Genomic DNA, 57,671 nt, shown 5'->3' with positions numbered 1-57,671 from the left:
GGCGAATAATCTTTAAAATCATATTTTTCGTAGAATGACGTTTTCCCTTGCGACGCAAACAAACCAATGAATGCTTTATCTGGAGCATTCTGATTTAAGTATTCTACTAAAGTATTCATTATTTTCTTTCCAATACCATTCTTTTGATACTCTGGATGAACCACTATATCTTGAATATAGAAATAGATAGCCCCATCACCAACAATTCTGCCCATGCCGATGATTTGATTATTATCCTTGACTGTTATACAGTAAATCGAATTTTGAAGTGATATTTCCACCACCTCAAAGTTCATATAATTAGTCCATCCCACAGAATCACATAAATATTTATATTCTTCCAATGTTGGAATGTCACTTTTAATCTCATATTTCTTCAAAATGTCCCCTCCAAGAATTCATTTCCACCAATACAAAGTAAATTCGACAAACTTTTATCTAACCCTTCTTACTAACTTAGCACTGTAAATCCCGATTAACCTCACGCTAATCCTTATATAATAAAGAAAGAGGCTGACGTATAGCCGTCAGCCTCTTTCTTTATTATATATTACGCCTTATGACACTCTGGACAAACGCCATAAATTTCTAAGCGATGACTATTGATAACGAAGCCTGTCGTTTTCGCAGCTTCCTCTTCCAGCTTTTCCAAGCCTCCATAAGGAAAATCAACAATCTTACCACATTTTTCGCAAATCACATGATAATGTTGACTTGTAACATAATCAAATCTACTTGAAGCGTCTCCATAAGTTAATTCCTTTACAAGTCCAACCTCTTTAAACACACGTAAGTTATTATAGACAGTTGCAACACTCATATTTGGAAACTTACCTTCTAATGCTTTATAAATATCATCCGCTGTTGGGTGCGTCATTGATTCCACAAGGTACTCTAAAATAGCATGACGCTGTGGAGTAATGCGTACACCCGTATTTTTCAGCATTTCTAGCGCTTCTTTTAATTCTTCTTTGACCACCGTCATGCACCCCGATTCTATACGGATTATTATTTTATAATTCTTATAAAGAGTGTACTCCTTTTCTTATAAATCGTCAATATTTCTACTATAAGTATGTGGTTTATTTTTATATTCAGGACTTGTTTTTATGTATCTTTCCCTTTTTCTTCATATATTACATAGAAAAAAGTGCGACATAATCGCACTTGGAATACTATCATCTGAGGAGGTATGCCCTACACTTCCACTTTATGTAAGGCAGTAAAATATGTATAGACACTTGCCTTGTTTCTGCATATTTTATCTCCAACGTAGATTTATTTTATATAAGAAAGAACATCCTCAATATGTCCTTTCACTTTCACTTTACGCCACTCTTTTACAAGTTCACCGTCTTTATTAATAAGGAATGTAGAACGCTCGATTCCCATATACTCTTTCCCAAAGTTCTTTTTTAACTTCCAAACATCGTATAACTCTGCTACTTTATGATCTTCATCTACTAAAAGTGTAAATGGCAATTCATGTTTCTCAATGAATTTCAAATGTCTATTCGCTGAATCAGGACTTACTCCAAGAATAACCGTATCCTTCTCTTGAAATACTCCATACGCATCACGAAAATCACATGCTTCAGTTGTACATCCTGGCGTCATATCTTTCGGGTAAAAATAGAGAACTACATTTTTACCGCGAAAATCAGCTAGGCTAACTTCTTCTCCGTGACTTCCCTCTAATGTGAATTCTGGTGCCATTTCTCCTACTGTAATCATTGTTATCACTCCTACTCTTTTCCTTTACTATAACAAATGCTTCCTTATTTTTCATTGTCTATTACAGACCTCATCACAAAAGCAAAAGGGAGTGTATATCCAATTAGCGCTTCTGCAATTGCAATCCATCGCCCAATTCCAATCGGAGATATGTCACCATATCCAACAGACAATAAAGTAACTGCGCTAAAATATAAACAAACTTCAACGAGTTGAAAAGAATGAGCGTTCAAACTTTCTCCGTCCTCTTTCAAAACTGCGAAACCCATTTCCTCTAATACAACGTAACTTAATCCAAACGCGATCAGTACTGTTGTATAGATCAAAAATAATGTGGCCAAATTATACAGCGAAAAAAAACGCGTTGAATCTGAATAGGAACTCCATAATAATTGGACACTTTTCAAAATAGCGATTGCTGCAATTAATAGAATAAATCCCCATAACATGTCCTCCACCTCATTTTATATGTATGAGGTGGAGGACTGATTTATCCCTTAGAAACGAACAAGCTTCTATAATTAATTACCCGCGCCACGGTATCTTTTTACTCCTTGGTTCCAGAGGTTGATTGCAATCGTAAAACAGATAACACCAACAAGTGGCGTCGCGAATGCATAACTATTCCATTCTGTTTTTCTTAAAAAGTACGCTGCTGGATATACTCCAACAAACGCGAACGGTAAAACAAACGTTAAAATGAAACGAATTACACGATTATAAATATTAACAGGATAGCGCCCGTAATTACCTATGTTATACATAAGGGGCATAATTGAACTTTTCGCATCCGACCAAAAACCAAGGCTCGCAAGCGTAACAAATATCCCTCCATATACAAGTGCTCCTCCTCCTACCATCAATATAAATAAGAAGAAATCATACCAGTAAAAAGATAATTGTAACTCCACAGCTGCATATCCCATTACAACAATCCCTGTAATGGCTCCAATTAAAGATTCAAGTTCCATTCTCTCTAATATAATTTGAAATAGGCTATGGATCGGTCGCGTTAATACACGATCCATCTCCCCTTTAATAATGTATCGATCATTAAAATCCCATATATTAAAGAAAGCTGAAAAGATGGCAAATGGTACTAAAAAGAAACCATAAATAAAGATTACCTCTTCTCGACTCCATCCCTTCAATGCTTGTGTATGCCCAAATACAACGAGAATAAATATTAAATTAACTGCTTGAAGCGATAAATCAGAAAGTAAACCAACGATAAAATCGCCTCGATACTCCAATTTCGTTTTTATATATTGACTTGCATATTGTAAAAATAAGTTTATATATAGCATCTCATCATCCCCCTTGTACAATTAGACGTTTTCTCGCCGTTCTCCACATGAGTACAATTGGAATAATAAGTACAATTGCCCAAATCACTTGAAATACTAAAGCCTCATACAACTTACTCCCCTGTATACCTTCAGAAAAAATCATACTTGGAATATAACTAATAGCCTGAAACGGTAAAAACATCATTGCTTTTTGGGCCCATAACGGATAAAAACTAATTGGTAATAATAGACCTGAAAATAAATCAATAACAACGCGTTTTGCATACATAATTCCACTATTATTAAATAGGAAAAACGTAAGCATTCCCGTCATTAAATTAATTTGTGTATTAATAATAAAACTAAATATTAAAGATAAGAAGAAATATAACCACGTTTGAAAATTCGTTGTAATTTGCAATGAAAATAATAGCGTAACGATCACCATGCCCGGGATGGAAAAGAATGCAAAACGGAATATCCCCTCGCCAAGACCTTGCATAACTTTCATACCTAAATAGTTGTAAGGACGAATTAATTCTACAGCCACACGGCCTTCTTGAATTTCCATCGCAATTTCTCTATCTATATTATTAAAATAAAACGCACGTGCCATCCACGCGATTGCGATATACGTAGTCATTTGCGAAATAGATAAACTTTCAATATTCTCTTTTCCGCTATAAATTGCTTGCCACAAAAAATAATATGCGCCGATATTAATTGTATAAATTAAAATCCCGCTATAATAGTTTGTGCGATACGCAAGCATCATTAAAAAGCGAATTCGAATCATTTCAATATACTTACCCATGCGTAATACCTTCTTCATAAATGTTACGAATAATTTCCTCTGTAGACACTTCGTTAATTTTTAAATCTTTAATTTGAAATGCTTGTACTACTTTAGAAATAAGCATTGAAATAACAACTTCTTCATTCGGAATTTTTGCAACCCATGCGTTTTCCTCTTTCGCTTTCGACCAAACGACATGATTATCTGGCATAACCATTGATAAAGCCTGATAGGAAACTGGTGCAACAAACTGAAAGTGTATTTCCTTCTCTGCTCCCCACTGCGTACGAAGATTTTTTAAAGAACCGTCATACATAATATTTCCTTCATCCAGCATGATAACACGCTCACATAAAGCTTCAATATCCGTAATATCATGAGTAGTTAATAAAATTGTTGTTTTATAACGTTCGTTCATTTCTTTTAAAAATTCACGTATTTTCAATTTCACAAGTACATCTAACCCAATTGTTGGCTCATCTAAAAATAATAACGGTGGATTATGAATTAAGGCTGCTGCTAATTCACAACGCATTCTTTGACCAAGAGATAATTTTCGAACTGGTTTATCTAATAAAGGCCCTATATCTAACGTTTCAATTACGTGCTCCATATGCTCCTTATACTGAGCGTCTGATACACCATACACTTTCTTTAATAAACGAAACGATTCTTGTACTGCAATATCCCACCAAAGTTGCGAGCGCTGTCCAAAGACAACACCAATTGTTCTTACAAATTCTTCTCTTTGTTTATGTGGATTCATTCCATTTACTGTGATTTGCCCTGATGTCGGAGTTAAAATCCCCGTAAGCATTTTAATTGTTGTTGATTTACCAGCACCGTTCTCACCGATATAACCAACCATTTCACCTTGCTTTACAGTAAAAGATACATCATTTACTGCTGGTACTATTTTATAATTACGATTTAATAAATCGCGAAATGCACCCTTTAAGCCCGGACGACTTGAATAGGCTGTAAACTCTTTACGTAACCCTTGTACCTCAATTACCGATTTCATAATCGGACCCCCCTCCTAAATGTCACAACGAATAGTTTACCCAACTGCCTTCGCTATCACAAACAATACGTCTTTTCGAAAAACATGTTAGAATAATACATAGATTTTTGTAAGGAGATGAATTGTAGTGAAATTCACAAAGTCAGAAGCATTACATAAAGAAGCTTTAGAGCATATCGTTGGCGGTGTTAACAGTCCTTCTCGTTCTTTTAAAGCAGTTGGCGGCGGCGCTCCTGTTGCTATGGAACGCGGGAAAGGCGCTTATTTCTGGGATGTAGACGGAAATAAATATATCGATTATTTAGCAGCATACGGTCCTATTATTACTGGACATGCTCATCCGCATATAACAAAAGCAATTACAACAGCTGCTGAAAATGGGGTACTTTACGGAACACCAACAGCGCTAGAGGTAAAATTCGCAAAAATGTTAAAAGAAGCAATGCCTGCATTAGATAAAGTCCGTTTTGTAAACTCTGGTACAGAAGCAGTGATGACAACGATTCGTGTTGCTCGTGCTTATACAGGTCGCACAAAAATCATGAAATTTGCTGGTTGTTACCACGGTCATTCTGATTTAGTACTTGTGGCAGCTGGATCTGGTCCTTCTACTTTAGGAACTCCTGACTCAGCTGGCGTACCACAAAGTATCGCACAAGAAGTTATTACCGTTCCATTTAATAATGTAGAAACTTTAAAAGAGGCGTTAGATAAATGGGGTCATGAAGTAGCAGCTATCCTTGTAGAACCGATTGTTGGAAACTTCGGTATTGTAGAACCTAAACCAGGATTCCTTGAAAAAGTGAATGAACTTGTTCACGAAGCTGGCGCACTAGTAATTTACGATGAAGTTATTACTGCTTTCCGCTTTATGTACGGTGGTGCTCAAGACTTACTTCGTGTGACACCTGACTTAACAGCGCTTGGTAAAGTTATTGGCGGCGGTTTACCGATCGGTGCTTACGGTGGTAAGAAAGAAATTATGGAACAAGTTGCTCCGCTTGGACCTGCATACCAAGCTGGTACAATGGCAGGAAACCCTGCTTCTATGGCATCAGGTATCGCTTGTCTAGAAGTGCTTCAACAAGAAGGACTTTATGAGAAATTAGATGAACTTGGTGCAATGCTTGAAAAAGGAATTTTAGAGCAAGCAACGAAACATAATATCGACATTACATTAAACCGTCTAAAAGGAGCTTTAACTGTATACTTCACAACAAATACAATTGAAGATTACGATGCCGCACAAGATACAGACGGTGAAATGTTCGGTAAATTCTTCAAGCTTATGCTTCAAGAAGGAGTTAACTTAGCACCTTCTAAATACGAGGCATGGTTCTTAACGACAGAACATACAAAAGAAGATATTGAATATACAATCGAAGCTGTCGGCAGAGCATTTGCTGCCCTAGCAGACAATAAATAATCCCGTCATTAAAAGGAAAAAAGAAAGCTCACCTTTCTTTTTTCCTTTTTTCTATTTCATAAACCCCGTATTAATAGTATAATTATTCATAATTATCTGTTTCATATTCTTTTACAGCATTACTATCTCTGTGTACAAGGTGATTTGCACCTTAAATAGTAAGATTATTCTAACTTTTACAAGAGGGGGGATTGACGGATGCTCAATACAAAAAATACATGGACACCGTCTTTATTTCGAGATTATAGAAATGCAGAACACGATGCGTGTGGAATCGTTTCCGTTATGGAGAAACGAAAAATTGCTACAAAAGAAAACATTGACCTTTGTATTCAATCACTCGTCAAAATGAATCATAGAGCTGGTTTCATTAATGGTGAGGGCGATGGCATCGGCATTCACATTGATGTACCAAAAGCGCTTTGGAATGAAAAACTAAAAAGTAGCGGATATAATCCAACGATTGTGGATCATCCCCACTTTATCGTTGGACATTTTTTTCTAAATAAAAAAGAAAACATTACTATCTTAAAAGATTATATTCGTACGCAATTAAACAACAAAAATTTTACAATCATTTTCGAAAGTGATGATGTAACAAACTCCGATGCACTCGGTCCACTTGGTAAACAAGAAGAACCTTTATTTTGGCAAGTTGCCCTTATCGCAGAAAACGAAATTACAAATATTGAGCAAACATTATTTTCTGTCACAATAAAAATAGAGGAAAACGAAGCAATTCATGTTGCTTCATTAAGTCGTGATCATGTTGTATATAAAGTTCTAGGTGCTGGTGATACACTTGTTGCCTACTATAATGATTTACAACATCCACTTATCGCTTCAACTATGACATTAGGACATAACCGCTACTCTACTAATACATTATCTAATTTTTTTCGTGTACAACCATTTAGCATTCTCGGACATAATGGTGAAATTAACACAATTGCAAAATTACGCGAGCAGGCTGAAATGATTGATGTACCACTTACTGCTGGAGGCAGTGACTCGCAAGATTTAAACCGCACCTTAGAAACCCTACTTGTTCAATACGACTACAGCTTATTTGAAGCAATGGAAATATTGTTCCCTCCAATTATTAATGAAATTAAACTTTATGAAACACCTTTAAAAGATTTATATACGTATATACGTGAAGCATGGGGACATTTTGCACAAGGACCAGCTGGCATCATTTCCCGTTTTAAAGATGAAGCTGTTTTCAGTGTTGATTCCCTTGGATTACGCCCAGTATGGAAAGTAGAGACAGAGAGCTCTTATATTTTCTCTTCTGAACCTGGAGTTGTATCACCAACTAAATATGTAGCAGAACCAAAACCACTCGCCCCTGGAGAAAAGGTTGGATTAAAATGGAATGAACAAGATGAACTTGTTCTTTATGAATATGACAAATATCAAATCCAAGTATATAACCGTTTTAAAAAGCGAATTGATACTACCAATTACCATTTAAATTTATCTATCCCTGAAACGAAAAAAATCCAAGGGCTATGTGATTCTGTTCAAGTTGAAACGAAACAATATGTCGCTTTCGGATGGGACCGAGAACATATTCAGCTCCTTGAACAGATGGCAACAAAAGGCGTTGAGCCAATACGCTCACTTGGGCATGACTCACCACTTGCCGCACTCGATACTGATAGACGAAATATCGCTGACTTTATTAAAGAAAGTGTAGCTGTTGTTACAAACCCTGCAATTGACCGTGACCGTGAAATTGAACACTTCTCTACACGTACTGTACTTGGAGAGCGTCCAAGTTTATTAAGCGGCGCAAAACGGCCATTTGTAGTTGAAATGCTTTCACCAATTATTTTAGAAGGCAGCGTGGCACAACCTATTGCAGAGGAATTACACACAATTACGTACGAACAACTCATAGAGCTATTTAAGACTCATAACTCTATCGCCACAATCTCTGCTACATTCAGCTCGTCAGAAACTCTGCAATGTGCATTAAGCCGCATTAGTTTTGAAGCGATAGCTGCTGTTAACAATGGCGCTTCCCTACTAGTATTAGATGACGCAAAAGCCCATCTAAATGAACGATTGTGGATTGATCCACATTTAGTTACTGCTAAAGTACATCAAGCATTAAGTGAAAATAAATTACGCCGCAATTGTTCTCTCGTTATACGTTCTGGTGCTCTTCGCTCCTTACATGACATTGTCACGCTATATGGATTAGGAGCAGATGGTATTAATCCATATTTATTATTCGCCACTGTAAATGATGGAACAAAAACACCAATTACGAATCTGTATAATGCACTTAATAAAGGATTAGAAAAAGTCATTTCAACAATTGGAATTCATGAGTTACGTGGTTACGGACGTCTCTATTCATCTATTGGGTTACATGAAGAAATCGCAAATATATTACAGATTACAAATTTCTTCGGTTCAAATGATTTAGCCTTTTCACTTGAATCACTTACTGAAGATGCAAAAATACGAGCAGAGGATTATAACAATCCTAAAATTAGAATGCGAAAATCATTTCATATATTCCCGCGAATTTGGAAAGCAATTGGCGATGTCGCAAAAGGAAATTCTTATGATGATTACCGTGACAAGTTAAGTGAACTAGAAGAGAATAATCCAATCGCAATCAGACACCTTGTTCAAACGAAACAAACAAAACATGTCGTTCCAACTGAAGAAGTATCTATCGGCATTCAAAATCATAATTTACCATTTATTATTAGTTCTATGTCATTTGGTTCTCAAAACGAAATCGCCTTTCGCGCATATGCAGAAGCGGCCGATCAGCTAAATATGATTAGCTTGAACGGTGAAGGCGGCGAAATTAAAGATATGATTGGGAAATACCCACATACACGTGGACAACAAGTGGCATCTGGACGATTTGGAGTAAATGCCGAACTACTAAACTCATCAAACTTAATTGAAATCAAGATCGGTCAAGGCGCAAAGCCTGGGGAAGGTGGACATTTACCTGGTTCAAAAGTGACAGCCAAAATAGCTGAAGCACGTAATGCGACAATCGGCTCAGATTTAATTTCACCTTCTAATAACCATGATATTTATTCAATTGAAGATTTAGCTCAAATGATTACAGAAATTAAAACAGCTAATCAACTTGCCAAAGTAGCCGTGAAAGTCCCTGTCGTTCCTAATATCGGAACAATTGCTGTCGGTATCGCCAAAGCTGGCGCTGATTTTATTAACATTAGCGGATTCGATGGCGGAACAGGTGCTGCACGTATTCACGCATTGCAGCATGTAGGTCTCCCTGTAGAAATTGGTGTTAAAGCCGCTCACAACGCTTTATTAGAAGCAAGCATGAGACATAAAGTAGAGATTTGGGCAGATGGTGGTATTCGAAGTGTAAATGATGCCTTGAAAATCATGCTCCTCGGAGCAAACCGTATTGGATTTGGCACACTATCAATGATTGCAATCGGCTGTACTACTTGCCGTGGGTGCCATCTAGATACTTGCCATGTTGGAATTGCGACACAAATCGAGTCTGAAGCACAAGCAAAAGAACACGGATTACGCCGCTTCGTCCCGCGCGAATTAGAAAGCGCAGTTGCCGGCCTGTTAAATTTATTCACCTCTTTCGGTGTAGAACTACAACGATTAACAGGACAGCTTGGGTATACAAATTTACAAACAATTGTTGGGCGTTCTGATTTATTAGAGCAAGTTCGAGGCGAAAATTTATTAAACTTATGTAATTTACTACAAATAATAGAACATCCATCTGTTACAACAACAGAAGACGTGCCGGAAAAACAATTTAAAACCGTTCATTCCGCTGACTCAAAAGAATTAGTAGGCGTTGGTGTAGAGCAACGCGTTATGGGTGGTCTAGAATCATGTTATCGCGTTCGCAGTAAACTATATGAAGCTACTCAACTTGAACCACTTACATTAAAGTATACGAATGGTTCTATTCCCGGAAATGGGTTAGGTGCTTACAATAGTGAAAATTTATTTATACACGTAAATGGCGGCGCACAAGATGGCATTGGTAAAACTTCCTTTGGTGGTGGTATTTATATAACGAAATCAAAAGGAGAAGATGGAGTATATTATAACGGTTCTGTCGGAAAAGGATTTGGATATGGTGCACAAAAAGGGGCACTATACGTGCAAGGGAACGCTGATGCTCGCGCTGGCATTCGCCTTTCTGGGGCAGACATGATAATTGGAGGTAGAATAACAAAACCACTCCGTGAAAAAGAGCACGGGAATATAGGGGCATACTCCAATATTAAAGGGTTTGCTTTTGAATATATGACAAATGGGCGAGCGCTTGTTTTAGGTGACCCTGGTCCATGGATTTGCGCCGGCATGACTGGCGGTGTTGTTTATTTACGTCATGATTCAAACTTAGGCTTAACAGAACAAGCCTTAAAAAGAAGAATCGCAAAAGGGGCAAATGTTACATTACAACCAATTAGTAAAAACGGTTTGAAAGATGTAACTGAATTATTGTTAGACTATATTCGTGTACTAAACGAGCATGAGCAATATGAGGAAGTTGCTTTGTTAACCCCGTTATTAGATGATATACAAAACCAGTTTTTTGAAATTATCCCGAAAAAAGAACAGGCAGATCCATCTATCTCAACAGAGTAACATGAGTAATTTTCATTATTAAGAAAAAATTGACGAAGTACACTTCTCATAGTAATCTATAGTAACAATTTGAGACCTGCTGAAATTCAGCAGGTCTTTTTACTAAAAACTGATGTTTAAAAGAAATTAGGAAAAATTATAAAGTGAAACTTTAATTAGCCTACAGCAATTGAGCGTTTACCGGCATCCAGCTACTGAATTTAGAGGCGGGAATCTTACTGTTCACAATTAGCGCGATAAAATGAATACTAATTTCTTTTAACGTCACTAAAATATCACTTGCTAACATATTGTAATGAATGTATAGTATCATGTTGTACATTCATTATGACAAGAGAAAGGATCTTATTAAGGGTATGAAACTTGGTGCTCGCATTTTAAAAACGGGTATTGCCATCACGTTAGCTTTATTTGCTTGTATTTTACTTCAATTACCGAGTCCGGTATTTGCGGGAATTTCAGCTATCTTTGCTGTTCAACCGTCTGTATACCGTTCTTATTTAACCGCACTTGAACAAATTCAAGCAAATGTAATCGGTGCGATATTTGCTATCGCATTTGCTACTGCTTTTGGACATAATCCTTTTATTATTGGATTAACATGTATATTAGTAATTGCTCTTACACTGCAATTACGATTAGAAAACACAATATCAATTGCTTTAGTAACAGTTATCGCCATTATGGAGTATCAAGGCGAAGATTTCTTTAGTTTTGCCTTACTTCGCTTTGCGACGATTATGATTGGTATTATTGCGGCTTCACTTGTAAATTTAGTATTTATGCCGCCGAAATATGAAACAAAACTTTATCATCGTATCGTTGATAATACAGAAGAAATTGTAAAATGGATTCGAATGAATAGCAGGCAAGCTTCTGATTTTACAACGCTAAAAACTGATATTGATCGTATGAAAGAAAAAATGATCAAATTAAACCATTACTATTTGCTGTATAAAGAAGAAAGAAGCTACACGAAAAAAGTAAAGTTCGCAAAAATTCGTAAGCTCGTTTTATTCAGACAAATGTTAGCGACAACAAGCCGTGCTTTAAGTACGTTAAAATCATTACACCGTACTGAAAACGAACTGCGTTACATGCCGGAAGAGTTTCAGGAATCTATACAAAACGAACTTGACTCATTAACGCATTATCATGAACAAGTTTTATTAAAATTTATTGGTAAAGCAAAAAAACAACAATCTGTTGAGATGCTTGATGAAGTTGAAACAGGTAAACAAGAATTAATTGATATCTTTATGGAATATCAAAATAAGGACGATGAAGAAGCATATAAAACATGGCTACATCTCTTCCCTCTTATTTCTTCCATTATTAACTATAGTGAAGAAGTAGAGCATTTAGATTTACTTGTAGATAGCTTCTACACATACCATAAACCAGAAAAAGAACTCCAAATCGATGATAAAAAAGAAGACGAATAAAAAAACAGCTCCTTTTATGCTAAAGGAGCTGTTTCTGTTATATGTTGAAGTTGATATAAATTGTAATAAAATCCTTTTTTTCGCATTAACTCTTCATGAGAACCAGTCTCTTTAATCTCACCGTCTTCAATGTAAATAATCGTATCAACATGCGTAATCGTCGCTAATCGATGTGCGATTATAATCGTCGTCCTGTCAGCAGCTAACGTCTGAAGCGCCTCTTGAATATACCTTTCATTTTCTAAATCCAATGCCGAAGTTGCTTCATCCAATATAAGTACCGACGGATTCTTTAGAAACACTCGTGCAATTGCCACACGTTGTCTTTGCCCGCCCGATAGCTTTACACCACGTTCTCCAACGACAGTATTATAACCATCTGGTAAGTCTATAATAAAATCATGAATTTGCGCAGCTTTGGCAGCTGCAATCACTTCTTGCTCTGTAGCTTTCGGATTTCCATATAATATATTTGCTCCAATTGTATCGCTAAACAATAAATTATCTTGCAGTACAATTCCAATATTACTACGTAAATTTCTCATATTATACTTTCTTACATCTATCCCATCTACATAAACCGCTCCCTCAGAAACATCATAGAAACGCGGGATCAAACTAGCAAGAGATGACTTTCCTCCCCCACTCGCTCCTACAAGCGCTACTTTCTCTCCAGGCTGCATAGTTAATGACAAGTTGTGTAATATCTCTTTTTCATCTGCATTATAACGAAAAGAAACATTATCAAATACAATTTCTCCATTTAATTTTTTCGTTTGTACCGCATTTGGCACATTAACAATATCGTATTTTTCATCTAACAGTTCAAACACACGGTCCATCGATGCAAAAGATTGTGTTAATGTTGTAGATGAATTAACAAGGCGGCGAAGCGGACTATATAAACTATCCATATATCCAACAAAAGCTACCATCGTCCCTAGCGTTAACTGCCCTTGAATTACTTCATATGCTGCAAAACCAATCACAAGTAATGGACCTAAATCTGTTAACGTATTTACTGCCGAGAATGTTCTCGCCGTCCAACTTGTATGGGTTAATGCTTTCGTTAAAAATTCATTATTTCTTTTTTCAAACTGCTTCCCCTCATACTCTTCTAACGCAAAGCTACGTGTCACTTGCATTCCTTGAATACGTTCATGCAAATATCCTTGCATCGTCGCTAACGCTTGTGAACGCTCTTTCGTCAATTTCCGAAGACGTCCGAAAAAATATTTCACTGCAATTACATAAATAGGTAAAATCAATAACGCAACAAATGTTAATTTTATATTCATAGAAAACATAACAATGATGGCAATAGCAATTGTTGCAGTATCTAACCAGACGTTCATCAAACCAGTAATTACAAAATCCTTCGTTTGTTCTACATCATGGATGACACGAGAAATAATCTCTCCTGTTTTTGTATTGGAGTAATAACGTAAACTTAATTTTTGTAAGTGACCAAAAATATACTTCCGCAAATCATACAGTATTGTATTTGCGATACGCTGCGCGAAATATTGACGATAATATTCAATCGGTGGTCTTAATACCGCAAAAATAAAAAAAGCAATTCCAATCGCTGTTATTAATTGAGATGTTTTATCTTGAAGTGAACCTCCGCCTTGAATTACATCATCGATAATATACTTTAATAACCACGGCATAATAAGTGGGATACCAAACTTAACTAGTCCAATAATAATTGTAATAGCGATAAGCCATCGATATGGTTTAACAAATTGTAAATATCTTTTTATGCCCTGCACATAATCCCCCCCTCTAATAGGACAAACCTGCCGGGAAGCCCCCTGCAGGTTTGTTTTAATTTCTGTACATTAAATATCGTTCATACCACATATCTACGAAGTCTGGTGCGAACGGACCTTTTCTTTGATGAATCCACTGTGTTAAATGTGCTACATTTCGTTTTAAAATTGTATCGATAACAGGTGGATACTGCATAATTTGACTATGTTTTTCATACTCATCTTCATCTAGAAGCGTATATGTCATATCTGGATACACTTTAATATCTAAATCATAATCAATATACTTTAATGCTTCAGAATCATACGCAAAAGGGGAGCTTAAATTACAATAATAATATACGCCCTCTTCCCTAAGCATCCCAATCACATTAAACCAATAGTTGGCATGAAAATAACAAATTGCTGGTTCACGCGTAATCCATGTTCGGCCATCCGATTCTGTAACTACTGTACGATCATTCGCTCCGATCACAAGACTCTGTGTCCCTTTTAAAATTGTTGTTTCTTCCCACATTCTATGAATGGAGCCATTATGTTTATAACTATGTATTTGTACTTTTTCTCCTTCTTTGGGAAATCCCATATATGCTCCCTTCTTTCAACTGCAAATGCCCTTTGAACGGCATTCACTTTTCTTCTATTATAACTTTTTTGTCAAAATTTTAAAACTAAAGGGATAAGACTCTATTTTCCACACTGAATATGCAGGAGGTTTATCGTTGAATACAATAATCCCCAATCTTCTCAGAACACAAGGATTGTACTGTATTATTTATAAACGAGGACATGTAATAGAAAAAGCCCCTCTCTATTTGAAGGACTTTTCACCTGAAGGCAATAATATATCTTATCCTAAATTTGAAATCATTTTTTCAGTTGTAAAAGATTGGATTACACTATTCGTTTGTTCTTCAAATTTCTCATGTAACATCTTCAACGCTACTTCTGTTCTATATATTTCCTGACGGATAAAATGCAGTTCTTTTTTATCGCACGTATCTTTTTCATTCATTTCAATTTGTTGATACTTCTCTAAGTGTGATTGCAATTTTAACAGCTCATCCATCGTTTCCAATTGTTCTCCCACCAACTTATCAAAATCGTTCATTACTTACCCCCTTTTGGATTTCTTCATCAGTTATTATTCCTAATTACATATTTCTAATCTTTAACTTCCTTCTCCTTTGACAACATTTGTTGACTTATTAGAAGTTATGTCGTTCACTTTCTTTTCATTACAATGACCCGCACACAAAGAAAACACTTCTCTCGAATTGGAGAAGTGTTTTTCTTTTATTACTCGTTTGAACTAGAAGATTGTGATTGTTTTGCAGCTGACTTAGCATTTTGTTTTTTCACAGCATGCACGTCTGTTTCAGTTGCAAATTCTGTACCATAACTAGCGTTTGCACTTTGTGCACCAGAAGCTTGTGCTTTCTTTGCTTCTGATTGTGCGTTTGCTTGTTTTACTGCTTGTACATTTGTTTCAGTTGCAAACTCTGTACCATAACTAGCATTTGTACTTTGAATGCTAGCACCAGAAGTTGCCTTGTTATAACCTTGTTGTTTTTTACTCATCTTTCTCACCTCCACAATCAATAATGTAACCAATTCAACTAGAAGCTATCCGTAATTTTCTTTTAAAAAAATTCCGCATATATCTCTTGTTACTCATTCAAACTATAGAAAATGGAGGTGGAAATATGTATATAGGACGCGATATGACTGAACTAACGATGCTTTCAAAAAACGAATGGAAAGAAGATGAATTAGCTTATTTTCATCATTCATTACAACAGATTTTGCCCTATTTAAATGCGGAAGGGCAAAGTATTTATAAAGAAATTGTAATAGAGATCGAATCAAGGGGCGGCTTACAAGAAGGTGATGCCAGTTGGACTCATGGGACAAAAATTTCTTACGATTAAAAAAGTGTTCCCAATTTAGGGAACACTTTTTTTGTTTATTGCATTGTAATTTTCTCAACACAACTCTCATAAATCGTACGATGCGATTTAGAGAAAGGTAACTGCCCAAATGCTTCTTTCGATACAAGTTTCAATGTATCTGTTTCAACAATATCACCGGTTACTTTTCCGTAAAATACAAATATATCCCAAGTACGATGAGTAAATGTATGTTGTACATTCATTGCGTACTCATCAATAGAAATCGAAAGCTCAAACTTTTCTTTCATATAATCTATAAGCTGTTCTTTCTGACTTCGAATCCCTTCGCCAAGTTCAATATTCGGAAACTCCCACATATTAGCTAATAATCCGCTACTTGGACGTTTATTAATAACGTAACGACCATCTTCAGTTTGAAGTACTCCTGCAACAAGCGGTACCATTGTAGGAGCTTTCGCTTTACTTTTTACTGGTAGTTCTTTTTGAACACCTTCAGCATATCCTCTGCAATGCTCACGTACAGGACAAAGTAAGCAAGATGGATTTTTTGGAATGCAAATCAATGCACCTAACTCCATCAAACCTTGATTAAAATAAGATGGATTTTCTTTCGAAATAATTTCACGCACAATCTCTTCAAACACTTTTCTAGTCTTTGGTTTTGCAATGTCATCCCATACTGATAAAATGCGAGATAATACACGCATAACATTTCCGTCAACTGCTGGCTCTGGTATACCATATGCGATACTTAAAATAGCACCTTTTGTATATGGTCCTACTCCTTTTAACTTTTCAATTTTCTTTACATCACTCGGTACTATTCCGCCATATACTTCTTTTACCTCTTTTACAGCCGCGTGTAAATTACGTGCTCTAGAATAATACCCTAAACCTTCCCATGCTTTTAATACTTCTTCATCATCTGCGTTCGCTAACGCTTCAAGTGTAGGAAACTTCCCCATAAAATTTGCGTAATATGGTTTTACAGCTTCTACTCTTGTTTGCTGTAACATAATTTCAGAAACCCAAACGCGGTATGGATCTTTATTCTTTCTCCACGGTAAGTCGCGCTGTTCTTCTTCAAACCAACCAATTAAATCATTTTGAAACTGCTCTATATTAAAATTTTTTAGTATTTCAAGTGTCAAACTTGATCCCCCTCATTTTTTTGCATATAAGTACTATTATAAAGATTTTAGGAAAAAATTTAAGTAAGATGACATAGGAAATTGAAGGCAAAGGACTTGAGGTATCGAATAAAAAGAGTTACATTAATAAAAAACGGAGGTGGATTTCTATGGACACAGCCACTCACCTTGTTATGGGTATCACTTTAGGTAGCTTAGCAACATTAGACCCAGCCATAGCACAAAGTGATATTGGCCCACAAGCTGTTATGCTTGCTACAATTGCTGGTTCCAACATTCCTGACATTGACACAGTTTTAAAATTGCGTAATAACGCTAAATATATAAGAAATCATCGCGGAGTTACTCATTCCATTCCCGCGGTAATTCTTTGGTCATTCCTTATAAGTGGCATCTCTTTCGCCTTCTTTTCAGACGCTCCATATCTTCATCTACTACTTTGGTCATTTATTGCAGTCTTCCTTCACGTCTTTGTAGATATTTTCAACGCCTATGGTACACAAGCATTACGGCCTTTCACAAAAAAATGGGTCGCACTCGGCGTGATTAATACATTCGATACCGTAATTTTCTTTATCCATATACTTGCAATTGCTTGCATGCTCGTCGGTTCTCATAAAGGATACACTGCCTTAGCAGCATATATATTAATGATTGTTTACTATATCGGACGAATTATGATGCACAGAAATATAAGAAGCGTTGTACACAAACGTTTCAAAAATGTCGAAAAGATTATCATTTCTCCTTCTTACCGATTTTATCATTATCATTTAGCAGTCGTTACAGCTGATTATTACTACGTTGCGAGATGGCACCGTGGTAACATCATGATATATGACAAGTTCGATCGGGTACCGTTCCCAGACAATGATATTATGCGAGCAGCTAAACAAGATGAAAACATCTCAGCCTTCCTATCTTTCTCTCCTGTATATCGCTGGGATATTTTTGATCATGATCATTATTACGAAGTACGATTCATTGATTTACGGTATCGAAGTAAAGATTATTATCCATTTGTCGCGATTGTTCAGCTCGACCATAATTTAAATATTATTAGTTCCTATACAGGATGGATTTTTAGTGAAGAAAAACTTCGAAAAAAACTGGAATTACTTCCACATTAAAAAAAGCGACTCAAGTCGCTTTTTTTAATGTTTCAAATGATCTTCTTGATTAATTAAATGACTATACTTCGGATTGTTTGTACGCATTTCATGAAGGCGTACACCATGATTATTAATCCATGATCGTACCACTTGCTCAGTCATTTCCTCACCTTGATAACGCCCTGATTTTGCATAAGTTGTTTGAAAATCTTCCCAAAGTAATTCAACCCATGCACGAGCTTGTCCGTAAGAAAGCTTGTCATTCTTGTCTAATAATTCTTTCGTTAATGCTTCATAAATATCATTCATGTTCTAATCTCCTTTTACCTATTTATCCCTTCATTTCTAAAGGATAGTTTCTTCTGTTTTGCACATTCTATAAGTGATACTTCTTAAAGAGGTATCAACTGATGAGGAGGAGGGCGTTCGCAATGGGTAAACAAGCCGAATTTTGGTCTGAGTCAAAAAACAACAGCAAAATCGACGGTCAGCCGAAAGCGAAATCACGCTTCGCTTCAAAGCGACCTAACGGCACAATTAACACGCACCCACAAGAACGTATGCGTGCTGCAAATCAGCAGGAAGAGTAGTACAAATTAAATTAACTTCCTACACGAGGTGATAAAGATGAGCTACCGTGATCGCTTAGATAGTCGTTCTGAATTATTTAACCATACGTGGACTCGTCCAAAACATGCGAAAGCGCAAGTTAACGGACAGACGCAACAAACCCAGTCTCTCATTATATTGGCAAATGAATGTAAAAAACGCCAATTTTAGAATCTCCTATCTCCTTTAACGCCTACCAAAGATGAAAACCAGAGAGATATGTGCTCTCTGGTTTTTATTTTTCTTGCAATAAGGAAATTGGTATGCCAATCTCTTCATTATCATTTTGCTTATATCCCCAAGCAAATACCCCATTGAAATACGTAATTTTAAATAATACACCAGGTTCTTCTACTAATTCATATATTTCACCAATACGGAACTTGTTTATATCCGTCATATAAGCACGAGCCATTGCCATTTTTCTCATTAATACATCAAATTCATTGACAATCCCAAGCTGCTCAGCTTTTACTGCTTGCTCCTTCAAAGCGCCAATTTCTTCCCTTAGCTCATGCGGTGTCATTTCACTGTAGCGTTTTGGCATATTCATCTTATTCTCCTCATTCCTCTTCGCGTTTCATTTGCAAAAATATCTCAATTTCATCAATAGAGAATCCTTTTCTATATAACGCTTGCTTCATCTTGTTTTCAAATGTCCATCCATCATGCTTCTTATATTTCTCATAATATTTATTCCCATGATAGTGTAACGCTTCTTGTTGCTTTTCGTCATCTCTTTCGTCTTTCAATTCTTCCAAACAAATTTGAATTACTTCTCTAGAATATCCTTTTCGAACAAGCATCTCATCTAACTTTAGCTTCATTTGTAAAAAAGAATGCTTTTGATAAGATTTTTTCTTCTTTTCTATGAGAAACAAGGCATTCTCAATTTGCTTTTCCTTCGGATATTCTTGTAAACTGTGCATAATAAGTAAATCTTGAACACCTTTATTTAACAACTCTCTTTTAATAACAGTTGGACCTTTTCGATTCACATTACTTTGCGTTCGCGTATATAAAACAGCGTACTCTTTATCATTAATATATCGGTCATGTAATAATTTCGAAACGACTTCAGAGATGATGGCCTGTCCCACTTCTTTTTTTCGTAAAAAATCTTCTATTTCTTGTTTTGTTCTCATTTGATAGGATAAATAGGAGATTGCTTGTAAATATGCTTTTTGTACCTCTTCATTGTACAAAATATTTCCTAACTCTATTTCATCAATTTCTAAGCCTTTTTGTAATCCATGTTTCATTAAGATTACTTGATCCACACTAAACCCGTACTCTTCACCTTGGCCTTTATCAATATAAATATTAAATCGTTCTTTCGATCGTTTTTGTACTTCTATTTTTGTAATGACAGCCATACTCTCACCTCTCTATTATTTTAACATAGTCGAGGAACATTTTTTCTTTTCAAGAATATATATAATGAGGAGGAAATATTTGTGAAAATCGCAATTTCTGGTGGTACAGGCTTTATCGGTAAATATCTTTCTACTTTTTTTGTTCAAAAAGGATATACTGTTTACATCCTCACACGAAAAAAAACTACTGAAACTTCCGACCCTAAACTTCAGTATGTTCAATGGACACCAGATTTACAAACCTTCCCCCTCTCTTCTATTGATGTAGTTATTAATCTAGCCGGAGAGTCTATTAATAGTAGATGGACAAAGAAACAAAAGAAAGCCATTTTAAACAGTAGAATTCAAACAACAAAAGGACTCATTAAACAATTGCAGGCACTCCATAAAAAACCACATACATTTATTAATGCAAGTGCTATTGGATACTACGGAACATCTGAAGTAGAGTCTTTTACTGAGCAACAAGAAACGCCTGGAAATGACTTTTTAGCAGAAACAGTATTTTTATGGGAACAAGAAGCAGCTAAAGCATGTTCTCTCGGAATAAGAACAATTTACACAAGATTTGGCGTTGTATTAGGTGCAGATGGCGGAGCCTTGCCAAAAATGTTACTTCCCTATCAATTCTATATCGGCGGCACCATTGGTTCTGGGAAACAATGGTTATCATGGATTCATATAGACGATGTCGTTCGTATGATGGATTTCATCATACACAAAAAAGAAATTGATGGTCCTCTTAATATGACAGCACCAACACCTATAAGAATGAAGGAATTTGGAAAGACCATCGCTGCTGCAACGAGAAAACCACATTGGCTGCCTGTCCCTTCATTTATGCTTCACCCCTTATTAGGTGAGATGAGCATACTTGTACTAGAAGGGCAACATGTATTACCTAGTAAAGCAATTAAACATGGATACCAATACACATTTCCGGCAATAGACCATGCATTACAAAATATACTTTCGCATACAATGTAGTACTTCTAAAACACAATTTTACATGGGCCCTTTTAAAACTTTCATTTTCTAGGATCCGAAGCATTACCATACAAATAACCTTTCAGTTACTTTCCCTTAACTTCCATTAGCATTATAAAGTAACAGAAATGAGGTACCTATGAAAATATTGCTCAAACAAGCCATTGTATACCCTATTACATCTCCAAAGTTTCAAGGTGATGTACTCGTTACAGGAGAGCGAATTACCGAGGTCAAACCTTTTATTCAACCTACTCAAGATATGACCGTTATAGATGCACGAGCACTCCATCTCTTACCTGGCTTTATTGATGTCCATACTCACCTTGGTCTCTATGATGAAGGTACTGGTTGGGCTGGAAATGATGCCAATGAAACATCTGAAGTTTCAACACCACATATTCGTTCTTTAGATGGAATCCATCCTCTCGATATCGCCTTTCAAGACGCTGTACAAAATGGAATTACAACCGTTCACGTTATGCCTGGCAGTCAAAATATTATCGGGGGTACTACTTGTGTAATAAAAACAGCTGGAACTTGTATTGATCATATGATTATTCAAGAACCTGCTGGTTTAAAGATTGCCTTTGGAGAAAACCCTAAAAAAGTCCATAGTAATGGAACAAAAGAATCCATAACACGTATGGGGATTATGGGGTTACTTCGGGAATCATTCTATGAAGCACAACACTACGGGCACGAAGCTGATTTTCGAATGCTTCCTATTTTAAAAGCATTACGTCGTGAAATACCCGTACGTATCCACGCCCATCGAGCAGATGATATTAGTTCTGCGCTACGCTTTGCAACGGAATTCAACCTCGATCTACGTATTGAACATTGTACAGAAGGACACTTTCTTGTTGAAGAGCTTTCGAAACACAATTTGAAAGTTTCAGTTGGTCCCACTCTGACACGCCGTTCTAAAATCGAACTAAAAAACAAGACATGGGATACTTACCATATATTATCCAAAAATGGTGTGGAAGTTTCTATAACAACAGACCATCCTTATACACCCATTCAGTATTTAAATATTTGTGCTGCTGTCGCAGTAAGAGAAGGGTTAGACGAGAAAACAGCACTAGAAGGAATCACCATATTCCCAGCGCGAAATTTGCGGTTAGAGGATAGAATTGGAAGCATCGAGGTTGGAAAAGACGCCGATCTCGTGTTATGGACTCATCATCCTTTCCATTATTTAGCCAAGCCTGTACTAACTATGATTGATGGAAAAATAATTTACAAAAAAAATAAAAAAAACTAGTTTATTTTTTTGACTAGATAAAGTATTATACGATTATAAACTGAATGAAACCATAATCAATTTGTGTCGTGATTATCATTTTCAAATTGATGAATGGGGAAGGCAAATGGTGCGCCACCAGCGTTAGAAACTGGTTCTAGTGGGTTCGATTCCCACCCCGAAATTTTTTAAAGATTGATATAAAAATTTCGAGGGTGGGGTGTTTTTTCGTCATGCTACCCTCGTGTGAGGAGGAGTTAGTATGTTGAAAAAACGCGACTTACACGACAGCCACGTTCTATACGAGTTAATGGTGGATCCAGCTGTCTTCCCTTTTGTGCGTCAAAAGGCTTATTCTTATGAAGAATATTTATTCTTAACGAAACAAACGATTGAAGCTGAAGAGCGTGGTGAATTAATTTCACGCACAATTTTAGATGAATGGGGTAACCCTATCGGAACAATTACTTTATTTGATGTGCAAGAAAAAGCTGGATTTCTCGGGACATGGCTTGGCAAACCATATCATGGAAAAGGCTATAATAAATTGGCAAAAGATTCATTTTTTAGTGAACTTTTCTACGAATTAGATATTGAAACAATTTTCATGCGTATTCGTAAAATAAATATTCGTTCTATTAAAGCTGCAGAAAAACTGCAATATGTGAATCTAGCAAACGAAACAAGAAAAGCCGTATATGATGAAATTAACGCAAACGAAGAAGTATATAACTTATATGAAATTCCAAAAGATCAATACACACTTGCTACAATGCGAGATACAACCTTCCAAGATGCTCATCAATTAAAAGAAGCATAATCTAAATTTTCTGAAATGATAATCAATCATTAACATTTTCCATATGCGTATATCCCCTCATGTCTTTGGAAACGATAAATAGTAACTTTAAGACACGAGGTGATTTGTAATGGATAAAAAGAAACGTGATAAAGCAAAAAACACATTATCTAGTACACAAGAAGTTCTCTATCAACGCGAATTTCAAAAAGCAGATCGTGCAGCAGGATATCGCTCGAAAAGCATTTAAAGTGAAAATGAATAATTAGAAGTTTCCCCCCTAATTATTCATTTTCATTACATAATTTTCTCGACTGATAGAAGTAAGCAAAAAGACCCCTTATGCTTATGCATAAGGGGCCTTTTTGCTGTGGACAACTTTATCCACAAAACTGATGCAATTGTTAGTAATTTTCAAAAACACTTAATATTTTTCTATATTAAAGCATATATCAGCTGTTTTAATTGTGGATATTTTTCTAAAAATTGTGGACAATGTGGATATAGTTGTTAATATTCCGACTTTACTGTTTAATGAAAGCGCAATTACTTTGTGGATAACTGGCTAAATTTTCTTTAAAAATAATAAAGAACCCTCTTTACATATACAAAGAGGGTTTCATATTAAGTAAAAGATTGTGCAAGAGCAGGTGATTTAATAGGTATATGACGCGGTTCTGCATGATTTTCTGCCAAAATTGCATCTACAATATGACCAGCTGGCTCTGGAAGATAGATGCTTTTCATTGCTTCTTTCATTTGAAGAAGCTTCACATCATCTTGTAATAATGCCTCTGTTTTTGCGAAAACCTCACTATCATCGCGAATGACAACTGCTGCTCCTTTTTTTTCAAAGTACATCGCATTTTCATTTTCTTGTCCTGGAACAGGCTTATATAAAATGACAGGTACTTGCAACGCTGCTGCTTCACTTAATGTTATTCCGCCTGGCTTCGTAATCATACAAGAAGTAACTCGGAATAATTCATCAATATTTTCAACATACCCAAACACTTTTAATGCATCGGAATTTTGCTTCTGTAAACTTAATAAATCATGTTTTAAAGCTTCATTTTTTCCACAAACGACAACTACTTGTAAATTAGGCACTGACATAAATGATTGGCATAGTTCTTTTACATTTCCTAATACCCCATGAGCACCTGCTACAATTAGTAAAATCTTTTTATTCTTACATAACTGATATTTATTATATATGATGTCTGAATTTACCTTTAACTCAAAACTACTCCGAATTGGAATTCCTGTTTCAACAATTTGTTCCGCAGGTACACCGATATCAACCATCAATTCTTTCACGTGATCCGTTGCAACAAAATAACGATCTACTTCTCGATGAATCCATATTTTGTGCACGCAAAAATCCGTTAATACGTTATAGACAGGAATTGAAATCCCCGTTTGTTTTTTCAATTCTGGTACAGCAATAATTGGAAATGTATTAATTACAATATCAGGTTTCTCCACCTGTAACAGTGTTTTCAAACGTTTTCTTCCAAAGTTCGCATACCAAGATGCTATTTTCTTATCATAAATTTTTTCTACCCCGTAATAAAACAAACGATATAATTCTTTTCCTATTGTATAACTTTTTAAATATAGATATTTTGTAATGTCAGTTATAAATGGATGTGATTCTCCAAACAAGTCGCATACAATAACATCTTCAATTCCTTTTTGGCGAAATGTTTGTTCTAATGTTTTTGCTACTTGCACATGACCATTACCGTAATGTGCAGTTAATATTAAAACCTTGGGGTTTTTTATCAAACAAATCCACTCCTAGCTTTTTGTTTCTCCATATTGCATATACGACAATAGGAAAAACATTTTCCTTAAAAATTACATAAACAGATTCTAATAATTCCCTTTTCAGCTATGTACCTGTCGTGGATATGCAAAGCATATAAGATTGACCCCTTAATCCTATCTGTGCTCATATCTTTACATTATACTTTCCTATAAGAGCTTTCGCAATAACTTACAAATCTTCTCTATTCCATGATACTCACTCTTTTACTTCTTAATTCTTTTTACTATTTTGATTTCCCTTTACAATTATGTAAATTTATCCACTTAGTCCGTACAAAATTATGGATATTCTACTTTCAGTATACTCTTTTATCAATATATACTCTAGATTTTATTGTAAAGAAAGCAAAAAGCCTAATCCAATATTTGGATTAGACCGCTTGTAAAATATGTTTAGCATGTTCTACATTTTTCTCAGTAGGTGGTTCTACATTTGCGAGTGGGTACTTGTGTCCAAGCGCCTCCCATTTATATACACCAAGCTTATGATATGGTAACACTTCAACTTTTTGAACATTAGACAGACTTTGAATAAAGCTAGATAGTTTTTGTAGATCCTCTTCATTATCCGTAACACCAGGAACTAATACGTGTCGTACCCAAATCGCTTTATTCTTATCCGATAAATAACGAGCAAATTGTAAAATATGTTCATTTGGTTTCCCTGTTAATTTACGATGCTTTTTGGAATCGATATGTTTCAAATCCAATAAAACTAAATCTGTATAATCCATTAAAATATCTAGCTTATTTTGGAATTCTGGTTCCTCAGAATAACACCCACCAGAAGAGTCGATTGTTGTATGGATACCAGCCTCTTTACACTTTTTAAACAACTCAATTAAAAAGTCTAGCTGTAATAATGGCTCTCCACCGCTAACTGTTATACCGCCTCCGGAGGCTTCAATAAATGGAAGGTAACATGTCACATCCTGCATCACTTCTTCAACTGTTATTTCTTTACCTTTACCGATTTCCCACGTATCAGCATTATGACAATATTGACAACGTAATAAACACCCTTGTGTAAATATGACATAACGAATCCCTGGGCCATCAACAGTACCACAAGACTCTACAGAATGTATTCTTCCTTTTACCATGTTACTTCCTCCTTTATTGAAACAGTCTCCCTTCGCTATGTATTAAAAGCGAAGGGACACTTTTTTCATTTACATGCTTTCATGCATTGTACGGTTAATTACATCAATTTGTTGTTCACGAGTTAATTTAATAAAGTTTACAGCGTAACCAGATACGCGAATTGTTAATTGTGGATATTTCTCAGGATGTTCCATTGCATCCATTAATGTTTCACGATTAAATACGTTAATATTTAAGTGATGGCCTTCTTTTACTGCATAGCCATCAAGCATAGATACTAAGTTACGTACTTGTACATCATCTTCTTTACCAAGTGCTTTTGGAATAATAGAGAATGTATTAGAAATACCATCTTGTGCATCTTCATATGGTAATTTAGCTACAGATAATAATGAAGCTAATGCACCTTTTGTATCACGTCCATGCATTGGATTTGCACCTGGTGCAAATGGTTCTCCAGTACGGCGTCCATCTGGAGTGTTACCAGTTTTCTTACCGTATACAACGTTAGATGTAATAGTTAAAATTGACATTGTATGAACGGAATTACGATATGTTTTATGTTTACGCAGTTTATTCATAAATGTTTTCACGAGATTTACAGCGATCTCATCTACACGATCATCATTGTTACCGTATTTAGGGAAGTCCCCTTCAATTTCGAAGTCGACTGCAATACCATTTTCATCACGGATTGGTTTTACTTGTGCGTATTTAATTGCACTTAATGAGTCTGCTACTACAGATAGACCCGCGATACCTGTTGCCATTGTACGAAGAACATTTGTATCATGAAGTGCCATTTCAATACGTTCATAACTATATTTATCATGCATATAATGGATAACATTTAATGTGTTTAAATATAGACCCGCTAACCATTCCATTGTCATATCAAACTTATGCATAACTTCTTCGTAATTTAGTACTTCAGAAGTAATTGGTGCGTACTCAGGACCAACTTGTGCTTTTGATTTTTCATCTTTACCACCGTTAATTGCATATAATAATGCTTTCGCTAAGTTTGCACGAGCTCCGAAGAACTGCATTTGCTTACCGATTCTCATTGCAGATACACAACAAGCAATTCCGTAATCATCGCCGTAATCAGCACGCATAATGTCATCATTTTCATATTGAATTGCTGATGTTTTGATGGACATTTTCGCACAGTAGTTTTTAAAGTTCTCTGGTAATTGTTTAGACCAAAGAACTGTTAAATTCGGTTCTGGAGCTGGTCCTAAATTATCTAATGTATGCAAGAAACGGAATGAGTTCTTTGTTACTAATGGACGACCATCTAATGCCATACCACCGATAGATTCAGTTACCCAAGTTGGGTCACCAGAGAATAATTCATTATAATCAGGTGTTCTTGCGAATTTCACAAGACGTAATTTCATAATGAAGTGATCTACAATTTCTTGTACTTCTTCTTCTGTTAAAGTACCATTTGCTAAATCTCTTTCAATGTAAATATCTAAGAATGTAGAAGTACGTCCAAGACTCATTGCAGCTCCGTTTTGCTCTTTAATCGCTGCAAGATATGCGAAGTATAACCACTGGAATGCTTCTTGTGCATTTGTTGCTGGTTTAGAAATATCGAAACCATGAGAAGCAGCCATTTGTTTTAGTTCTTGAAGTGCACGCATTTGCTCAGATAACTCTTCGCGTAAACGCATTGTATCTTCGCTCATTACACCACCAGTTAAATTCAAATCAGCTTTTTTCGCTTCAATTAAATGATCAATACCATATAATGCTACGCGTCGATAGTCACCGATAATGCGTCCACGACCGTATGCATCTGGAAGACCAGTAATAACACCTGATTTACGTGCATTTCTCATTTCTGGTGTATAAGCATCAAATACACCTTGGTTATGAGTCTTTCTCCAATCTCTAAAAATACGACTAAGTTCTTTGTCCATTTCGTATCCATAAGATTCACAAGCTTGTTCTGCCATACGAATACCACCATATGGTTGTAAAGAACGTTTAAATGGTTTATCAGTTTGGAAACCGACTACTTTTTCAATATCTTTATTTAAGTATCCTGGGTCATGTGATGTAATAGAAGAAACAATTTTTGTATCCATATCAAGAACGCCACCGTTTTCACGTTCTTTTGTTGTTAAATCCATTACTTGATCCCAAAGTTGTTTCGTTGCTTCAGTTGCTTCTGCTAAGAAAGATTCGTCTCCTTCGAAAACGTTTACATTATTTAAAATGAAATCGCGAACATCAATCTCTGCTTTCCATTTTTCACCTTTAAAGTTTTCCCATGCGTTTTTAACATTTTCTAATACTTGAGTCATCCTAATCTCCTCCATTTTTGATTAGTACAGGACTAAGATTTTTTATATAACAGCTTACACACTTAGAATACTACTTTTTTACGAAAGTGAACGAAATAGTTGTGACATGTTTGTGAAATGTTGAGCAAACTACTATATATATAGTGTTAACTTCATTTAAAAGTCTTTAAAATTAACCCTTTCCTTAATTGTATTTTTTTGGTATCCTTATATACGAGTCCTATTTTGTAATATAAGAACAATACCCATTGTAGAGCTGTAATACTCTTATCTCCTAATCTGTTATAGTTTTTATAACAGAACAAAAAAGTGTACACATGTTGTACACTTTTTTTGTTACTTCTATAAAACATCTCTTTTTCTATTGCCATCATAGAATCCGCCACGATTGTCTGTTGATGCAATTATTTGCTCTAGTCCTTCTATATGATCACCTATAATTCGAAGTACAGCTGGAGGATGACCTATTTTTGCAAAATGTTCACTGGGACGAATACGGTTCATCTTATCAACCTCAACACGACATACACATGCAATTTCAAATCCAGAAAGAAGAGCCTTCACCTGTGCTACACAAGGTGACAATAAAGATTTGTATCCAATTGCTTTCAAACACTTGTGGCTAAATGCATTAGGTACCGCAATAAGTGAGCCTACCCCTAAATCCTTTCTATCACAAGCTAAATTTAGTGCATACTTAAATGCAGTTACAAGATGAAGTGGTACTCTTAAATCTAAATAATGATTTAAATCATTTAATGCGACGTCCTTTCCATCTGCAATAGCTTTTGCAAAAGGATATAGTTCACTAGCTGGAATAACAAAATCACCATCTATAAATAACACAATTTCTCCTTTTGCAAAATAAGTTCCAAGTGAACGCCCTACATCGTTTCCAAGGGCTTCTTTATATACAATGGTTGTTGCGCCTTTGTCTTTTGCAATCGTTGCTGTTTTATCTGACGAACCATTTACGACAACGATGATTTCAAAAGGTTCAATTTTACGAAGCTCTTCTATAACCTTTCCAATTGTTTTCTCTTCATTTTGTACAGGAATAACAACCGATAGTTGCTTTTCTCTATACAAATTGGATGTAACGCCCCATCCTTGATAAAAATCTTCGAAATTTAAAGTATGATAGACGCTATCCCTTTTCCTATTTCCATCATAATATCCCCCGCGTATATCACTGCTTACTATTCGTTCTGCAACTGCTTCTATATGATCACCTATCATTCGTCTTTCAGATTGAGAAAGGTTCGTTCCATATGCAGCATGTTCAATCGGTCGAAATTTATTCGGCGTAATAACATCAATAGCACAATGACGGTTAATTCTCCATTTACTTTGTGCTATACGTAAATGAGCTACAATAGGATTAACTAAACATTCATATCCAATACTTTGGACGACTTCTTTCGTCAACGCATGAGGTACAGATAATAAAGAATCTATCTTTAATTCTTCACGCTCTAACATTGCATTTAATATTTGACGCCACACTGTAACGGAATGGGGTTTTTGTTTCTTTAAAAACAATGCGTCCAAATTATTTAAAACGATGTCAGTCTGATCATGTAAAATTGGATTAAGAAACAATTGTAATTTGGAAGTTGGAATAGCAAAGTCCCCATCTATAAATAGTAATACATCACCTATCGCATGTTTTGCGCCAACTGCACGCCCAACATCGTTTCCTAATAGTTCTGTATACCTGATTACTTTACAACCTAACCGATTAGCAACCTCTTCTGTACCATCATTACAACCATTTGCTATGACAATAATCTCTACTGGATTTAACGGTTTGACCGATTGAATAACGTCTGAAATCGTATCTACTTCATTACTTGCAGGAATAATAACTGATAGCGACTTAGCCATTGTTTTCTTCACGAAACCATTTAATAGTTTCTTTCAATCCTTGTTCCCACGTTACTGTCGCTTGAAATTGAACAAGTTCTCTTAACTTCTTTACGTTCGGCCTTCTATTCGGAATTTCTTCAAAGCCATGTGGATATACTTCCTCAAAAGGAACTTGTACAATTTTCGAAGAAGATTTCGTTAGTTTTTTAATTGTTTCTGCTACTTCTTTTATACTCTGTTCGTTCTCAGAACCTATATTAATAATCTCACCATTTACCTTCTCATCCATTGCCCGAATTGTTGCTTCTACCGCATCACTCACATACGTAAAGCAACGTGTCTGCTTTCCATCTCCATATACGAGAATGTCTTCTCCTTGCAAAGCTGCACGGATAAATCGCGGGATTACCCCTGCATATGGACCATCTTTCGCTCTTGGACCATAAATATTAAAATAACGAACAATCGTTACAGGTAAGCCTTCTAATGCGTATCCTAAACATAATGTTTCTTCTAACGTTTTACAAACTGCATAACTCCAACGAATTTTAGAAGTTGCCCCATACAATCGATCTCCTTCTTCAGAGAAAGGCGGTTTGCCTTTACCATACACTTCTGAAGTAGATGCAAAAACTACTTTCTTCTTTCCTTTTAATGCTGCTTGTAAAATATTTCTCGTTCCGTCAAAATTCGTTTCAATGAGCTCTATACTTTTTTCCATTGTCGTTTTAACACCTAAAATTGCTGCTAAATGAAACACTACATCATGTTGATTTACTAATTCATAAATAGAATTTTTATCTAAAACACTTATTGGAATAACTCGAATCTCTCTCATTAGCTCATTATGATACTTATTTTTCCCTTTATAGAAGTTATCCACAATTGTGACTTTATAACCCCTTCTCACCAACTCTTCAGCTAAATGAGATCCAATAAATCCGGCCCCACCTGTAATTAAACATTTCTTACTCATACACTCACCTTCTTTATAATTCCCCTTGTATCTATTACTCGGTTCATTCCTTTAAAAAGCTTCCAATCGATATTAGAGTGGTCAGTTAAAATTAAAATACAACCTGCCTCTTTAACTGTTTGTTCATCCAAAGCAACAGATTGATACACCTTATCTCCAATTTCCGCGGAAGAAATATATGAATCATGGTATTTTATCTCGTATCCTTCTTTTATTAGTAATTGAATAATTGGCAAAGCCGGTGATTCTCTCAAATCATTTACATCTTTCTTATATGCGATTCCTACAATTAAAACTAGTCCGGGTGATTGCACCATACCCTTTACTTTCCGGACTATTTTCTCTGGCATTTCTTCATTAATTACATGTGCCGCCTCAATTAATTGACTAATTGCCCCATTCTTTTTTATTCTCCATTGAAAATATAAGGGGTCTACGGGAATACAGTGCCCCCCTATCCCTGGTCCTGGCCAATACGGAGTAAATCCAAAAGGTTTTGTAGATGCCGCTTCAATGGCCTCATAAAAATCAATCCCTAAACTTTCACATAATGTGTTTAACTCATTTACTAAAGAGATGTTAACTAAGCGCTGAATATTTTCAAATAGCTTACACATCTCTGCTACTTTCGGCGAACTAACAGGTACAACTACGTCAAAAATGGTACTATATAAATCCTGTACTTTTTGTTTACACTTTTCTGTTTGTCCACTAATAACTTTTGGAATAGATTGAACTGAATATTGACTATTTGCTGGATCAATTCTCTCAGGGGAATATCCGATATAGAAATCTTCTCCTACCTTTTGGCCAGCTTGAGAAATAATAGGAATAATAACTTCCTCAAGTGTGCCTGGATATGTGGAACTTTCAAAAATGAAGGTTTGTCCTTTTTGGAGATTTTGTTGTATATAATGCGAAGCTGAAATGAGGGCACTTAAATCTGGTTCTCTTCGTTCATTAATTGGAGTTGGAACAGTAACAATAACATAATCACTACTTTGGAAATCAGTAATACCTTTATCTGGTGTATTTACTATTAATTTATTTTTAGTCAATAAACTTTGCAACACTTTAGAAGAAACATCTGGAATATAACTTTCTCCTTTTATAATCGATTCTATTTTTCTAGTATCTTTATCTAATCCAAGTACGGTATGTCCTCTTTCTGCAAAATGGACTGCCAAAGGAAGACCAACATACCCTAATCCAATAATAGCTACTTTACTACTAGCATTCATCTGTATTCTTTTCTTCCTTTCTCAATTGTTGAATAGTGTCTCTATCGCGATCTCCATCTGTAAAACTCCCACGTTCGTCTGTATATTGTAATAGATAAGCAATCGCCTCAAGTTGATCACCGAAAATACGGTCAAATGCCGGAATACGTCCATTTACAAATCCATGTTGCTCCGGGCGTACCCGATTGGTTTTTATAACATCTACAAATTCTACTGCTGTAATAGAAAAAACCTCCAAAATAGCTTTCATTTGAGCTAATGGCGGAATAACAAGCGAGTCATATCCTATTTTCTCTATTACCCTTTTATGCATAGCATGTGGTACTGCCGTTAATGAGTTATTCCATAAATCCGGTCTTTTCGCTACTAAATTCACAAAATATTTCCCCATACTAATTGGATCTGCAGGATGAAACATATCTAATAAGCATTGTAAATCATTTAAAACCACGTCACTTCCATCTTCAACAGCTTGCAAAAATGGAGTGAGCTTTTTTGCTGGAATAACAAAATCACCATCAACGAATAAACAAATATCTGCCGTAGCATGCATGGCACCTATCGCTCGTGCTACATTATGTCCAAGCGCCTCCCCGAATTCAACAACAATAACATTCTCTAGCTTTGCCTGTTTAACAGTCTCAAAATCTGCTCCATTCGCGACAACAATAATTTCATCTACCCCTGCTTTTTTTACTTCTTGTATAACAAATCTTATCGTCATTTTTTCTTCTGACACTGGTATAATCGCACTATATTTCGCTTTTTCCTTCTTTAATACAACTGGTTTATAGTTCCCTATAAACTCCCTATCCCTGTTTCCCTCCGAAAAACCGCCGCGTTTACCATATGTTTCGATTACATATTGCAAAGCACGTAAATGATCACCCATAATACGGCTAGTCGCTTTCGGATAAGGAGAACCAGGTGATGTTCCTGTATGCACAGGACGAACCTTATTTGTGTGAATTACATCGACCGAAGCCGTATCAACAATATCTACTCCTCTAGACATCGCTATCGCTTGAAATAGTGCTGGATCTGCTAAATTCCACCACCCAAGTTTCTCGATAACTTCCCTGCTCATCGCATGTGGAATTGCAATTAAAGATCCAACAACAAGCTCCTTTTTATTCAAATAACGATTCAACATGAACTTTCCAACTGTCGTATAATGTGGTCTCATCTTTAAATAAACCGACCATGTTAAATTATTCACAACAATTTGATGCCCTTGTCGAATTCCTTTCACGAAACGTTGTAACTCTTTACTATCAATAACAATATCACCATCTAAAAACAAAACAATTTCACCTTTTGCTTCTCTAGCTCCAATAGCCCGTCCAACATCATTGCCAAGAGAATGTTTATAATAAATCACGTGACAATGATGTTGTAACGCTATGTCTTTCGTTCCATCTGTCGAGCCATTATCTACTACAATAATTTCGTAAGGCTTGAGCTTCTCCACTTCTACTAAAACTTGTGATAAAGTACTCGCTTCATTGTGCGCTGGAATAACAACTGATACTCTCATACTTGTATCACGCTTACCCTTCCAAGCGAACATAAGCAATAATAGGAGTACGCACAATTACATCTTCCGGTGGTCCATAAGAAGGAGAAGTACGAACACTTACCGCCCCATCTGTCACAGATAAAAGAATGCCTGTAACAATTTCCACAGCTGTCACAACTTGCACTAATTCACCAACATGGTTACGTAATTCATCAGTAAATAACATATATAGCTCTCCTTTCTTACACTTCTTTAATTGATATAATACTTGTAAATGGTAATAAAACTTCAGTTCCTATACCTTCTTGCAATGTTAAGAAATCATCACCGACTGCTACAATAACGCCTGTTAATTGTCCAACTGTCACCGTAATTTCAACATTTTTACCTAAATACTGCTTTGCAATTTCTTTAAAAGGTGATGTATTGCATTCTTTTAAAATGTTGCAAATAATAGATTGAAATTGGCTTGATTTTATAAATTCTTCCGTAGCTTGCTTAGAGTTTCTTTGAATAAACCTTGCAAAGTTTTGCGAAAATAAAAGTCGTTCCACAGCAGGCAATAATTTATCATCTAAAAAATAGCTTAATTGTCTATTAAACAATCTTGATAATTTATGCCAATATTTTCTGAACAGACACATACACTTCTCCTCCTATTATTTTTAGATTATAAAATTTTACATCCATACATCTTAATGTATACAAAATAGATATTTTTGTGATAGGTAAGGCATACATTTTCTAAAAGAATTATTTGTTTCAGGGCAAAAAAAAACTATCCAAAAGGATAGTTTCTTACACTTCAATATTTCGCAACATCGTATAAATGTCATTATTCACTTTACCAAATGATTTAATGTTGTTTTGAATGTTAGATAATAAAACAACATACACACTACCATTTTTACTAAATCCATTTAAACAATTCCAACCTGGCATTACACCGTGATTCGAATAGCTTCCTGGGTCTACGTACCAGCCAAATCCGTAATCTTTTTTCACGGCTGTAAACATTTGATCATAACTCGCTTTTGAAATTAACTTTCCAGAGTATAACGCTTCGTTAAATAAATATAAATCATGTGCACTCGTATATATATCACCACAACCATATAGTTGTGACATGCTCGGAATATTAGGTGTTGTCATATTATTATTTACTATTTTATAACCCGTTGATGGGAATCTTGTTTGTTCTAACGCTGTGCCAAAACCAGAATGTTTCATACCGGCAGTAGCAAAAATATGTTGTTTAATATATTCTTCAAGCGACTGTCCACTTACCTTCTCGGCAATGTATGCAAGTATAGAGTAGTTCGAATCGGAATACTTCCACTTCTCTCCTGGACCACCAATACGCTTTTGATTTCCTATCCGCTTTATCAGTTCTTCATGGGAAATATCTTCTTTTCCTTGCTCATATTCTGGAATCCCTGATGTATGTGTTAATAGATGTTTTAGCTGAATACTATTACCTTGTGGAAAATCTGGAATATACTTCGCAACAGTATCTTCAACTTGTAATTTATTTTGATCTTTCAATTGCATAATAGCAGTTGCTACAAACGCCTTTGAAATAGAACCAATATAAAAAGTCGTCTCTGAATTATTCGGTACTTGCTGCTCTTTATTTGCCATACCGTACCCTTTATTCAGAAGAACTTTTCCGTTCTTCACAATAACAGCTGTCCCGCTAAATCCTGCGTTTTGTAAATACTGGTCCAATTGAGCGTTTTCATTAATTTCTTGAGGTGGTCCTTCAACAGGCTGTTCCGCAGCTTGCGCTTGCTTCACTTGTTCTTCCTGCTCTTTTTGTTTTTGCTTTTGTACTTCTTGTTTCTTTTTTTCTTCTTTCTTTTTTAGCTCTTCTTGTTTCTTCATTTCTGCTGCCGCTTTTAAAGTTTCTTCTTTCTTATTATGCGCAACAATTTTTGTATACATGAAATATACAAGTGATAATAGTAAGACGAAAATGATTGTCCTTTTTATGTATACAATCGGCCGATTTGCTTTCCCATTCGCATTATTTTTTTCCTGATCCATAATTGCTTTTTTCCCCTTACTCACCAATAATTTAATTCCTCTACTAAAGATTTATTTTAGTAGATTATGGATAATCCATTCTATATCATCCCTACTTTATCACGCACTACACATATTACCAACCCATATGTACAAAAAAGAAAAAGAAAATTTACAAAAGTAAGATTCCCGTTAAATTGTTAACAAAAAAAGAGGATATCCTGTAAAAAATTGATGTTATCAATCTTTTTGGACATCCTCTTATCTCATTATTTATACGTGTTTTTTCATATCATCGGCAACAGATTCAACATTTGTACCTACGATAACTTGTACACTTGTATTACTTAATTTCATAACACCTTTTGCACCAGCACGTTTTAATGCTGCTTCATTTACTTGACCAGCATCTTTTACTTGTAAGCGTAGACGTGTTGCACAGTTATCAATAACTGTTAAGTTTTCTTTTCCACCTAAAGCTGCTACGTAAGTTTCACCAATTGAACCTGCAACTGGAGCTTCTTCACCTTCAGCTACTTCCTCTTCGTCTTCACGACCAGGAGTTTTTAAATCGAACTTCTTAATTAAGAAGTAGAATACAACGAAATAAATTACTGCGTAAATTAAACCGACTCCCGCAAGTAATACTGGTTTTGTTGCAATACCAAAGTTTAAGAAGTAATCGATTGCACCGGCACTAAATGTGAAACCATCGTGAATGCCAAGTGTTGTTGTAATGAATAGAGACAGACCTGTTAATACAGCATGAATACCATATAATACTGGTGATAAGAACATGAATGAGAATTCAATTGGTTCTGTAATACCAGTTAAGAATGAAGTTAATGCTAGACCACCTAACATACCTGTAACCATTTTACGTTTTTCTGGTTTAGCAGCCGCAATCATTGCGAAACATGCTGCTGGTAAACCGAACATCATAACTGGGAAGAAACCAGTCATAAACATACCCGCTGTTTTATCTCCGGCAAGGAAGCGAGCAATATCACCGTTTACAACATTACCTGCTGCATTTGTAAAGTCACCAAGTACGAACCAGAAGTATGTGTTCATTACATGATGTAAACCGATTGGAATTAATAGACGGTTTAATAAACCAAATAGACCTGAACCAACTGCCCCTAAATTAACAATTCCATGAGCTAATGCATCGATAGCATTTTGAATTGCTGGCCAAATTTGTGCGAATAGAATTCCTAATATTAACATCACAACCGATGTAACAATTGGGACGAAACGTTTTCCAGCAAAGAACCCTAACCATTCTGGAAGTTTAATCTTATGGAATTTATTATAAAGAAGTCCCGCTATAACACCAACAATAATACCACCTAAAACTTTCATATCCACTTTAGTCGATAATTCGGCTGCCTTAGATACTTGTGTCATTGTATCTGCAAGCTTAGATGGATCAACATTAGCGCTATTACCTATTAAATCTTGGACTTTGCCTAATTTATCTTGTAATTCTACAGTAGAATATCCCTTACTAAGTGCATCAATACTGTTTTTCATAACTAGATAACCAATTGCACCTGCAAGACCTGCTGCACCACTACCATCAACTGAAAGACCGATTGCAATACCAATTGCAAAAATGAGTGCTAAATTATCAAAAACTGCTGCACCGGCCTGTGCCATAACAGGAATATCAAATACATCTGGTTGCCCTAAACGAAGCAATAATCCTGCTGCTGGTAGTACGGCGATTGGAAGCATTAACGCTTTACCAATACGTTGTAAAAACTGCAACATTTTAATTCCCCCTATCAAATTTATGAAATCGTTATCATTATAAGTACGCCTTAGAAAACGCTTTCTATTTACATAACCATAATAACATATAGTTGTATAGATGTGTAGTTTTTATTTTCGGATTTTTTATGGATAAATCTCCCATTTCCAAACTGTTATATAAAAGGGAAATTCTCCTTTTTTAATACAAAGGACTTGAAAGAACGACCTACTATAGAACATATAACTTTCGTTTTATCATTCCACTTTTTCATGTTATTATTTATTTCCGAGCATATCGGGAAAAGTAAACTTAGTTAATTCGAAATAGGAGCGTTGGTACTATGCAGTGCATTGAAACAAACAACTTACAACAGTTGTTAGAACAAGTAAAACCATATACGAAAAAAGGAAAACTTGCTACTTATATCCCCGAACTAGGAAATGCAAATCCAGACGATTTAGGGATTGCCATTTTCCATAAAGAAACAGAATATATCCATGCAGGCAACTCACAAACACTATTTACTCTTCAAAGTATTTCCAAAGTAATTACACTTGCCCTTGCCCTTTTAGACCGTGGTGAAGAATATGTATTTTCTAAAGTTGGAATGGAACCAACGGGTGACCCATTTAATTCTATTATTAAGTTAGAAACGACAAGTCCATCCAAACCCCTTAATCCAATGATAAATGCAGGAGCATTAGCTATTACAAGCATGTTAGCAGGAAAAGATAACGAGGAAAAAATGGAACGTATTCTTCATTTTGTACGTGAAATAACAGATAACCCTACTATTAATTATTCCTCTAAAGTTGCCGATTCAGAATTAGAGACAGCTTATCTAAATCGTTCGCTTTGCTATTATATGAAACAAAACGGTATTATCGATTGTGATATTGAAGAACTTATGGATTTATATACTCGTCAATGCGCAGTTGAAGTAAACTGCATTGATTTAGCACGTATCGGCTTAATTTTTGCAATGGATGGATATGATCCATATAAAAAGAAACAAATCATCCCTAAACATATTACAAAAATTTGCAAAACATTTATGGTCACATGTGGTATGTATAACGAATCTGGTGAATTTGCAATACGCGTTGGTATCCCTGCAAAAAGTGGTGTAGCGGGTGGTATTTTCGGCTGCGTAAAAGGCGATATGGGAATCGGCATTTTCGGACCAGCTTTAGATGCAAACGGAAATAGTATTGCTGGTTTTAAAATTCTTGAACTTCTTTCTGCTCAAGAAGGCTGGAGTATTTTTTAATCGCGAGTTATCCTGCTATACTAGCAGGATTTTTTATTTCACCAAAACCTCACTTTTGTCAGTTATCAATCCTCTTACAAAAACAGTGCTGAAAGTTTCTCTATATCATGCATATTTGTTCCCCCCTCCTGAATAATATAGTACAACCTAGCGCTATATGTGGAGGTGTGAAAGATGAAACTAATATTTCAAATGGGAAAACAACCTGTTCTTGAAAAAACAATCCTTCTTTTTATATTGAGTATTGTAGAAAGCTTGAAGTTAAAAGTTGTTTCACTCGACGAAGCTCACCGATACATATTCAATTTAGAAGTACTTGAATTATTAATGGATCGGAATATCGATGATCAAGTACTTGAACTTATTCATTTCGGGATGGGACTTGAAGACATTCATCATGTGCTTCCTGAAGAACTTGAGCATACTATCGAGGAATTAAAATGGCTTTGCATCCAAGTGTTAAGTGAATACAGTATGCATGAAGAATCAGAGCAATTAATTGAAGACATACGCTAAAAAGCACCTATGTAGTATGTAGGTGCTTTTTATTTATTAAGAAGTAAATATCCGATGTCGATATATGCAATTTATTCAAGTATTTCCGAGGAAATGCTCGAACATTGCTTTTCTATTTTCACAACAACTGATCAATCCCAATAAGTATTAATAACACTCCTGCAATAACCGTCGCCCATTTCCCTAAGTATGCTGCTAAATATCGTTTCCCTACATATGCAAAACCACTTATGCAAATAAAACTAAACACCCCAGAAATAGTCGCTGTAAGCCAAAGATTTAAATTTGTTACCCCAGCATCAAACCCACCTGCAATATTATTAATAGATAATGCAACTCCTAAAACAAGTGCTTCAGAAAAACTAATTGTTTTAGAGCCATCAAAATCTGCTTTTTCTGGATCACGTAAAATTCCCATAAGTACATTATCACCTTTAGAACCTACAGTATTTTTTTGACTCAAGAAAGGCTGACATAAAATAAACACCCCGATTATCCCTAAAACGATTGCTCCAATCAGGTTTGCTGTAAACTCTGAAATAAATAACGCAATCCAGTTCCCAAAAAATCCAGCTAGTAAAGTAAATAAAAACCCGAAGAATGCGATGATAAAATTGTTAAACCACGAAATACGAATTTTACGAATGCCATACGCAATTCCAACACCTGCATTATCTAAATTAGAAGCGATCCCGATTAAAAGAATTGAAAATAAGCCTGCCGTACTCATAAATAGTCACCCCTTTTTCTCACTTTTCAATGCATATTATGAAAATGTTGAGCAACTGTGCCTGTCTGTTTCATATACTTGTAATAAATGCTCAACATTTTTTCAACACTAAAAAAGGAGTGCCTGCACTATGGCTAATGAAAACCCGAATGATCGGCTTGGTAAATTAATAAAAAAACTTTTAAAAGAACGCGCCTTATCTATGCGCCAACTAGGAATACTTACAAATATTGATCCTGCAACAGTCTCAAGAATTATTAATGGCAAACAACCACCAAAACAAAAACATCTACAAAAATTTGCAGAATGTCTTCAAGTTCCACCCCAATTGTTATTTGATGAAATGTACCCTGATTCTCCTCACATTAATAAAGAAAAAACGGATATGTACACATCTCTTGATACCATTCAACAAACTTTACAATCCTCTAACTTATTCGATTTCGATTACACTACAACTCGCGTAAAACAAGAACTCGAAAATTACGAACGCTATGCCCAGACAACAGAAGGCGAAAAACGTATTCATGACAGTTTTGCAAGCAAATTAGAGCAAATTGATAGTGCTGGTCCTTTTATTGAACAATTAACAGATATGTATCAACAATTTTGTAATGAAACCATTTCAAAAGAAGAACGTGCAGTTCTTGGGAGCGCATTACTTTATTTCATTTTATCGACAGATATTATTCCCGACTATCTCTTTCCAATTGGCTATTTAGATGATGCGATTGCCGTTGAATTAGCAAAAGAGAAATTACTTGAAATGAAACGAAAGACATAGCAAAATAAAGAACTATTTCAGTTGTTTATATTCAACTCTGAAATAGTTCACTAAAAAATCGTACAAGTATACATACTCGTACGATTTTACTATACAAATCTATTTTTTCGTGTGGCACCATTCATATATAAATGTTATTATCGCTTTTGTAAATTCAATTAACTGTTCAATTTCAACTTTCTCATTTACAGAATGTGCTTCTTCTAATGTACCTGGTCCATATATAATCGCTGGAATGTGAAACTCACTAAGCCAACCACCATCAGTTACCGTTGCAGACATATCTAAAATTGCATTTTTGGATAGAATAGACTCGTGTACTGAGCTAAGTTTTTTTACAGCTTTATGTTCACTATCTACTTCTAATGAAGGGAAAATTTCCCCACGATCTACAATCATTGATTCTCCGCCCCACTTAAATTGTGGCGGATTTTCACTTAACCATGGATCGGCAGCTGCCACCTTTCCAATATACTCTTCAATTTCGTTTATTATTTGTTCATGTGTTTCATTCGGATAGAAGTGCACTGTTATCCACAATCGGCACTCATCCGCAATAAACGCCGCATGCCTTCCTCCCTCAATAACAGCTGGATTAATTGTTGTTGTTCCAGATGGATAGCCTTCATATGTTTTCATAACTGCCCAGTGGCGCTCTAATTCTTGTAAGCTTTGTACAATTTTCATCATTTTTTCAATCGCACTCGCTCCAAATAAACGTCCTCCAGCATGGATCATTTGTCTGCGCGTTGCATCATGAAACGTTTGTGGACTTTTCACTGTAATCCATCCAGTAATGACACCGCCTTGTCCTTGCATATGTAAATCGCTCGTATCCACTACTACTGCAAAATCAGCATCGTAACCCCTTTTGCAGCATTGAAGTGTACCTGCTTCTCCAACTTCTTCTCCAATTACCGATTGAAAAGTTAAATCTCCAGGTAATTCAATACCAGCTTCTTGTAAAAGTTGAATGGCAAATAGCGCTCCAGCCAGCCCACCTTTCATATCTGCTGCGCCACGTCCAACTAACCAGCCATCTTTTATAAATGGATCAAATGGATTTGTTTCCCACGCCTCATCTGCTGACACTTCGGCTACATCCATATGTCCATTAATAATAAGACTTTTATATGAGTCACTTTTTATCCCTTTTTTTACCCCAACAACATTCGGATCATTCGGATATACATCCCATTTATCAATACTAAAATTTCGTTTTCTTAAAAACTCTGCAACAAATTCTTGTGCTTCATTTGTATTTCTCGCTGGCGGTGCTGGTGTTTCAAAACGAATTAAAGTTTTTGTAAGTTCTAGTAATTCCTCTTTCCTTGAATCTATTTGTTTTAACAACTGCGAAACTTCTGGATTCATCGCTAATTCCCCTTTGCATACATAGTATGTTTCCAGCTTTATTTTCACAAAAAAAGAGACTGTTTACAATTTTACAGTCTCCTAATTAATCACTATTATAAACTCTCTACTTCCGTTGTATTTGTCTTTTCAATATGCTCTACATTACTTCCCTTATTTCTTGTAGCACGATAAAACAGTAAGCAAACAATCATAAATGGAATACCACAATACAATGCCATTCTTTGTTCTGGAATAAAGGCCATGCCAACGATTACTGTTAAATTTAATACTAACGCAAGAAGTGGTACAAATGGATACAATGGTGTTTTAAATTTCAAGTCCTTAACATCCCCGCCCCGCTTCATGTATGACCTTCTAGCTAATAAATTTGATAAAGCAATAGATGCCCAAACTAGTATCGCTCCGAATCCAGCGATAGAAAGCAGCCATAAATAAACTGTATCTTCCGCATAAATACCTGATAGTAGTGAGAGACACCCTACAATTGTGCTTACGATTAATGCATAAATAGGAACACCGTTTTTAGATAACTTTCCAAAAATTGGACTAATCATTCCTTGATTAGACATAGACCATAGCATACGCGAAGTTGCATATAATCCTGAATTCGCAACGGATAGTACTGCTGTAATAATAACGAAATTTATAATATCTGCTGCATAAGGAATACCAATTTTATCAAATACAACTACGAATGGACTTTCTATTACTCCTGCTTGCTGCCAAGGGAATAGTCCAGCAAGAATAAAAATAGATAGTACAAAGAAAACAAGTATACGCCAAACTGTATTGTTAATTGCCTTCGGGATCGTTTTCTCTGGATTTTCACTCTCACCTGCTGCAATACCAACTAATTCTGTTCCTTGGAAAGAAAAATTAACTGCAATCATTGTAATTAAAATGGCTGATAATCCATTTGGAAACAATCCACCATAATCAGTAAAGCTAGAGAACATTGGCGCTGGTTCATTCCCTTTCATATCTAGAAACCCAAACATTGCTGCCCCGCCCAAAATAATAAATGCAATAATTGTAATTACTTTAATACTTGCAAACCAAAATTCCACTTCCGCAAAACTTCTTGAAGATAACGCATTAATAGCAAAGAGCAGTACCGCGAACACTACACACCAAATCCATGACGGTACATCAGGAAACCAACGTTTCATCAAAATACTAACTGCAATTAATTCAATACCTATCGTAGCAGACCAGTTTAACCACGACATCCATCCCACTACATAACCTGCTGCAGGAGAAATATGCTTTGTCGCATACGTTTGATAAGACCCTGCGTCAGGCATCGCAACCGCTAACTCTCCAAGACAGAGCATCGTTAAATACATTACAAATCCACCGACAAGATACGCTACAATTGCTCCTCCAGGTCCAGCTTCATGAATCGTATAACCTGATCCTAAAAAAAGTCCTGTACCAATAACTCCACCGAGTGCAATCATAAATATGTGCCTGCTTTTCAATTCTCTTTTTAATCCTTGGTTTTGATCCATCATATAAATCCCCCCTTTTCACTTTGCCAATCCATTTAATGTAAGCGTTTTTAAAATTATTCACCGTAAAAATAATGATTTAAAATAGCAAAAATACATATCACTTACATTAATCACTGCCTGTTACTAAAAGGTCATCCCTTACTGTTATTAATAACTTTTGATCAGCAATAGCTTGTCCTTCTACTACTTCTAATGATTCAATATAACCACTGATTCCTATCTTAATTTCTACTTTCTGTTTATCTATTGTTTCAATTAACGCTAATTTCTCCCACTCGTATACGTAAGAACTTTCCGTAACAAATAACTTCTCTACTTTTCCATAACAAGGACTATACACACCTTCTATAACTGTCTTCACTTTATAAACCCCTCCCTCTTATTAATTGACACCGAAACGTTGTATATCCTGTAAAAATTCATATTCTCCCCTCTAGAGATTTCAAATATTATTTATGCAAAATGCGTACCAAGTCTCTAATTCATATATTAAATGAGAGTTTTACACAAAAAAGCGTGCACAACCGCAAAATTTTTCTATCATTTGAAAAGTTTTAAAAGAAAAATAGCAAAAAAATTTTGCGGTTTTATAAGAATTTTAATAAAATTATAAAAAGTCAGTCTTCATAGGGTGAAATGAGGAGAAGATAATCTATGCGTACAGAAGACATTAATTTTAAACAGATCATTGAAATGAACATGCTATATGAAACTTTACTCAATGAACTCGATATCGGGATTCATATTATTAATGAGGAAAGTAAAACGATTATCTATAACCGCAAAATGATGGAAATTGAATCAATGGAACGCTCAGATGTATTATATAAAAGTCCTTTAGAAATATTTGCATTTGAAGAAAATAAAAATAGTACTCTTATAGAGGCATTAAAATTAGGAAAAACAAACAAAAATATAAAACAAACGTATTTTAACAATAAAGGACAAGAAATTACAACGATTAACGATACTTTCCCTATAATAGAAAATGGAAAAATTAAAGGCGCTATTGAAATATCAAAAGAAATTAGTAACTTAAAGCAAACAATAAGAATGGGCCCTTCTCGAAAACAAAGTACTAAATTTACCTTTGATCACATAATTGGTGATTCTGAAGCTATTCAATCAATCATTACTGAAGGAAAAAGAGTAATTCGTACATCTTCCTCCATACTTCTAGTAGGAGAAACAGGCACTGGGAAAGAACTATTTGCACAAAGCATCCATAATGAAAGTCAGCGTTCAACAAAACCCTTTATTTCACAGAACTGTGCCGCTATACCTGATACACTCATGGAAAGCTTATTATTCGGTACAAACCGAGGTGCATTTACAGGAGCTATCGATAAAGCTGGTTTATTTGAAGAAGCGAACGGAGGAACTTTGTTATTAGATGAAATCAACTCATTAAGTCCAGCACTTCAAGCGAAGTTACTACGAGCTATACAAGAAAAAACAATACGAAGAATCGGAGGCACACACGAAAAAGAAATTGATGTTCGTATTATAGCAACTATCAATGAAGATCCTTTCGAAGCCATCGCACATAATCGATTAAGAGAAGACTTATATTACCGATTAAGCGTCGTTACTTTATGTCTTCCGCCTTTACGTGAAAGAAAAGAAGATATTCTAGCTCTTGTTCAGCACTTTATTGAAAAATATAATACTCAATTTGAGCTCAACGTAACCGATGTAGATGTAAATGTAAGAGAATTTTTCTATGCATACGATTGGCCTGGAAACGTACGGGAGTTGGAACATATAATTGAAGGTTCCATGAACTTGATAGAAGATGAAACCATCATTACAGCGTTTCATATGCCTACTCGCTTTCGTGAACGAATAAAAACAGAATTCAATATGCAGCATGCACTAACTAATCACAATACTGATGCACCTAAAACTTTAAAACACACAATAGAAAAAATGGAAAAGAACTACATTAATCAAATTCTTAAAGAGAATCATGGCAACATTTCACAAGCTGCAAAATTTTTAGGATTAAGTAGGCAAAACTTACAATATCGAATTAAAAAACTGCATTTACACATATGAAATGAACATGTCTCCAAGTGCAAAAACAACTTGGTAAAATATGTTATAATAAACGTATAACATGCTAGAAAGGGGCTATATATATGAGTAATGATAAAAAATTAAAGTTATTACAATACTTATACTTTTTCCCTGCCATGCTCTGTATGATGTTATTCATTAATGCCGATGTAAGCAGCTCTCCTTATGCAAAGCTATTAGGAACAATTTTTGGCTCCTTTGCAGCTATTATGCTTGCTGCTTTTTGGAATTTAAAGCTACGTATAAAAAATGAAAAATCTTCGTAATACTAAAAAAATCGAGCTACTTAGCCCGATTTTTTTATTTGCCATTAAAACTCAACATTCTCTAAATACAACCCACTTGCCTCAGCAAGACAATTAATTTGATTGCGCTGCTTTTCTTCTAAAATGTTTGGAATTGCTTCAGCATCTAATTGTCCTAATCCAACTTCAATTAATGCCCCAACAATTTTTCTTACCATATTATGAAGGAAGCCGTTACCACTTACTCTAATTTGTACAAACCCTGCCTCTTCCATCACATCAAGTGTATATACTTCTCGAACCATAGATTTTTTCTTTGATTTCGCATTTGAAAAAGCAGTAAAGTCATGTGAACCAACTAAATGTTTTGCAGCTGCTTTCATGCTTTTCACATTTAATTTTTTATTCACATGCATGCTGTATTTACGCATAAATGGATTTGTATGCTCTTCATTCCAAATTTTATACAGATATGTTTTTGCTTTAGAATTGTAACGAGCATGGAAACGATCATGTACTTCTTCCACATTCGTAATGCTAATATCATTAGGTAAATATTGATTTAAATATTTTTTCACTTTATGTTCCACTAACTTCTCATCACTTTGAAAGTTAGCAACTTGATTCAAAGCATGTACACCAGCGTCTGTTCTACTACAACCGATAATTTCAATTTCTTTTCCGATCATTTCAGATATGACACTTTCGATTTTTCCTTGAATCGTATTATCGTTATTACCGAGACGTTGCCATCCTTTAAAACGTGCACCATCGTACTGAATCGTTAATTTATAATTATGCATAATATTCTCCTTCATAGAAAATATTCCCTCATACCATGAGGGAATATTAATAAACTTTACTTTCTAACAAGCTTCACTACATTTTCTACGTGAGCTGTATGCGGGAACATATCAACTGGTTGCACATACTCCACTTCATAGCTCTTCATTAATGCTTGTACATCACGTGCTAATGAAGAAGGATTACAAGACACATACACAACTTGTTTCGGCTTCACTTTTAAAATTGTTTCCAGTAATTTATCATCGCAACCTGTACGTGGTGGATCGACAACAATTACATCTGGACGCCATCCTTCTTTTACCCATTTCGGTAACCATTGTTCAGCTTTACCTGCTTCATATTTCGTATTTGTAAATCCGTGACGCTTCGCATTTTTTCTTGCATCTGCAATCGCTTCTGGAATTACATCCATACCACGTACTTCCGCTGCATCATTTGCAAGCCAAAGTCCGATTGTACCAACACCACAATACGCATCTACAATTTTCTCATCGCCTGTTAACGCAGCTGCTTTTTTCGCTTCATCATATAAAACAATTGTTTGTTCTGGATTCAACTGGAAGAATGCACGTGCTGATAATTCAAATGATAAATCGCCAAGTGTTTCTTGAATTACTTCTTTTCCAGCTAATTTAAATGTTTTGTCTCCAAAAATAACAGATGTTTTACGCCAGTTTACATTTTGCATAATTGATTTAACCGCTGGCATCTGTTTTTGTACTTCTGCAACAAATTGTTCTTTATTTGGTAATTCTTCTTTTGTTGTAATAAGTGTAACTTGTACTTCCCCTGTTTGAACTGCAGTACGTGTTACAATTGTGCGTACTAAACCTTTTTGTTTTTTCTCATTGTAAATAGAAACATTTAATTTTTCTAAAATACGTCTTACAACTTTTGTCGCTTCATTCGTTGCTTTATGTTGAATCATACAGTGAGCAATATCAATTAACTGATGTGAGTTTTGTTTATATAGCCCTGTAATAACCTTTTCGTCTTTACGCCCCACTTGTAATTGACTCTTATTACGGTAATGCCATGGATTTTCCATGCCAAGCGTTGGACGAATTTTCTCTTCCATACTGTTTTTCATGTACTTCTCAAATGCTTGTACAACGATATCACGCTTTTGATTCAATTGTTCTTTATAATCTAAATGTTGCAGCTGACAACCGCCACACTCCTCATATACTGGACACGGTGCTTTCACACGATGCGGTGAAGCTTTACGAACTTTTTTCACTTTCGCTTCAGCGAAGCCACGCTGAATTTTCGTTGTTTCTGCAACAACTTCTTCTCCTGGTAATGCCCCTGGAATGAAAACAACTTGTCTCTTAAAATAACCAACGCCTTCTCCGTTAATCCCAAGACGTTTAATTGTCACAGGAAACGTTTGACCAACTTCCAACTTACTCTCATGTTGCTTTTGTATCATTATTACACCTCTACTCTATACTTTTCCATAAATATAACGCTGCATAACTGCAGTATGGTTCACACTCTTGTTTCACTTTTTCTAAAAATGCACCATCAGGTTTATCATCTAATTGAAATATACCTTGCACTGCACGCTGAATCCCAATGTCCGCTTTCGGGAACATATTTTTCCGTCCAAGCCCAAACATTAAAAAGTTTTGCACTGTCCATGCACCAATTCCCCTAATTGGCAACAATTGTGCTGAAACTTCTTCTTCCGTCCCATTTTCTATACTCGCTAAATTTAATGTACCACTGACAATACTTCGACCTAATCCTACTATATATTCAGCCTTTCGCTGACTAAACTTCTGCTCTCTCAATTCTTCTATTGAAATATTTGCTACTATTTCCGGAGTGGGGAAAAAGAATACACCGTTCTTCTCTATTCCATACCGTTTCACAAATTGTTCTGTTAACACAGTAGCAAATTTCAAATTTATTTGTTGGTGAATGATACAGCGAAGAAGACAAGCAAAATAATCAAATTCTAAAATAATTGGAGTATAAGCATATGTTTCAAATAGTGGACGTAATGATGTGTTTAAAAAATGATTTTGTATATCTTGAAACGGTTCATTCCAATGAAAAATGGCCCTCATTCGTTTCATGACTTTCTCCGGATTTCCTGTCTGACTAGAAATCCAAAACTGTGGATTTTGAACAGTACCAATCCCTTGTAAGCGAACAATAACCTGTTCCTCGTCTATACAAAGCGGGATATAAATGACTTTCTCATCTAATTGAATGACGTTAAGAGGATCAAAAGATAAACGTTTTAATACTTCTTCAAAATGATACGGATACTCTAACGTAACATGTTCGCTCCACATACGTTTCCCCATCCTTTTTACACATCATTATAGCATGAGAAAACCGTAAGCATACATGCTTACGGTTGATTGCTTTTTACTAAGTCATCTAGACTTTTAAAATGATACCCTTTCTCGCGCAAATCATCAATGATTTTCGCAAGTGCTTCTGCATTATCTTTTGATATTGCATGAAGTAATAAAATAGATCCTGGGTGAATCATCGTCATAACATTATTATGCGCATATTGCCATCCTCTTTGCTGATCCACTTTCCAATCCAAAAATGCAAGTGACCAAAATACATTATAGTAGCCCATTTCTTTCGTAAGAGCTAACGTTCTTTCACTAAATACGCCGCGCGGAGGACGTACATATTTCACTTCTTTTTGCCCGGTTACTTTTTTAATTTCTTCCGTTACACTCGTTAATTCTTCACGAAGCTTCTCATCATTTACCGCTGTAAAATCAGGATGACTCCAAGAATGATTTCCAATAATGTGTCCTTCATCCTTCATTCTTAACAATAAATCTTTTTGTGTTTTAATGTAATGCCCCGTTACAAAGAAAGTTGCTGGTACTTTTTTCTCTTTTAATACATCTAAGATTTTCCCTGTGTATCCATTCTCATATCCATTATCAAATGTTAAATAAATATCTTTTTTCTTCGTATCTCCTAAATAAAACCCGCCATTTTTTTGCAGTAAATCCGTATATAACTTTCCTGCATCTGGTACTGTTTCATTTTTAGGACGCGGGATTCCCCAGTTATGTGGAGTATTTGTATAAGCCAATGCCGAAACTGGAACAAGTGCCATCATAATTGAAAAAATGAGACCGATATATAACCATTTATATTTCATAAATAGTCTCCTTTCCATATATAATCGTACCTGTAGTTTCTGTTTACTTACTTACTTTCATGCTGTGCATGTTTTTCTATATATACCAAAAAATGCATCTCGAAAGATTCGAGATGCATTTTTGTTTATTTAAATACCGGCTCTTTAAAGCTCGCTAATTTTTCAAGTGATGTTTTATCAACATCTGCATGTAAACTATTACCATGAGAGTCCATCGTTACAACTGCTTTAAAACCTTCAATGCGTAAATGCCACATTGCTTCTGGAATACCAAATTGTAAGAAATCAACATCTTTCACTTCTTTAATACATTCAGCATAATATTGCGCCGCACCGCCAATTGCGTTTAAGTACACGCCGCCGTGTTCTTCTAAAGCCGCTAATGTTTTCGCACCCATACCGCCTTTTCCAATAACAGCGCGAATACCAAATTTCTTCATAATATCGCCTTGGTACGGTTCTTCACGAATACTTGTCGTTGGACCTGCCGCTTTAATTTGCCAATTGTCATTGTCATCTTTCACAACAACTGGACCACAGTGGTAAATAATTTGTCCATTTAAATCTACTGGACAATCATTATCCATTAAATGCTTATGGATTGCGTCACGACCTGTATACATCATGCCATTAATTATTACAACATCACCAACGCGAAGTCCACGAATTTGCTCTTCTGTAATTGGTGCTTGTAATACAATCTCACGTTGCTCTGTTTTTTCTTGTGCTTCATGCTGAAGTGTATCTTCACCTTCTTGATATAACCAATCCATAATTTCACCTGTTTCAGGATGGATTGTTACACCTAGGCGGCGATATGCCCAGCAATTATACGCCACAGATACGTAGAAGCTAGCCGGCAGGCGGTTATACACGCCAATTTTACAGCCCAGTAAAGTTGTTTCTCCACCAAATCCCATTGTACCAATGCCAAGCTTATTCGCATTTTCTAATACGTACTCTTCAAGTTGTTGTAACTCTGGTACTGGATTGACGTCATCTAATGTACGGAATAATTGATTTTTTGCTAATTCATAACCTGATGTGCGGTCTCCCCCGATACCAACACCAATTACACCAGCACTACATCCTTGACCTTGTGCTTGGTATACTGCATGAAGAAGGCATTTACGAATTCCTTCTAAATCACGGCCAGCTCGTCCAAGTCCTTCTAGTTCACACGGTAAGCTATATTGAATATTTTTATTCTCACAGCCACCACCTTTTAGGATTAAACGTGCATCAATATAATCTTTTTCCCATTGTTCAAACTTAATAACCGGTGTACCTGGTCCTAAATTATTTCCACTATTGTCTCCAAAAAGAGAGTCAACAGAATTTGGACGAAGTTTACCATCTTTTGTCGCCCGCTCAAGCGCATTATAGATAGCTTCCTTCAACTTTAATTGGTTCACACCAACTGGTGTATAAATTTTAAACGTTGGCATCCCTGTATCTTGGCAAATCGGTGAGATGTTATCATCAGCCATTTTAATATTATTTGTAATTGTGCCAAGTGCCATCGCAGAACGAGTCCCTGCATTTTCTCGCTCTTTCGCTTGTTGAATCGCACGACGAACATCTTTCGGTAAGTTCGTTGACGTTTCAACAATTAGTTGATACATGCTTTCTTGAAGCTTTTCCATTGTTACTTCCCCCTCAATTGTGAACGCTACCAAAACGTTATGAGCTGAAAATTCCATTGTTATGCTCTTTAGCTTTTTATTTGTTTCACGCTATTAAAGCATAAATGAAATTTTTCACAACTTGATTATACCTCTTTTTCTATCGTCCTTCTATTATCCGCACAGAAAAAGGCTACCAAATTGGAATTGGCAGCCTTTTTAATATATTATTCGTCTTTTTTAAATTGCTCACATTTTAATTCTAATTCATCTAACATTGCAAGAAGACGATCTACATCTTCTAATTCTACTTCTTCAGGTTCAATTGTATCAATTACTTCAATGAACATATTTAAACGCTCTTTTAAATATACTAATTGTGTATCTTTATCTTGAATTGCTTTTCCCATGAAGGCACTCTCCTTTTAATTCGAGTTGCTTTTATTATACCGCAAAAATGATTGCTATGGGTATGAAATTTCATCAATTTTGTCACAGTCATCCACTATAATGTAAGCCCTCTCTCTTTTCACGCTAAAAAGTTTCACTTTATAAAAAGCACATATTCTTCTATTATAGAGAATGGACAAATTGTTATTTCAATAGTCAAAGGAGTATTTCATATGACGATATCACAAAAAATGAAGCCGATTACTCCTTCTTACGATCCATGGGAAGCGTATATGGACCTTGAAGAGTACGGCAAACTACTATTAACAAATGTTGAATTTACAACGACGACGTTATGCAATATGCGCTGTGAGCATTGCGCTGTTGGTTACACGTTACAGCCGAAAGACCCAAATCCGCTTCCGATGGATCTTTTATTAAAACGATTAGATGAGATTCCTCATTTACGTTCTTTAAGTATTACTGGCGGAGAACCTATGCTTTCAAAAAAATCCGTCGACAACTATGTAACACCACTCTTAAAATACGCCCATGAACGAGGCGTTCGCACTCAAATCAACTCTAACTTAACTATAGATTTAGCACGTTACGAACAAATTATTCCTTATTTAGACGTGTTGCATATCTCTCATAACTGGGGAACAATTGATGACTTCGTTGAAGGCGGATTTGCAATGATGGAGCGTAAACCTACTTACGAACAACGTGCAAAATTATTCGAAAGAATGATTACAAATAGTAAGGCTCTATCAGATGCAGGTGTACTTGTATCGGCCGAAACAATGTTAAACAAAAGAACTCTACCACATATTGAACATATTCACCGTCAAATCGTCGAAGAGATGGGCTGTAAACGTCATGAAGTTCACCCAATGTATCCAAGTGACTTCGCGAGTAATCTAGAGATTTTAACAAAAGCTGAAATTCGTGATGCTATTGAGCATTTACTAGAAATTCGCGATGAAAATGTATGGATGTTATTTGGAACGTTACCTTTCTATGCTTGTAGCGATGACGAGCGAGACATTGCCACATTTAAAAAATTACAAGAGAGCAAAAATGTCACTGTTCGTAATGATCCAGATGGCCGTTCTCGTTTAAATGTAAATATTTTCGATGGAAATATTATTGTGACGGACTTTGGTGATGTTCCACTTCTAGGAAACATACAAACAAACACATTACAAGAAGCATATGACAAATGGAGTGCTTCAAAAACAGCAAAATCATTAAGCTGTCACTGTCCTGCAGTAAAATGTCTTGGACCAAATGTTCTTGTAAAAAACAGCTACTATCCGACAGAAGATTTCTTATCAAAAACAGCAAACATTACATTATAAAAAACGTCAGCTTATAAGCTGACGTTTTTTTATGTTATTGCGAGTGGGAGGAAGAAATGAATTTAAAAAATAAATGATCATGAATTGGAATCGCCGCTCCAATTCCTTGAGAAGTAATATTTTTCACAACAAGTCTTTTTTGATTTCCCTTTAATACAAGATACACTTCTCCAAATGTTACTTTTCCCTTTTCATTTACTGCTGGTGTATAAGCGTATAAATATCCGAGTTGACTCGGACTAATATTATACACACGCTCATGTCCAGTACCATAACCAATAGTTGTTTTAAACGAAAGGGGCAATTGTACTTTTTCAAGCGCTTTGAGAAGCATCATTTTTTTCACATCTGCAGCATCTTTCATATCTGCTGTTAAATCGCCTTCAACCGTCTTTTGTGTTTCTTGCTTATAGCGAAGTGGATATAAACGGTCTCCTCCGCGATTATCATACACATTTCGATTCACTTGTTTATATTCCCAATTAATCGATGTGTCTACTGATTCATAATGTAAAGCCCATTGACCTAAATAAATTTTTGCCCGGTACCCTACTGCAAGCGGCGCATTTGAAATTGTCGTTTCATTAAACATCCGAATTAAGTCTGGATTTTCAATTTTAATATTAGCTGTTTTCAATAGTTCTTGAGCAAACTTACTTGGCTGTAAACGTGGCAAATCTTGCGCATCATTTGGAAATGTATTGTCTTTTGAAATATTTAAAACAGATGAAGGCATTTTTGTTCCTACTGTTGTCTTTGCAAAACTCATGTTAGGAAATAATAAAATAAACGAGACCATAGTTGAAAGACATATGCTGTATACTCGTTTCACCTGTCTGGCTCCTTCCTATGTAAAGGTATATATACTACTTTGTTTATTGTTTTCTCTGAGCACAATTGTTATGCCTATTTTTCATAATAAATAAAAACCAATTCCCATAATGACATACGCCGCTAGTAAAGTGCCGCCTTCAAACCAGTTTGTATCTCCATCATTTGAAATCGCAATCGTTAAGAAAACGGCTGTAATCATAGATACAAGTTCTGGTATGGTAAATACTAAAGGCATCCTCTGCGCGAAGAACATAGATAGCAATACTAGTACAGGAGCAACAAACATGGCGATTTGTAATGTAGAACCTATTGCAATTTCGACTGCAATATTTACTTTATTTTTATAAGCCATAATAATTGCAGATGCATGTTCCGCTGCATTTCCAACAATTGCAACGATAATAACCCCTATAAATAATTCTGACCAACCAAATGATTTTGCAACAGTTTCAAAAGTATGCACGAGCGCCTCTGATACATAAGCTACCGCCAGTGTTGCTATCGCTAAAATAAGGAGTGCCTTCCCTTTCGACCACTCTGGCTCTTCTTCATGCGCTACTTCGTCACTTTTATGTTGATATACACCACGGTGCGTAACTAACTTAAATAGTAATGCAGCAATGTACATGATAATCATAATAATAGAAACACCTATACTTAATTGATACGTCTTGCCAACGTCCATCTTCATTGAAAAGATCTCTGGAATAACAAAGGCCACGACAACAGCAAATATTAATAAAGCTGAATTATGCCTTGCATCGTAAACGTTAAAGCTTTGCCTTTTATATTTAAGTCCACCTACAAAGAAGGATAGTCCTCCTACTAATAATAAATTTCCAAGTACAGAACCCGTTAAAGAAGCTAACACCACTTCAATTAACCCTGCTTGAAGTGCAAAAATTGAAATGATAAGTTCAACAGCATTACCGAAAGTAGCATTTAATAATCCGCCTATTCTAGGACCAGATACAATTGCTAAACTCTCTGTTGCTCTCCCCATAAAACCAGCTAACGCGATAATCGTAATACAATACACAGCGAACATAATTGTTTCTGGCCAATGAAGTGTTTTTCCAAGTACAGATAGTGGTACACCTATAAGTGCTACTATAAGAAATATTTTATTAAACATGCTTTTCACCCTTCCATCGTATGTATTTCTCCACAATATTATTATTATTCTTCTCCTAACTTGTCCGATTTCATCACAATTACGTTTAAAAAATCGGATTGAAGAAAACAGTATGAAAGATATTTAAATTATCTTGTTTAAACAGACAGAATTATAAATTGTGAAAAGGGGTTAAAATTATGCACTTAAAAGAAAAAATCGCAACTATTATTCAAGGTCAACGTACCGGTGTATTATCTACAGTACGAAATGAGAAACCTCATAGCGCCTTTATGATGTTTTTCCATGAAGATTTTGTACTGTACGTTGCAACAGATCGACAATCAAAAAAGATAACAGATATTGAAAACAATCCTAATGTCCATGTATTACTCGGACGAGAAGGAAAAAAATTAGATGAAGATTATATTGAAGTTGAAGGGTTAGCTTCAATCGAGGAAGACTCGACATTAAAAAACAAGTTTTGGAATAATAGCTTAAAACGTTGGTTACTCGGTCCTGAAGACCCTAATTACGTATTGATAAAAATCAATCCCGACACAATTTATTACATCGATGGTGCCGGTACGACGGAGCCTGAGTTTTTACGACTATAAAATAAAACAAGCCCCCCCTTAGGTGGGCTTGTTTTGTCGAAAAGTTCTTTTGAAAAAAACAATAAAATAGGTGGAACTTTCTAAAGATTCTGTTATATAATAGCAGTAACTTAAATAAACTGTGTTAAAACAGATTGAGAGGAGAAATAAAATTGATGAAGAGAGAAGAACGCAAAAACATGATTGAGTTTATTGAAAAGAAAAAAGGGATTGAGCGTGATGAATTACTGTTTATGACAGACGATGAAGTAGAACATATTTATAATGTAACGTACTTTTTATATGAGGAAATTGCAGAGTAGTATAATAATCCCCACCTTATTAAAAATATAAGGTGGGGATTATTTCGTTATTTAGCCCACTATTTGCGGGCAGTCAAACTCCCACCTTAAAATTCAGGTGGAACAAGAAGTTAAGTTGAAGTCGCGCTTCCTATAAACCTCAATTGCTTCAACTTTATACATGAGAATAATTTTCATGTATAATACTGTAAGATTGGAGGAATTTTACTATGAGTTCGTGGCTCTTATTTGCACTATTATCAGCAATTGCTGCTGCCCTTGTATCGATTTTTGGAAAGTTTGGTTTAGACGGAATCGATGCAAACGTTGCAACAACAATTCGATCTATTATTATGGCATTATTTATGATAGGCGTTATTATCATACAAGGTAAATTTCAAAATATCGGCGACGTACTGCTAAATAAAAAAGCACTGCTATTTATCACATTAAGTGGGATTGCAGGTGCTTCGTCATGGCTATTTTATTTTCTTGCCCTCAAAACAGGAAAGGTTTCACAAGTAGCTCCTGTCGATAAATTAAGCGTCGTATTTTCTATCATTCTCGCTATGATTATACTCGGTGAAAAGTTAAACTTTATGACCGGCGTTGGTGTAGTCTTTATTACAGCTGGTGTATTATTTATTGCTTTCAGCTAAAAAAACCGCTATTAGCGGTTTTTCAGAGTGTTGGGAAACCCTTTAGGGGTTCCCAACACTCTGTAATCATTTTGATTTTAGCGAATAAAAACAACATAAAATAATAGAGTTTCAAAAAAATAGCCCTCCACCAGACCTTTTTTGGTCAGATGGAGGGCTATTTTTTTCATGTTTTGACAAGCTGCGGTGAGATAAGCCTGCATTTGGACAGACTTCAGCCCTCGAAATCGAGCATATCGATAGCCATGTAGTTCTTTGGCGTCTGCAAAGCTTCGCTCTATAGTTGAACAGCGTACTTTGTACAACTTTTTCCCTGTAACTGTTAGTTTGTTTTTTCTAGCGATATCCTTATATTT

Annotated in this window: 59 protein-coding genes and 2 pseudogenes (1 of these 61 running past the window's edge); 20 read left to right on the top strand and 41 right to left on the bottom strand. The window is 35.6% G+C overall.

What is annotated here, in order from left to right; genetic code table 11:
- From BUA87_RS27710 to BUA87_RS27680, 7 genes are all read right to left on the bottom strand, one after another.
- Window positions 1-380: the 5' portion of a GNAT family N-acetyltransferase gene (locus BUA87_RS27710; protein WP_000759744.1), read on the bottom strand. 40 nt of this gene lie to the left of the window's left edge; only the first 380 of its 420 coding nucleotides appear in the window; its start codon is at window positions 378-380; the stop codon falls past the left edge of the window.
- Between the two features lie 170 nt (window positions 381-550).
- Window positions 551-979 (bottom strand): peroxide-responsive transcriptional repressor PerR, encoded by a 429-nt coding sequence (gene perR, locus BUA87_RS27705; RefSeq protein WP_000237829.1) that lies wholly within the window; start codon window positions 977-979, stop codon window positions 551-553.
- Window positions 980-1,278: 299 nt separating this feature from the next.
- Window positions 1,279-1,734, bottom strand: coding sequence for a thioredoxin-dependent thiol peroxidase (gene bcp / locus BUA87_RS27700; RefSeq protein WP_072941447.1), 456 nt, complete (start codon window positions 1,732-1,734; stop codon window positions 1,279-1,281).
- Window positions 1,735-1,778: 44 nt separating this feature from the next.
- Window positions 1,779-2,183, bottom strand: coding sequence for a potassium channel family protein (locus BUA87_RS27695; protein WP_000964343.1), 405 nt, complete (start codon window positions 2,181-2,183; stop codon window positions 1,779-1,781).
- Window positions 2,184-2,255: 72 nt separating this feature from the next.
- On the bottom strand, window positions 2,256-3,041 hold the full coding sequence (locus BUA87_RS27690; RefSeq protein WP_000965774.1) for an ABC transporter permease: 786 nt from the start codon (window positions 3,039-3,041) through the stop codon (window positions 2,256-2,258).
- 4 nt (window positions 3,042-3,045) lie between these two features.
- A complete protein-coding gene (locus BUA87_RS27685) occupies window positions 3,046-3,837 on the bottom strand; it encodes an ABC transporter permease (RefSeq protein ID WP_000521519.1) in 792 nt (263 codons plus the stop codon).
- Window positions 3,830-4,843, bottom strand: a complete 1,014-nt coding sequence (locus BUA87_RS27680; protein WP_000843653.1) for an ABC transporter ATP-binding protein — start codon at window positions 4,841-4,843, stop codon at window positions 3,830-3,832. Before BUA87_RS27680 ends, BUA87_RS27685 begins: the two co-directional genes overlap by 8 nt.
- Window positions 4,844-4,970: 127 nt before the next feature.
- Between BUA87_RS27680 and hemL the strand changes: the two genes are divergently transcribed.
- The 3 genes from hemL (at window position 4,971) to BUA87_RS27665 (ending at window position 12,349) form a co-directional block, all read left to right on the top strand.
- Window positions 4,971-6,269 carry a glutamate-1-semialdehyde-2,1-aminomutase gene (gene hemL / locus BUA87_RS27675; RefSeq protein ID WP_000673247.1) on the top strand — a complete coding sequence of 433 codons (1,299 nt, stop codon included), beginning with the start codon at window positions 4,971-4,973 and terminating at the stop codon, window positions 6,267-6,269.
- Window positions 6,270-6,467: 198 nt separating this feature from the next.
- Window positions 6,468-10,904, top strand: coding sequence for a glutamate synthase-related protein (locus tag BUA87_RS27670; RefSeq protein WP_016513297.1), 4,437 nt, complete (start codon window positions 6,468-6,470; stop codon window positions 10,902-10,904).
- Window positions 10,905-11,260: 356 nt separating this feature from the next.
- Window positions 11,261-12,349, top strand: coding sequence for an aromatic acid exporter family protein (locus tag BUA87_RS27665; RefSeq protein ID WP_000765787.1), 1,089 nt, complete (start codon window positions 11,261-11,263; stop codon window positions 12,347-12,349).
- Between the two features lie 14 nt (window positions 12,350-12,363).
- Here the strand turns inward: BUA87_RS27665 and BUA87_RS27660 are convergent, their stop codons facing one another.
- The 4 genes from BUA87_RS27660 to BUA87_RS27645 form a co-directional block, all read right to left on the bottom strand.
- A complete protein-coding gene (locus BUA87_RS27660; protein WP_001161604.1) occupies window positions 12,364-14,124 on the bottom strand; it encodes an ABC transporter ATP-binding protein in 1,761 nt (586 codons plus the stop codon).
- A gap of 55 nt (window positions 14,125-14,179) precedes the next feature.
- The gene (locus tag BUA87_RS27655) at window positions 14,180-14,710 is read right to left on the bottom strand and encodes a nucleoside tri-diphosphate phosphatase (RefSeq protein WP_000506627.1); all 531 of its coding nucleotides are present in this window, start codon (window positions 14,708-14,710) and stop codon (window positions 14,180-14,182) included.
- A 264-nt stretch (window positions 14,711-14,974) separates the two neighbouring features.
- On the bottom strand, window positions 14,975-15,235 hold the full coding sequence (locus BUA87_RS27650; RefSeq protein ID WP_000997586.1) for a YgaB family protein: 261 nt from the start codon (window positions 15,233-15,235) through the stop codon (window positions 14,975-14,977).
- 188 nt (window positions 15,236-15,423) lie between these two features.
- Window positions 15,424-15,705, bottom strand: a complete 282-nt coding sequence (locus BUA87_RS27645) for a gamma-type small acid-soluble spore protein (RefSeq protein WP_000039034.1) — start codon at window positions 15,703-15,705, stop codon at window positions 15,424-15,426.
- Window positions 15,706-15,830: 125 nt separating this feature from the next.
- Between BUA87_RS27645 and BUA87_RS27640 the strand changes: the two genes are divergently transcribed.
- The gene (locus tag BUA87_RS27640) at window positions 15,831-16,055 is read left to right on the top strand and encodes a hypothetical protein (protein ID WP_000275439.1); all 225 of its coding nucleotides are present in this window, start codon (window positions 15,831-15,833) and stop codon (window positions 16,053-16,055) included.
- A 35-nt stretch (window positions 16,056-16,090) separates the two neighbouring features.
- Here the strand turns inward: BUA87_RS27640 and mutY are convergent, their stop codons facing one another.
- Window positions 16,091-17,188, bottom strand: coding sequence for an A/G-specific adenine glycosylase (gene mutY, locus BUA87_RS27635; RefSeq protein WP_000171382.1), 1,098 nt, complete (start codon window positions 17,186-17,188; stop codon window positions 16,091-16,093).
- A 149-nt stretch (window positions 17,189-17,337) separates the two neighbouring features.
- Between mutY and BUA87_RS27630 the strand changes: the two genes are divergently transcribed.
- Complete coding sequence (locus BUA87_RS27630) at window positions 17,338-18,318, top strand: metal-dependent hydrolase (protein ID WP_000379115.1); 981 nt, start codon at window positions 17,338-17,340, stop codon at window positions 18,316-18,318.
- 24 nt (window positions 18,319-18,342) lie between these two features.
- Here the strand turns inward: BUA87_RS27630 and BUA87_RS27625 are convergent, their stop codons facing one another.
- Window positions 18,343-18,609, bottom strand: coding sequence for a YfhJ family protein (locus tag BUA87_RS27625; protein WP_000998159.1), 267 nt, complete (start codon window positions 18,607-18,609; stop codon window positions 18,343-18,345).
- 122 nt (window positions 18,610-18,731) lie between these two features.
- Between BUA87_RS27625 and BUA87_RS27620 the strand changes: the two genes are divergently transcribed.
- Together BUA87_RS27620 and BUA87_RS27615 are read left to right on the top strand one after the other, a co-directional pair.
- Window positions 18,732-18,890, top strand: a complete 159-nt coding sequence (locus BUA87_RS27620; protein ID WP_000517891.1) for a small, acid-soluble spore protein K — start codon at window positions 18,732-18,734, stop codon at window positions 18,888-18,890.
- A 37-nt stretch (window positions 18,891-18,927) separates the two neighbouring features.
- On the top strand, window positions 18,928-19,080 hold the full coding sequence (locus BUA87_RS27615; RefSeq protein WP_000122093.1) for a YpzG family protein: 153 nt from the start codon (window positions 18,928-18,930) through the stop codon (window positions 19,078-19,080).
- Window positions 19,081-19,144: 64 nt separating this feature from the next.
- Here BUA87_RS27615 and BUA87_RS27610 read toward each other — a convergent pair whose 3' ends face one another.
- Window positions 19,145-19,462, bottom strand: coding sequence for a YfhH family protein (locus tag BUA87_RS27610; RefSeq protein ID WP_001057023.1), 318 nt, complete (start codon window positions 19,460-19,462; stop codon window positions 19,145-19,147).
- 10 nt (window positions 19,463-19,472) lie between these two features.
- Window positions 19,473-20,285, bottom strand: a complete 813-nt coding sequence (gene recX, locus BUA87_RS27605) for a recombination regulator RecX (protein WP_000268513.1) — start codon at window positions 20,283-20,285, stop codon at window positions 19,473-19,475.
- Window positions 20,286-20,366: 81 nt separating this feature from the next.
- On the opposite strand from recX, the gene BUA87_RS27600 reads away from it, so the two are divergent.
- The 4 genes from BUA87_RS27600 to BUA87_RS27585 all read left to right on the top strand — a co-directional run bounded on the left by BUA87_RS27600 (window position 20,367) and on the right by BUA87_RS27585 (window position 23,570).
- Window positions 20,367-21,272: a TIGR01777 family oxidoreductase gene (locus BUA87_RS27600; protein WP_072941443.1), complete on the top strand. Its 906-nt coding sequence runs from the start codon at window positions 20,367-20,369 to the stop codon at window positions 21,270-21,272.
- 139 nt (window positions 21,273-21,411) lie between these two features.
- The gene (locus tag BUA87_RS27595) at window positions 21,412-22,542 is read left to right on the top strand and encodes an amidohydrolase (protein ID WP_000698297.1); all 1,131 of its coding nucleotides are present in this window, start codon (window positions 21,412-21,414) and stop codon (window positions 22,540-22,542) included.
- A gap of 241 nt (window positions 22,543-22,783) precedes the next feature.
- Window positions 22,784-23,341 (top strand): GNAT family N-acetyltransferase, encoded by a 558-nt coding sequence (locus tag BUA87_RS27590; protein ID WP_000914737.1) that lies wholly within the window; start codon window positions 22,784-22,786, stop codon window positions 23,339-23,341.
- Window positions 23,342-23,450: 109 nt separating this feature from the next.
- Window positions 23,451-23,570, top strand: coding sequence for a YfhE family protein (locus tag BUA87_RS27585; protein ID WP_000358482.1), 120 nt, complete (start codon window positions 23,451-23,453; stop codon window positions 23,568-23,570).
- A gap of 374 nt (window positions 23,571-23,944) precedes the next feature.
- Here the strand turns inward: BUA87_RS27585 and BUA87_RS27580 are convergent, their stop codons facing one another.
- From BUA87_RS27580 to BUA87_RS32190, 13 genes and pseudogenes are all read right to left on the bottom strand, one after another.
- Window positions 23,945-25,111 carry a diglucosyl diacylglycerol synthase gene (locus tag BUA87_RS27580; RefSeq protein ID WP_000594694.1) on the bottom strand — a complete coding sequence of 389 codons (1,167 nt, stop codon included), beginning with the start codon at window positions 25,109-25,111 and terminating at the stop codon, window positions 23,945-23,947.
- A 413-nt stretch (window positions 25,112-25,524) separates the two neighbouring features.
- Window positions 25,525-26,256: a pyruvate formate-lyase-activating protein gene (gene pflA, locus BUA87_RS27575; RefSeq protein WP_000238463.1), complete on the bottom strand. Its 732-nt coding sequence runs from the start codon at window positions 26,254-26,256 to the stop codon at window positions 25,525-25,527.
- 69 nt (window positions 26,257-26,325) lie between these two features.
- The gene (pflB, locus tag BUA87_RS27570) at window positions 26,326-28,575 is read right to left on the bottom strand and encodes a formate C-acetyltransferase (RefSeq protein ID WP_000195468.1); all 2,250 of its coding nucleotides are present in this window, start codon (window positions 28,573-28,575) and stop codon (window positions 26,326-26,328) included.
- Between the two features lie 152 nt (window positions 28,576-28,727).
- Window positions 28,728-28,949 (bottom strand): hypothetical protein, encoded by a 222-nt coding sequence (locus BUA87_RS27565; RefSeq protein WP_002094217.1) that lies wholly within the window; start codon window positions 28,947-28,949, stop codon window positions 28,728-28,730.
- Complete coding sequence (locus BUA87_RS27560) at window positions 28,918-30,462, bottom strand: glycosyltransferase family 2 protein (protein WP_001130009.1); 1,545 nt, start codon at window positions 30,460-30,462, stop codon at window positions 28,918-28,920. The genes BUA87_RS27565 and BUA87_RS27560 overlap by 32 nt, the downstream gene beginning before the upstream one ends.
- A complete protein-coding gene (locus BUA87_RS27555; RefSeq protein WP_000037053.1) occupies window positions 30,455-31,420 on the bottom strand; it encodes an NAD-dependent epimerase/dehydratase family protein in 966 nt (321 codons plus the stop codon). The genes BUA87_RS27560 and BUA87_RS27555 overlap by 8 nt, the downstream gene beginning before the upstream one ends.
- Window positions 31,417-32,661 (bottom strand): nucleotide sugar dehydrogenase, encoded by a 1,245-nt coding sequence (locus BUA87_RS27550; protein ID WP_000994262.1) that lies wholly within the window; start codon window positions 32,659-32,661, stop codon window positions 31,417-31,419. Before BUA87_RS27550 ends, BUA87_RS27555 begins: the two co-directional genes overlap by 4 nt.
- Complete coding sequence (locus BUA87_RS27545) at window positions 32,651-34,198, bottom strand: glycosyltransferase family 2 protein (RefSeq protein WP_025118422.1); 1,548 nt, start codon at window positions 34,196-34,198, stop codon at window positions 32,651-32,653. Before BUA87_RS27545 ends, BUA87_RS27550 begins: the two co-directional genes overlap by 11 nt.
- A gap of 13 nt (window positions 34,199-34,211) precedes the next feature.
- Complete coding sequence (locus tag BUA87_RS27540; protein WP_000899476.1) at window positions 34,212-34,406, bottom strand: LSm family protein; 195 nt, start codon at window positions 34,404-34,406, stop codon at window positions 34,212-34,214.
- A 16-nt stretch (window positions 34,407-34,422) separates the two neighbouring features.
- Entirely contained in the window at window positions 34,423-34,824 is a 402-nt protein-coding gene (locus BUA87_RS27535; RefSeq protein WP_000335542.1) for an LSm family protein, read from the bottom strand.
- A 154-nt stretch (window positions 34,825-34,978) separates the two neighbouring features.
- A complete protein-coding gene (locus BUA87_RS27530; RefSeq protein ID WP_000371817.1) occupies window positions 34,979-36,226 on the bottom strand; it encodes a serine hydrolase domain-containing protein in 1,248 nt (415 codons plus the stop codon).
- A 252-nt stretch (window positions 36,227-36,478) separates the two neighbouring features.
- On the bottom strand, window positions 36,479-37,981 hold the full coding sequence (gene nagE / locus BUA87_RS27525; RefSeq protein WP_000938908.1) for an N-acetylglucosamine-specific PTS transporter subunit IIBC: 1,503 nt from the start codon (window positions 37,979-37,981) through the stop codon (window positions 36,479-36,481).
- A 126-nt stretch (window positions 37,982-38,107) separates the two neighbouring features.
- Window positions 38,108-38,235 (bottom strand): annotated as a pseudogene (locus tag BUA87_RS32190) (transcriptional regulator).
- A gap of 69 nt (window positions 38,236-38,304) precedes the next feature.
- Between BUA87_RS32190 and glsA the strand changes: the two are divergent.
- Together glsA and BUA87_RS27515 are read left to right on the top strand one after the other, a co-directional pair.
- Window positions 38,305-39,234, top strand: coding sequence for a glutaminase A (gene glsA, locus BUA87_RS27520; RefSeq protein WP_001149850.1), 930 nt, complete (start codon window positions 38,305-38,307; stop codon window positions 39,232-39,234).
- 174 nt (window positions 39,235-39,408) lie between these two features.
- The gene (locus BUA87_RS27515) at window positions 39,409-39,750 is read left to right on the top strand and encodes a DUF3969 family protein (RefSeq protein ID WP_000766603.1); all 342 of its coding nucleotides are present in this window, start codon (window positions 39,409-39,411) and stop codon (window positions 39,748-39,750) included.
- Window positions 39,751-39,868: 118 nt separating this feature from the next.
- Here BUA87_RS27515 and ytaF read toward each other — a convergent pair whose 3' ends face one another.
- Window positions 39,869-40,480: a sporulation membrane protein YtaF gene (gene ytaF / locus BUA87_RS27510; protein WP_000100747.1), complete on the bottom strand. Its 612-nt coding sequence runs from the start codon at window positions 40,478-40,480 to the stop codon at window positions 39,869-39,871.
- Window positions 40,481-40,610: 130 nt separating this feature from the next.
- On the opposite strand from ytaF, the gene BUA87_RS27505 reads away from it, so the two are divergent.
- A complete protein-coding gene (locus BUA87_RS27505; protein ID WP_001262773.1) occupies window positions 40,611-41,264 on the top strand; it encodes a DUF1232 domain-containing protein in 654 nt (217 codons plus the stop codon).
- A 99-nt stretch (window positions 41,265-41,363) separates the two neighbouring features.
- Here the strand turns inward: BUA87_RS27505 and BUA87_RS27500 are convergent, their stop codons facing one another.
- The 3 genes from BUA87_RS27500 to BUA87_RS27490 all read right to left on the bottom strand — a co-directional run bounded on the left by BUA87_RS27500 (window position 41,364) and on the right by BUA87_RS27490 (window position 44,516).
- On the bottom strand, window positions 41,364-42,638 hold the full coding sequence (locus BUA87_RS27500) for an acetylornithine deacetylase (RefSeq protein ID WP_083530694.1): 1,275 nt from the start codon (window positions 42,636-42,638) through the stop codon (window positions 41,364-41,366).
- A gap of 95 nt (window positions 42,639-42,733) precedes the next feature.
- Window positions 42,734-44,155, bottom strand: coding sequence for an amino acid permease (locus BUA87_RS27495; RefSeq protein ID WP_000969253.1), 1,422 nt, complete (start codon window positions 44,153-44,155; stop codon window positions 42,734-42,736).
- A 106-nt stretch (window positions 44,156-44,261) separates the two neighbouring features.
- Window positions 44,262-44,516, bottom strand: coding sequence for a biotin/lipoyl attachment domain-containing protein (locus tag BUA87_RS27490; protein WP_000859489.1), 255 nt, complete (start codon window positions 44,514-44,516; stop codon window positions 44,262-44,264).
- A 293-nt stretch (window positions 44,517-44,809) separates the two neighbouring features.
- Between BUA87_RS27490 and BUA87_RS27485 the strand changes: the two genes are divergently transcribed.
- Together BUA87_RS27485 and BUA87_RS27480 are read left to right on the top strand one after the other, a co-directional pair.
- A complete protein-coding gene (locus BUA87_RS27485; protein ID WP_072941437.1) occupies window positions 44,810-46,213 on the top strand; it encodes a sigma-54 interaction domain-containing protein in 1,404 nt (467 codons plus the stop codon).
- An 83-nt stretch (window positions 46,214-46,296) separates the two neighbouring features.
- Complete coding sequence (locus BUA87_RS27480) at window positions 46,297-46,500, top strand: hypothetical protein (protein WP_000063861.1); 204 nt, start codon at window positions 46,297-46,299, stop codon at window positions 46,498-46,500.
- A 44-nt stretch (window positions 46,501-46,544) separates the two neighbouring features.
- Here the strand turns inward: BUA87_RS27480 and truA are convergent, their stop codons facing one another.
- The 6 genes from truA to BUA87_RS27450 all read right to left on the bottom strand — a co-directional run bounded on the left by truA (window position 46,545) and on the right by BUA87_RS27450 (window position 52,469).
- Window positions 46,545-47,282 carry a tRNA pseudouridine(38-40) synthase TruA gene (gene truA / locus BUA87_RS27475; RefSeq protein WP_000553114.1) on the bottom strand — a complete coding sequence of 246 codons (738 nt, stop codon included), beginning with the start codon at window positions 47,280-47,282 and terminating at the stop codon, window positions 46,545-46,547.
- Between the two features lie 56 nt (window positions 47,283-47,338).
- A complete protein-coding gene (gene rlmD, locus BUA87_RS27470) occupies window positions 47,339-48,718 on the bottom strand; it encodes a 23S rRNA (uracil(1939)-C(5))-methyltransferase RlmD (protein ID WP_000615211.1) in 1,380 nt (459 codons plus the stop codon).
- Between the two features lie 10 nt (window positions 48,719-48,728).
- The gene (locus BUA87_RS27465; protein ID WP_072941434.1) at window positions 48,729-49,592 is read right to left on the bottom strand and encodes a DNA-3-methyladenine glycosylase family protein; all 864 of its coding nucleotides are present in this window, start codon (window positions 49,590-49,592) and stop codon (window positions 48,729-48,731) included.
- A 59-nt stretch (window positions 49,593-49,651) separates the two neighbouring features.
- Complete coding sequence (gene pdaA, locus BUA87_RS27460) at window positions 49,652-50,434, bottom strand: delta-lactam-biosynthetic de-N-acetylase (protein ID WP_000875957.1); 783 nt, start codon at window positions 50,432-50,434, stop codon at window positions 49,652-49,654.
- 125 nt (window positions 50,435-50,559) lie between these two features.
- Entirely contained in the window at window positions 50,560-52,080 is a 1,521-nt protein-coding gene (gene fumA, locus BUA87_RS27455; protein ID WP_000413528.1) for a class I fumarate hydratase, read from the bottom strand.
- Window positions 52,081-52,286: 206 nt separating this feature from the next.
- Complete coding sequence (locus BUA87_RS27450) at window positions 52,287-52,469, bottom strand: SE1561 family protein (RefSeq protein WP_000513558.1); 183 nt, start codon at window positions 52,467-52,469, stop codon at window positions 52,287-52,289.
- Between the two features lie 213 nt (window positions 52,470-52,682).
- Between BUA87_RS27450 and yfkAB the strand changes: the two genes are divergently transcribed.
- The gene (gene yfkAB, locus BUA87_RS27445) at window positions 52,683-53,810 is read left to right on the top strand and encodes a radical SAM/CxCxxxxC motif protein YfkAB (protein ID WP_000156022.1); all 1,128 of its coding nucleotides are present in this window, start codon (window positions 52,683-52,685) and stop codon (window positions 53,808-53,810) included.
- 34 nt (window positions 53,811-53,844) lie between these two features.
- Here yfkAB and BUA87_RS27440 read toward each other — a convergent pair whose 3' ends face one another.
- Window positions 53,845-54,642, bottom strand: a complete 798-nt coding sequence (locus BUA87_RS27440) for a YfkD famly protein (RefSeq protein ID WP_002083605.1) — start codon at window positions 54,640-54,642, stop codon at window positions 53,845-53,847.
- A gap of 81 nt (window positions 54,643-54,723) precedes the next feature.
- On the bottom strand, window positions 54,724-55,779 hold the full coding sequence (cax, locus tag BUA87_RS27435) for a calcium/proton exchanger (protein ID WP_000482136.1): 1,056 nt from the start codon (window positions 55,777-55,779) through the stop codon (window positions 54,724-54,726).
- Window positions 55,780-55,958: 179 nt separating this feature from the next.
- Here cax and BUA87_RS27430 point away from each other — a divergent pair, with 179 nt between their 5' ends.
- The 3 genes from BUA87_RS27430 (at window position 55,959) to BUA87_RS27420 (ending at window position 57,315) form a co-directional block, all read left to right on the top strand.
- The gene (locus BUA87_RS27430; RefSeq protein WP_000550219.1) at window positions 55,959-56,375 is read left to right on the top strand and encodes a pyridoxamine 5'-phosphate oxidase family protein; all 417 of its coding nucleotides are present in this window, start codon (window positions 55,959-55,961) and stop codon (window positions 56,373-56,375) included.
- A gap of 155 nt (window positions 56,376-56,530) precedes the next feature.
- Entirely contained in the window at window positions 56,531-56,677 is a 147-nt protein-coding gene (locus tag BUA87_RS27425) for a BH0509 family protein (RefSeq protein ID WP_000817786.1), read from the top strand.
- A gap of 209 nt (window positions 56,678-56,886) precedes the next feature.
- Window positions 56,887-57,315, top strand: a complete 429-nt coding sequence (locus BUA87_RS27420) for an EamA family transporter (RefSeq protein WP_000100295.1) — start codon at window positions 56,887-56,889, stop codon at window positions 57,313-57,315.
- 66 nt (window positions 57,316-57,381) lie between these two features.
- Here BUA87_RS27420 and BUA87_RS27415 read toward each other — a convergent pair.
- Window positions 57,382-57,671, bottom strand: a pseudogene (locus BUA87_RS27415) (transposase); the annotation flags it as partial.

This window comes from Bacillus sp. bc15, assembly GCF_900142585.1.
Classification (GTDB): domain Bacteria; phylum Bacillota; class Bacilli; order Bacillales; family Bacillaceae_G; genus Bacillus_A; species Bacillus_A cereus.
The sequence above is the reverse complement of the archived record's forward strand: the minus strand, read 5'-3'. Positions and strand labels throughout refer to the sequence as shown.

Excerpts from the sequence above, each read along its gene's own strand:
- BUA87_RS27430 (WP_000550219.1), top strand. The coding sequence starts at position 55,959 with ATGCACTTAAAAGAAAAAATCGCAACTATTATTCAAGGTCAACGTACC.
- recX (WP_000268513.1), bottom strand. The coding sequence starts at position 20,285 with ATGGCTGTCATTACAAAAATAGAAGTACAAAAACGATCGAAAGAACGA.
- BUA87_RS27620 (WP_000517891.1), top strand. The coding sequence starts at position 18,732 with ATGGGTAAACAAGCCGAATTTTGGTCTGAGTCAAAAAACAACAGCAAA.
- BUA87_RS27625 (WP_000998159.1), bottom strand. The coding sequence starts at position 18,609 with ATGAATGATATTTATGAAGCATTAACGAAAGAATTATTAGACAAGAAT.
- BUA87_RS27425 (WP_000817786.1), top strand. The coding sequence starts at position 56,531 with ATGAAGAGAGAAGAACGCAAAAACATGATTGAGTTTATTGAAAAGAAA.
- BUA87_RS27420 (WP_000100295.1), top strand. The coding sequence starts at position 56,887 with ATGAGTTCGTGGCTCTTATTTGCACTATTATCAGCAATTGCTGCTGCC.
- pdaA (WP_000875957.1), bottom strand. The coding sequence starts at position 50,434 with ATGAAATATAAATGGTTATATATCGGTCTCATTTTTTCAATTATGATG.
- BUA87_RS27695 (WP_000964343.1), bottom strand. The coding sequence starts at position 2,183 with ATGTTATGGGGATTTATTCTATTAATTGCAGCAATCGCTATTTTGAAA.
- BUA87_RS27530 (WP_000371817.1), bottom strand. The coding sequence starts at position 36,226 with ATGGATCAGGAAAAAAATAATGCGAATGGGAAAGCAAATCGGCCGATT.
- BUA87_RS27590 (WP_000914737.1), top strand. The coding sequence starts at position 22,784 with ATGTTGAAAAAACGCGACTTACACGACAGCCACGTTCTATACGAGTTA.
- BUA87_RS27555 (WP_000037053.1), bottom strand. The coding sequence starts at position 31,420 with ATGAGTAAGAAATGTTTAATTACAGGTGGGGCCGGATTTATTGGATCT.
- bcp (WP_072941447.1), bottom strand. The coding sequence starts at position 1,734 with ATGATTACAGTAGGAGAAATGGCACCAGAATTCACATTAGAGGGAAGT.
- BUA87_RS27565 (WP_002094217.1), bottom strand. The coding sequence starts at position 28,949 with ATGATGGCAATAGAAAAAGAGATGTTTTATAGAAGTAACAAAAAAAGT.
- BUA87_RS27655 (WP_000506627.1), bottom strand. The coding sequence starts at position 14,710 with ATGGGATTTCCCAAAGAAGGAGAAAAAGTACAAATACATAGTTATAAA.
- glsA (WP_001149850.1), top strand. The coding sequence starts at position 38,305 with ATGCAGTGCATTGAAACAAACAACTTACAACAGTTGTTAGAACAAGTA.
- cax (WP_000482136.1), bottom strand. The coding sequence starts at position 55,779 with ATGTTTAATAAAATATTTCTTATAGTAGCACTTATAGGTGTACCACTA.
- BUA87_RS27615 (WP_000122093.1), top strand. The coding sequence starts at position 18,928 with ATGAGCTACCGTGATCGCTTAGATAGTCGTTCTGAATTATTTAACCAT.
- BUA87_RS27640 (WP_000275439.1), top strand. The coding sequence starts at position 15,831 with ATGTATATAGGACGCGATATGACTGAACTAACGATGCTTTCAAAAAAC.
- truA (WP_000553114.1), bottom strand. The coding sequence starts at position 47,282 with ATGCATAATTATAAATTAACGATTCAGTACGATGGTGCACGTTTTAAA.
- BUA87_RS27505 (WP_001262773.1), top strand. The coding sequence starts at position 40,611 with ATGGCTAATGAAAACCCGAATGATCGGCTTGGTAAATTAATAAAAAAA.
- BUA87_RS27500 (WP_083530694.1), bottom strand. The coding sequence starts at position 42,638 with ATGAATCCAGAAGTTTCGCAGTTGTTAAAACAAATAGATTCAAGGAAA.
- BUA87_RS27515 (WP_000766603.1), top strand. The coding sequence starts at position 39,409 with ATGAAACTAATATTTCAAATGGGAAAACAACCTGTTCTTGAAAAAACA.
- pflB (WP_000195468.1), bottom strand. The coding sequence starts at position 28,575 with ATGACTCAAGTATTAGAAAATGTTAAAAACGCATGGGAAAACTTTAAA.
- BUA87_RS27665 (WP_000765787.1), top strand. The coding sequence starts at position 11,261 with ATGAAACTTGGTGCTCGCATTTTAAAAACGGGTATTGCCATCACGTTA.
- rlmD (WP_000615211.1), bottom strand. The coding sequence starts at position 48,718 with ATGATACAAAAGCAACATGAGAGTAAGTTGGAAGTTGGTCAAACGTTT.
- ytaF (WP_000100747.1), bottom strand. The coding sequence starts at position 40,480 with ATGAGTACGGCAGGCTTATTTTCAATTCTTTTAATCGGGATCGCTTCT.
- BUA87_RS27560 (WP_001130009.1), bottom strand. The coding sequence starts at position 30,462 with ATGGCTAAGTCGCTATCAGTTATTATTCCTGCAAGTAATGAAGTAGAT.
- BUA87_RS27680 (WP_000843653.1), bottom strand. The coding sequence starts at position 4,843 with ATGAAATCGGTAATTGAGGTACAAGGGTTACGTAAAGAGTTTACAGCC.
- BUA87_RS27585 (WP_000358482.1), top strand. The coding sequence starts at position 23,451 with ATGGATAAAAAGAAACGTGATAAAGCAAAAAACACATTATCTAGTACA.
- BUA87_RS27610 (WP_001057023.1), bottom strand. The coding sequence starts at position 19,462 with ATGAATATGCCAAAACGCTACAGTGAAATGACACCGCATGAGCTAAGG.
- BUA87_RS27540 (WP_000899476.1), bottom strand. The coding sequence starts at position 34,406 with ATGTTATTTACTGATGAATTACGTAACCATGTTGGTGAATTAGTGCAA.
- BUA87_RS27485 (WP_072941437.1), top strand. The coding sequence starts at position 44,810 with ATGCGTACAGAAGACATTAATTTTAAACAGATCATTGAAATGAACATG.
- BUA87_RS27545 (WP_025118422.1), bottom strand. The coding sequence starts at position 34,198 with ATGAGAGTATCAGTTGTTATTCCAGCGCACAATGAAGCGAGTACTTTA.
- BUA87_RS27465 (WP_072941434.1), bottom strand. The coding sequence starts at position 49,592 with ATGTGGAGCGAACATGTTACGTTAGAGTATCCGTATCATTTTGAAGAA.
- yfkAB (WP_000156022.1), top strand. The coding sequence starts at position 52,683 with ATGACGATATCACAAAAAATGAAGCCGATTACTCCTTCTTACGATCCA.
- BUA87_RS27550 (WP_000994262.1), bottom strand. The coding sequence starts at position 32,661 with ATGAATGCTAGTAGTAAAGTAGCTATTATTGGATTAGGGTATGTTGGT.
- BUA87_RS27480 (WP_000063861.1), top strand. The coding sequence starts at position 46,297 with ATGAGTAATGATAAAAAATTAAAGTTATTACAATACTTATACTTTTTC.
- fumA (WP_000413528.1), bottom strand. The coding sequence starts at position 52,080 with ATGGAAAAGCTTCAAGAAAGCATGTATCAACTAATTGTTGAAACGTCA.
- BUA87_RS27495 (WP_000969253.1), bottom strand. The coding sequence starts at position 44,155 with ATGATGGATCAAAACCAAGGATTAAAAAGAGAATTGAAAAGCAGGCAC.
- BUA87_RS27685 (WP_000521519.1), bottom strand. The coding sequence starts at position 3,837 with ATGGGTAAGTATATTGAAATGATTCGAATTCGCTTTTTAATGATGCTT.
- pflA (WP_000238463.1), bottom strand. The coding sequence starts at position 26,256 with ATGGTAAAAGGAAGAATACATTCTGTAGAGTCTTGTGGTACTGTTGAT.
- BUA87_RS27670 (WP_016513297.1), top strand. The coding sequence starts at position 6,468 with ATGCTCAATACAAAAAATACATGGACACCGTCTTTATTTCGAGATTAT.
- BUA87_RS27450 (WP_000513558.1), bottom strand. The coding sequence starts at position 52,469 with ATGGGAAAAGCAATTCAAGATAAAGATACACAATTAGTATATTTAAAA.
- BUA87_RS27630 (WP_000379115.1), top strand. The coding sequence starts at position 17,338 with ATGGACACAGCCACTCACCTTGTTATGGGTATCACTTTAGGTAGCTTA.
- BUA87_RS27535 (WP_000335542.1), bottom strand. The coding sequence starts at position 34,824 with ATGTGTCTGTTCAGAAAATATTGGCATAAATTATCAAGATTGTTTAAT.
- BUA87_RS27690 (WP_000965774.1), bottom strand. The coding sequence starts at position 3,041 with ATGCTATATATAAACTTATTTTTACAATATGCAAGTCAATATATAAAA.
- BUA87_RS27645 (WP_000039034.1), bottom strand. The coding sequence starts at position 15,705 with ATGAGTAAAAAACAACAAGGTTATAACAAGGCAACTTCTGGTGCTAGC.
- nagE (WP_000938908.1), bottom strand. The coding sequence starts at position 37,981 with ATGTTGCAGTTTTTACAACGTATTGGTAAAGCGTTAATGCTTCCAATC.
- BUA87_RS27595 (WP_000698297.1), top strand. The coding sequence starts at position 21,412 with ATGAAAATATTGCTCAAACAAGCCATTGTATACCCTATTACATCTCCA.
- BUA87_RS27650 (WP_000997586.1), bottom strand. The coding sequence starts at position 15,235 with ATGAACGATTTTGATAAGTTGGTGGGAGAACAATTGGAAACGATGGAT.